This is a genomic window from Streptomyces abikoensis, assembly GCF_014648775.1.
In the GTDB taxonomy this organism is placed as follows: domain Bacteria; phylum Actinomycetota; class Actinomycetes; order Streptomycetales; family Streptomycetaceae; genus Streptomyces; species Streptomyces abikoensis.
Genome location: NZ_BMRT01000010.1, coordinates 1 through 57,671 on the forward strand (window position 1 = coordinate 1; position 57,671 = coordinate 57,671).

At 73.9% G+C, this 57,671-nt stretch carries 27 protein-coding genes, 1 tRNA gene and 1 pseudogene (1 of these 29 running past the window's edge); 12 read left to right on the forward strand and 17 right to left on the reverse strand.

Features of this window, described 5'->3' with window-relative positions:
• The 3 genes from IE096_RS32185 to IE096_RS26355 all read right to left on the reverse strand — a co-directional run.
• Positions 1–62: biotin carboxylase N-terminal domain-containing protein (locus IE096_RS32185; protein ID WP_344069737.1), on the reverse strand; the 62-nt coding region annotated here is incomplete at its 3' end.
• Positions 63–176: 114 nt separating this feature from the next.
• Positions 177–1,124: a sensor histidine kinase gene (locus IE096_RS26350; protein WP_189455859.1), complete on the reverse strand. Its 948-nt coding sequence runs from the start codon at positions 1,122–1,124 to the stop codon at positions 177–179.
• A 151-nt stretch (positions 1,125–1,275) separates the two neighbouring features.
• A complete protein-coding gene (locus IE096_RS26355) occupies positions 1,276–1,935 on the reverse strand; it encodes a ScbR family autoregulator-binding transcription factor (RefSeq protein ID WP_189455860.1) in 660 nt (219 codons plus the stop codon).
• 206 nt (positions 1,936–2,141) lie between these two features.
• Between IE096_RS26355 and IE096_RS26360 the strand changes: the two genes are divergently transcribed.
• Positions 2,142–2,894, forward strand: coding sequence for a thioesterase II family protein (locus IE096_RS26360; protein WP_189455861.1), 753 nt, complete (start codon positions 2,142–2,144; stop codon positions 2,892–2,894).
• Positions 2,895–2,991: 97 nt separating this feature from the next.
• Positions 2,992–4,599, forward strand: coding sequence for an aspartate aminotransferase family protein (locus tag IE096_RS26365; protein ID WP_189455862.1), 1,608 nt, complete (start codon positions 2,992–2,994; stop codon positions 4,597–4,599).
• 84 nt (positions 4,600–4,683) lie between these two features.
• On the opposite strand, the gene IE096_RS26370 is transcribed toward IE096_RS26365, so the two are convergent.
• From IE096_RS26370 to IE096_RS26390, 5 genes are all read right to left on the reverse strand, one after another.
• Positions 4,684–7,053 (reverse strand): ATP-binding protein, encoded by a 2,370-nt coding sequence (locus tag IE096_RS26370; protein WP_189455863.1) that lies wholly within the window; start codon positions 7,051–7,053, stop codon positions 4,684–4,686.
• Between the two features lie 239 nt (positions 7,054–7,292).
• A complete protein-coding gene (locus tag IE096_RS26375) occupies positions 7,293–7,628 on the reverse strand; it encodes a winged helix-turn-helix transcriptional regulator (RefSeq protein ID WP_126915304.1) in 336 nt (111 codons plus the stop codon).
• Between the two features lie 123 nt (positions 7,629–7,751).
• Entirely contained in the window at positions 7,752–8,171 is a 420-nt protein-coding gene (locus IE096_RS26380; RefSeq protein WP_189455864.1) for a YybH family protein, read from the reverse strand.
• A 95-nt stretch (positions 8,172–8,266) separates the two neighbouring features.
• A complete protein-coding gene (locus IE096_RS26385; RefSeq protein WP_189455865.1) occupies positions 8,267–9,736 on the reverse strand; it encodes a flavin monoamine oxidase family protein in 1,470 nt (489 codons plus the stop codon).
• 149 nt (positions 9,737–9,885) lie between these two features.
• The gene (locus IE096_RS26390; RefSeq protein WP_189455866.1) at positions 9,886–10,266 is read right to left on the reverse strand and encodes a YybH family protein; all 381 of its coding nucleotides are present in this window, start codon (positions 10,264–10,266) and stop codon (positions 9,886–9,888) included.
• 345 nt (positions 10,267–10,611) lie between these two features.
• On the opposite strand from IE096_RS26390, the gene IE096_RS26395 reads away from it, so the two are divergent.
• The 4 genes and pseudogenes from IE096_RS26395 to IE096_RS26410 all read left to right on the forward strand — a co-directional run bounded on the left by IE096_RS26395 (position 10,612) and on the right by IE096_RS26410 (position 37,389).
• Positions 10,612–24,378, forward strand: a complete 13,767-nt coding sequence (locus IE096_RS26395; protein ID WP_189455867.1) for a type I polyketide synthase — start codon at positions 10,612–10,614, stop codon at positions 24,376–24,378.
• 147 nt (positions 24,379–24,525) lie between these two features.
• Positions 24,526–30,030: pseudogene (locus IE096_RS26400) on the forward strand (SDR family NAD(P)-dependent oxidoreductase); the annotation flags it as partial.
• A 69-nt stretch (positions 30,031–30,099) separates the two neighbouring features.
• Positions 30,100–36,537 (forward strand): type I polyketide synthase, encoded by a 6,438-nt coding sequence (locus IE096_RS26405; protein WP_373298210.1) that lies wholly within the window; start codon positions 30,100–30,102, stop codon positions 36,535–36,537.
• A gap of 84 nt (positions 36,538–36,621) precedes the next feature.
• The gene (locus IE096_RS26410) at positions 36,622–37,389 is read left to right on the forward strand and encodes a glucose 1-dehydrogenase (protein ID WP_189455870.1); all 768 of its coding nucleotides are present in this window, start codon (positions 36,622–36,624) and stop codon (positions 37,387–37,389) included.
• Here IE096_RS26410 and IE096_RS31900 read toward each other — a convergent pair.
• Positions 37,379–38,398, reverse strand: a complete 1,020-nt coding sequence (locus IE096_RS31900) for a ScbA/BarX family gamma-butyrolactone biosynthesis protein (protein ID WP_268248353.1) — start codon at positions 38,396–38,398, stop codon at positions 37,379–37,381. The genes IE096_RS26410 and IE096_RS31900 overlap by 11 nt on opposite strands.
• A gap of 118 nt (positions 38,399–38,516) precedes the next feature.
• Here IE096_RS31900 and IE096_RS26420 point away from each other — a divergent pair, with 118 nt between their 5' ends.
• The gene (locus IE096_RS26420; protein ID WP_189455872.1) at positions 38,517–39,191 is read left to right on the forward strand and encodes a ScbR family autoregulator-binding transcription factor; all 675 of its coding nucleotides are present in this window, start codon (positions 38,517–38,519) and stop codon (positions 39,189–39,191) included.
• A 253-nt stretch (positions 39,192–39,444) separates the two neighbouring features.
• The gene (locus IE096_RS26425; protein ID WP_189455874.1) at positions 39,445–40,692 is read left to right on the forward strand and encodes an IS701 family transposase; all 1,248 of its coding nucleotides are present in this window, start codon (positions 39,445–39,447) and stop codon (positions 40,690–40,692) included.
• 36 nt (positions 40,693–40,728) lie between these two features.
• Here the strand turns inward: IE096_RS26425 and IE096_RS26430 are convergent, their stop codons facing one another.
• Positions 40,729–41,232 (reverse strand): flavin reductase family protein, encoded by a 504-nt coding sequence (locus IE096_RS26430; RefSeq protein ID WP_189455876.1) that lies wholly within the window; start codon positions 41,230–41,232, stop codon positions 40,729–40,731.
• A 365-nt stretch (positions 41,233–41,597) separates the two neighbouring features.
• Between IE096_RS26430 and IE096_RS26435 the strand changes: the two genes are divergently transcribed.
• Positions 41,598–43,142: an acyl-CoA carboxylase subunit beta gene (locus IE096_RS26435; RefSeq protein WP_189456159.1), complete on the forward strand. Its 1,545-nt coding sequence runs from the start codon at positions 41,598–41,600 to the stop codon at positions 43,140–43,142.
• Positions 43,143–43,413: 271 nt separating this feature from the next.
• Positions 43,414–44,256, forward strand: a complete 843-nt coding sequence (locus IE096_RS26440) for an AfsR/SARP family transcriptional regulator (protein WP_189455879.1) — start codon at positions 43,414–43,416, stop codon at positions 44,254–44,256.
• A gap of 58 nt (positions 44,257–44,314) precedes the next feature.
• On the opposite strand, the gene IE096_RS26445 is transcribed toward IE096_RS26440, so the two are convergent.
• Positions 44,315–44,893, reverse strand: coding sequence for a maleylpyruvate isomerase N-terminal domain-containing protein (locus IE096_RS26445; protein ID WP_189455880.1), 579 nt, complete (start codon positions 44,891–44,893; stop codon positions 44,315–44,317).
• 197 nt (positions 44,894–45,090) lie between these two features.
• Positions 45,091–45,981, reverse strand: coding sequence for an NAD(P)-dependent oxidoreductase (locus tag IE096_RS26450; protein ID WP_189455882.1), 891 nt, complete (start codon positions 45,979–45,981; stop codon positions 45,091–45,093).
• A gap of 254 nt (positions 45,982–46,235) precedes the next feature.
• Between IE096_RS26450 and IE096_RS26455 the strand changes: the two genes are divergently transcribed.
• Positions 46,236–47,411, forward strand: a complete 1,176-nt coding sequence (locus IE096_RS26455; RefSeq protein ID WP_189455884.1) for an acyl-CoA dehydrogenase family protein — start codon at positions 46,236–46,238, stop codon at positions 47,409–47,411.
• Between the two features lie 181 nt (positions 47,412–47,592).
• Complete coding sequence (locus IE096_RS26460; RefSeq protein WP_189455886.1) at positions 47,593–47,814, forward strand: hypothetical protein; 222 nt, start codon at positions 47,593–47,595, stop codon at positions 47,812–47,814.
• A 59-nt stretch (positions 47,815–47,873) separates the two neighbouring features.
• Here IE096_RS26460 and IE096_RS26465 read toward each other — a convergent pair.
• From IE096_RS26465 to topA, 5 genes are all read right to left on the reverse strand, one after another.
• Positions 47,874–47,947, reverse strand: a tRNA-Thr gene (locus IE096_RS26465).
• A 97-nt stretch (positions 47,948–48,044) separates the two neighbouring features.
• Positions 48,045–49,694, reverse strand: a complete 1,650-nt coding sequence (locus IE096_RS26470) for an alpha/beta hydrolase (RefSeq protein WP_189455887.1) — start codon at positions 49,692–49,694, stop codon at positions 48,045–48,047.
• 359 nt (positions 49,695–50,053) lie between these two features.
• Positions 50,054–51,274, reverse strand: a complete 1,221-nt coding sequence (locus IE096_RS26475; protein ID WP_189455888.1) for a DNA polymerase III subunit delta' — start codon at positions 51,272–51,274, stop codon at positions 50,054–50,056.
• A 169-nt stretch (positions 51,275–51,443) separates the two neighbouring features.
• Positions 51,444–54,920 (reverse strand): dTMP kinase, encoded by a 3,477-nt coding sequence (gene tmk / locus IE096_RS26480; protein WP_189455889.1) that lies wholly within the window; start codon positions 54,918–54,920, stop codon positions 51,444–51,446.
• A 194-nt stretch (positions 54,921–55,114) separates the two neighbouring features.
• Positions 55,115–57,671, reverse strand: the 3' portion of a protein-coding gene (gene topA / locus IE096_RS26485) for a type I DNA topoisomerase (protein WP_189455890.1). It continues 305 nt past the right edge of the window; the window shows 2,557 of its 2,862 coding nt (coding positions 306–2,862); its start codon lies beyond the right edge, outside the window — the gene reads right to left on this strand; it ends in the stop codon at positions 55,115–55,117.

Here is a 57,671-nt window from a genome sequence, read left to right on the forward strand (position 1 = left end):
CGGCACGCACGAGCGACACGGACAGCGATTTCGCCACGATTGGCGATAAGCACCTTGCGCACAACAACTCCTCGGCGCGGGCGGATCGGCCGGCCCGCTGGCAGCACTGGATTCGGAGGGGATCAGAGGGGATCAGGGAAGTCAGGGGAGCAGGGGGAACGTTTCGGGGCCACCCGCTACGTGCGCGGGCGCAGCGGCAGGTGCATGTCGACCCTGGTGCCGTCGACGGGCGAGCTCTCGATCGTCAGCTTTCCGCCGATGTCCTCGACCCGCTGCGTCATCGACGCGATCCCCCGGGCCGGGCGGCCCTCGTCGTCGGTCGCGCGCTCCGGGTCGAAGCCGCGGCCGTCGTCCTCGACGGCGGCGTGGACCCACCAGCGGGTGGTGCGCACGGACACCGCGACGCGGCTCGCGCCGGCGTGCTCGAACGTATTGCGCAGGGCCTCGCGGACGGCCAGGAACAGGGCCCGGCGGTGGGCGGTGGCGACGAGGTTCTCGTTGCCGGTGATCTTCACGGTGACGTCGAGGCCGGGCGGGGCGGCCTCCGTCGCGAAGCCCTCGATGGCCTCGCCCAGCGGCGGCAGCTCCGTCGCCGTGACCAACTCGCCCAGCAGACCGCGCAGATGGTCCTCCGCCTCGTGGAGGAAGACCTGGGCGGCGGCGAGCCGGCCGGGGTCGTCCACGCCCGGGCCGCACTCGACGAGGAGGCGGCGGGCGGTGGCGAGGGCGCCGCCGATGTGGTCGTGGAGGTCACGGGCCACCCGGCGGCGCTCCTGCCAGCGGCAATCCGTGTGCTCGTCGGGTGTGGACATGGGATCGGCGCTGGTCGAGTCCACAGCGTGGGGGTCCACGCCGGCGGAGTCGTCCATTCCGGAGGGCCCGGAGGGCGTCGGCCGGGGCAGGCGGGTGCGTGGGGTGGACGAGGGGCGCCGGTTCCTCGGCGGGGCGGTCGCGCGGGCCCGGGCCAGGCCCTCGTTGAGCGCCCGGGCGAAGTCCCGTCCGATGACCGATTCCCAGGCCTCGGGTTCCGTACCCGTTCCCGGGCCCGTCCCCGTTCCCGGCCCCGCTCCGGTCCCCGTCGTCGCGCCGGCCTCCGCTCCCCCTGTGATGACAGAGGTATCCATCACAACTCCTCGTACCTCGCGGGACGTCCGAGCCCCTCGGGGAACTCCCCCCTCGGGACTCCTCCCAGGCCGAGAAGCTAACCGGAGGGGTCCTACTGTGTGTTCACCGACGGGTAATCACGCGGGTAATCACCAGAGTCGTGGCACGGAGTCAGGCGGTGACCGCCTCGTGGGCGCGGCCGTGCGGCAGCGCCGCGTGGGGCGGTCCCGTGCGGAGCCCGGCGCGGAGGTCGCGTACGACGAGGGCGTCGACGAGGAGGTCCCACATCCCCGTCAGCCGGGTGGCGAGGCGGTCGGGGCCCATCCCCCGGCAGGCGTCCGCCTCGGCGCCCGAGAGCACGGCGGTGACCAGCCCCTCCACGGAGTCGGCGGAGACGTCGGCGCGGATCACCCCCTGCGTGGCGCGGGCGTCGCGCAGCAGCCGCAGCCCGGTGCGGACGCACACCGCGTGGAAGTCGACGATCGCGGAACCGTCGCGTCCGCGCTCCCGGCCGATCCGCAGGCTGGCCCGGACGATGGGCTCCTCGCAGACCCAGCGGGCCAGGACGTGGGTGACGTCGATCAGGGCCTGCATCGGTGAACAACGGGCCAGCAGATCGTCGACCGTCTCGTCCAGCATCGCGCAGCCGGCCCGCTGGACCGCTTCCGCCAGGTCGGTCTTGGAGGAGAAGTGGAAATACAGCGCGCCCGTCGTCACTTCGGCGCACCGGCTGATGTCGCTCAGTTTGGCGTCCGCGTATCCGCATGCGTCGATCTGCGCGGCAGCGGCTTCGAGCAACCTCCTGCGGGTCCGCCCGGATCTCTCCTGCATCGCCGATCAACTCCCCTTCCGGCCGATCCCCGGCTCGGTTGCCTTCCCTACGCTCCGTGGATGCTCTGCGGGCCCACAGAATATGCCCTCATGGCCCTTGCGAAGTGTCTCGATCAGGGGTTCTCGTGCGCGTCTCGTGCCAGCCTCGAGCGGCATAACCGAAAATGCCCCGGCACGGTCCGCAACGCACGCGAGGAGAAGACGCAGTGGGCAGTGATTGGTTCCGACGCTACGGCCAGGCTCCGCAGGACGGACCGCGCCTCGTCTGCTTCCCGCACGCCGGAGGAGCGGCCAGCGCCTTCGTGCCGCTGTCGCGCACGCTGGCGCCGGCGGTCGACGTGGTGGCCGTGCAGTACCCGGGGCGGCAGGACCGCCACCAGGAGCCACCGGTGGACGACATCGCCCGGCTCGCCGACCGGCTGGCGGAGGAGATGAGCGCGCTGGACGACGACCGTCCGTTCGCCTTCCTCGGGCACAGCATGGGCGCCGTGCTCGCCTACGAGACCGCCCGCCGCCTGGAGCAGCGCTCGGCCCCCGGGCCGGAGCGGCTGTTCCTCTCCGGGCGCGGGGCGCCGACGGCGGTGCCCAGCCCCCACGACCAGGTGCGCACGGACGCGCACGTCCTCGCCGCCATCCGGCGGCTCGGCGGTACGACGGGCGGGGTCTTCCAGGACCCCGACCTGCTGGCCATGGTGATGCCGGCGCTACGCGCCGACTACCGGGCGATCGGCGCGTACGCGTGGACGCCGGGGGCGCCGCTGAACGTTCCCTTCACCGTGCTGATCGGCGACAACGACCCGGTCGTGACGGTCGAGGAGGCCTCGGACTGGCGGGGCTTCTCGGCGGCGCGGACGGACGTCCATGTGTTCTCCGGCGGCCACTTCTACCTCGACCACCACATCCGTGAGGTGGCCGATCTCGTGGCCGAGGCGCTGGGGGTCGTCACGGTCGCCCGGTAACCGGTCGGCCGGTTCTCGAACTGCCCAGTAATCGGCGGGCAGTTCGAGGACCGGATAAAGAACAAGCGATGACCGCGCCGCCGTATGGTCTGGCGCCATGAACGCTGATACCCCCGGATATCCCGGCTCCCCCGAGCTCGAACTCGCGGAGCCCTTTCTTCTTGAGTGGCTCGCCTCCGTCGGTCTCGACGTCGAGTACGTCCGCGCCGAGGGCAATACCCTCTACTACCGCGACGCGGACGGCGGGGAAGTCCCCGTGGTCGACTACGCGGGCGGTTACGGCTCCCTGATGCTGGGGCACAACAACCCCGAAATCGTCGCCCTCGCCAAATCCCTGCTGGACGGCGGGGTACCGGTGCACGCGCAGTTCTCGCGGCATCCTTACGCCAATCAGGTCGCCGGGGTGCTCAACACCATTCTCCAGCGGGAACTCGGCACCACCGACGTCTATTCGGCCATCTTCGCCAATACGGGCGCCGAGGCCGTCGAGGCCGCCATCAAGCACGCGGAGCTCGACCGCAGGATGCGGATGGACGAGCTGGCCGCCCCCATCGCCGGGCACCTGGAGGCCGCGCGGGCGGCGCTCCTCGGCGGGGAGGCGTCGCTGTCCGGCGAGGCGCTGGGCGCGCTCGGGTTCGGCGCGACCGAGCGCGTGGACCTGGCGGCCTTCGAGGACCTGGTCGCGGAGATCACCCGCCGGAACGACGCGGTCCGGCAGCGGCCGCCCGTCTTCCTGACGCTGGAGGGCTCCTTCCACGGCAAGCTGATGGGCAGCGTCCAGCTGACCCACAACGAGGGCTACCGCGCGCCCTTCTCCGCGCTGGCCGCGCAGGCGCGCTTCATCCCCCGGGACCGGCCGGAGGCGATCAAGGAGGTCGTGGAGGCGGAGCGCGCCGAGCTCTTCGACGTCGTGGTCGAGGGCGGCGCGATCGAGGTCGTGCGGCGCGAGGCCCCGGTGATCTGCGCGTTCGTCCTGGAGCCGATCCAGGGCGAGGGCGGCATCAACGTCATCACGCGGGAGTTCGCGGCCGAGGTCCAGCGGGTCACCGCCGAGATCGACTGCCCGGTCGTCCTCGACGAGGTGCAGAGCGGGATGGGGCGCAGCGGGGCGTTCCTCGCGAGCTCCCTGGTGGGGCTGCGGGGTGACTACTACGCGCTGGCCAAGAGCCTGGGCGGTGGGATCGCCAAGGCGTCGGTGATGCTGGTGCGGCGCGACCGGTACCGCAAGGAGTTCGAGCTGGTGCACAGCTCGACCTTCGCAAAGGACGCGTTCTCCTGCTTCGTGGCGCTGAAGGTGCTGGAGCTGATGGAGGCGGAGGACGGGCGCGTCTACCGGCTCGCCACGGAGCGCGGGGCGGCCCTGCGGACCATGTTCGAGTCGGTGCGGGCGGACTTCCCGGAGGTCGTCGCGGACATCCGCGGTGAGGGGCTCATGCTCGGGTTCGAGTTCAGCGACCAGTCGGAGGCGGCGTCCGCGGCGATCCGCGACAACGCGGGGTTCTTCGGGTACGTGGTGGCCGGGTATCTGCTGCGGGAGCACCGGATTCGGACGTTCCCGACGGCTAGTGCGGTGCATACGTTGCGGTTCGAGCCGTCGGTTTATCTGAGCGATGCGGAGATCGCGCAGCTGGAGGTTGGGCTGCGGGATGTTTGCGGGATTCTGCGGAGCCAGGACGGGGAGCGGTTGGTGGGGGCCGGCGCGTAGCGCTTTCCGGGGGCTCCGCCCCCGGACCCCCGGTCCTCAAACGCCGGACGGGCTGACTTTGTCAGCCCGTCCGGGTTCCGTGTCCTACACCGCCGCCGGCAGTGTCCGCTGGTGGCGGGGGCGGCCGTAGAGGTGGCGGAGGGCGCCCGTGGGGGAGCCCGAGGCCAGGAGTTTGCGCATGTAGCGGCGGCGGTCGTCCGGGGCCTCGCCGACGTGGGAGACCTGTTCCGGCGCGACCATGAACTCCAGGAGGCGGTCGATGGCCGCGTCCGAGAGGGGGTCCAGGCCGAGGGTGCTGGTGTGGCGCTTGCCGGCGCCCCAGTCGGGGCGGCGCTGGAGCAGCTCCGGGCGGGCCGCCGCCACCACGAGGAGCGGTACGGCGTCGGCGGACTCCACCAGGTCCTCGACGCAGTCCAGCAGGGCGTCGTCCGCCCGGTGGAGGTCGTCGATGATCAGGACGAGGGGGCGTTCGGCGGCGAGGGCCACGACGAAGCGCCGCCAGGCGGAGAGGGCCTCGGCCGGGGCGGCGGGTGCGTGGCCCGGGGTGACGAGCTCGGTGAGGGGGCGCAGCAGGCGGTCGGCCTCGCGGGGGTCGGCGACCACGCGGCGGACGGTCGCGGCGAGGTGGGCCCGGGCCTCACCGGGAGCCTGCCCGGGGAGGATGCCGCAGGCGGCGGTGAGGATCTCGGCCTGCACCGCGAGAGTGTCGTCCCCGGGGAAGGAGGGGGCGCGGCCCATCAGGAAGCGGGCGGGTTCGGGCTGGTCGGCGAAGGTGCGGGCGAACTCCGTCACGAAGCGGGTCTTGCCGATGCCGGGGTCGCCCAGGACGGTGACCAGGTGCGGCTGGGCGCGGTGGCGGGTGCGGCTGAGGAGGCCGCGCAGCAGGTCCAGTTCGCAGTCGCGATCGACGATGGGGACGGTGTGGTCGCCGGGGTATTCGCGGCGGATGCCGCGTACCTCCCAGCCGGTGGCCGGGTCGCCGGTCGGGGAGACGGTGATCGCCGCCTCGGCGGCCTCCAGAGTGGTGGCGCAGACCCGGACCTCGCCGGCGGGCACCCGGTCCAGCAGCGACTGGCCGGTGTGGAGGAGGGTGCCGATGAGGGTGGGCGGGGTGCCGGGGTCGTCGGGTCGGTAGCGGACGATCGCCTCGCCGGTGACGACGGCGGCGCGGACGGCCGGGCGACGGCCGTGCCGGCCGGTGGCGTACGCGGCCGAGCCGAGGGCGTCGCGGACGGCGAGGCTCGCGTGGACCGCGCGTTCGGCGGCGTCCTTGCGGTCGCCGTCGCCGGAGCAGGCCCCGAACAGGGCGAGGGTGACGGGGCCGATGCTGGCCACAACGGTCCCGCCGAAGTGCTCGGCCTTCTCCTGGACGGCGCCGGCCACGGCCTCCAGGGCGGTGTCGGCGCTCTCGCTCCAGGCGCCGCCCGGGGTCTCCTCGGCGAGCTCGGTGGCGATCAGCGCGACGCTGACCTGGGTGCGCTCGGTGACGGTCGCCCCGGTCCGGCGCTCGGCGGGCGCCGCGCCGGGCGGACGGCCCTGGGGGCCCGCGGCGGCGGGGGCCGGGTCGGGCACGGAGGCCAGGGGCACCCCGGCGGGGGCCGGGCGGCGCTGGGCCGGGATCTCGGCGGTCTGCTCGCGGGCGGCGCGGCGGCCCGCCTGGTAGGGGGCGGCGCCCAGGAGCCGGGCCGGGGGCAGGGAGAGCGCGGGGTCGTGGGTGAGGATGGCGTGCTGGAGGTCGCGCAGCGAGCGGCCGGGCTCCAGGCCGAGGTCCTCGACGAGGGTGGTGCGCACCTTGTCGTAGACGGCGAGGGCGTCGGCCTGCCGGCCGCAGCGGTAGAGGGCGAGCATCAGCTGCCCGCAGGAACGTTCCCGCAGGGACTCGGTGGCGACCATGGTCTCGAGCTCGCCGAGGACGGCCTGGTGGCGGCCGCAGGCGAGCTCGGCCTCGAAGTAGTCCTCCATGGCGTCGAGCCGGGCCTTCTCCACGGCGGCCAGCTCGGGCCAGGCGATACCGGTCTCCACCAGGTCGGCCAGGACGGGGCCCTGCCAGAGGGTGAGGGCTTCGCGCAGCAGTGTCGCGGCTTCCTCGGGGGAGCCCGCGGAGAACTTCGCGCGGCCCGCCTCGACCTGGCGCTGGAAGCGGTAGAGGTCGACGTCGTCGGGGTCGACGCGCAGCACATAGCCGGGCGCCTGGGTCAGCAGGGCCGGGGCGCTCGTACCGCCGGTCCCGTCCGCGCCGGCCGAGAGCACACCGCGCAGCCCCCAGACGGCGTTCTGGAGGATCTTCCGGGCCGAGGTGGGCGCCTCGTCCACGGGCCACAGGGCCCGCAGCAACTGGCTGGTGGCCACCACTCTGTTGGCCTGCAACAGCAGGAAGCCGAGCGTGGCGCGCTGTTTGATGCCGCCCAGTGCCACGGGGCGGTCGGCGTCAATGACTTCCAGAGGACCTAGCATTCGAAACCGCATCGCTCACCCAAGATCTTTTTGCATCGTTTTGCAAAGGTTGTCGCCGGTTGATTCAGAAGGCGGCTTGCCGTGGGCCATGCGGCGCGACGTTACGTCACGGAGAGTCAAACTCGGTTCTGTGCGCAGCTTTCTGTTCCCGCACTCGTTCACCCACTGAAGTCGACGGGAAGGCTAGTGGCGGCCTCTAGAGGTTCTCTCGAGGTCCGTTCGAAGGCGTTGTGCCAGCTTCACCCGGAGGGTGCCAGCATGCGCAGTTCGTGCAGCTCACCCCAGGCGGCGAGGGGCAGCAGGCTCTCGTGGAGGGTCAGGCCGAGCTCGGTGAGCGAGTACTGCACGGCCCGGGGCGGGATGGACAGACAGACCTCGCGGTCGACGACGCCGTCCAGCTCCATCTCGCGCAGCTGCTGGCTGAGCACCTTCTCGCTGACGCCGGGCAGGGCACGTCTGAGCTCGCCGAAGCGGCGCGGCCGCCGGTGGAGTTCGGCGATGATCAGGGGCTTCCACTTGCCGCCGATGACCCCGAGGGCGGTCACCAGACCGTCGGTGAACGACTGACCGGACATACGTCCGACCATACCGCATAATCGGTATGTTTTACGCGACGGCGGCCCCTGCCCTCGGCGGGGACCGGAGGCAGGGGCTCGCACTTTTCAGGAGCGCCGGTTCCAGGGTGTCGGTGCGGGCGCTTAGGCGACCAGGCCGCCCCGGGCCACGGGGCGGTCGATGGCCATCAGCCAGCGGCCGTCCTCGACCTTGACCAGGACGTCGGTGCAGACGCCCTCCAGGTGGAAGGGCTCGCCCGCGGCGTTGACGCCGTCGATGGCGTAGTCGACACCGATCAGGGCCACATCGCCGGCCGTGTAGGCGAAGGTCACCTTGGCCTCCAGCTTGGGCTTGGTGGCCAGGAACTCCTTGAAGAACTTCAGGCGGGCCTCGCCCGTGAGGGGCTCGCCGGAGAAGTTGGAGATGGAGTCCTCGCGGTAGAGGCTGTCGAAGAACTCGCCGTTACCGGAGTTGAAGACCTGGAGGAAGATCTCGTTCTGCGTCCAGGTGTCGTCGGTGAGGTCGGGCTTCTCGGGGTCGAAGGGCACGGTGAACGTGGTCATGGCGGGTTACGTCCTTCTCTCTTCTGTTCCGGGCACCCTTCGCGCGGGTGCCCCCGGGGGAGGGATCCGGCGGGGGAGCCGCCGGACGAGGGGTGTCACATCTCGCCGTTGGCCAGCTGGGCGGCGCGCAGACCCGACTCGATCGCGCCGTCGATGAAGCCGGTCCAGCCCTCCGCGATGTCGCCGCTGGCGAAGGTGATCCGGTTCGTGGCCTGGTTCAGGACGTCGGGGTAGAGCGAGGTCAGCTGGCCGGGCTTGCGGAAGGCCCAGCCGCCGCGGGAGAACTCGTCGGCGCCCCAGTTCTGCGCCCGCAGACCGATGATGTCCAGGTCCGCGCCGAGCTTCTTCACGGCGTCCTTGACCTGGGCGGTATTCGTCGGGTCGAGCTTGGGGTCGACGCTGAAGCCGACGTACAGCCGGCCCTCGGACGTCTTCTTGTAGGGGATGAACATCGGGATCGGCGAGCCGCCCTCGGCCGACTGGCCGTAGAACCGGCCCTGGCCCTCGCGGGCGTGGATCCAGATCTTCAGGGCGTGCTTCACCCCGATGCCCTGGGAGGCGGCGGCCGTGTGGGCGGCGGGCAGCCCCGGGGTGAACTTGATGGTGTGCCAGACGTTGACCGGCACGGCCACCACGACGCCCTTGGCGGAGTACGTCTTCCCGGCGCGGGTGGTGACGTGGACGCGATTGCCCGACTCGGCGACGGAGGCCACCGGCGCGTTGAACACGATCGTCGGCTTGGCCTCCTCGATCATCGCGCTGAGCATCCCGACGGTGCCGGGCTTCATCCGGTACCGCTGGGTGTCGCTCCAGCCCTCGTTGTTCCAGCCGGCCATGGCCCACCACTGGGCCAGCATCGTCAGGGCGCCCTCGCTGCTGGCACCGCCCGAGTAGATCGCGGTCTGGCCGTTGATCAGCATCTCGTCGGCGGGCGAGAGCTTCAGCTCGTTCAGCCGGTCGCGCAGCGACAGCTTGTCGATCTTCTGGAGCAGGTCCGCGCGGTACAGCGGCTGGAAGGGACGCTCGAAGTACTGCTTGGAACCCGCGAAGAGCTTCTCGAACAGGGGGCCCATCGCCGCGTTGCCCTCGGCGGGGGTGAACGCCTTGGGGCCGTTCGGGGTCGGCAGGAGCATGCGGTCCAGCGGGTCCTCCTCCTCCAGACCGATGCCGTAGCGCTTGAGCTCCTTGGCGATGTGCGGCTGCGTCGGCTCCACCCAGGTGCCGCCCATCTCCACCTGCTGGCCCGCGAAGGTGTCGGTCCAGGTCCGGCCGCCTATCCGGCTCCGGGCCTCCAGGATCGTCACCCGCTTGCCCCTGGCGCGCAGTTCGCGCGCCGCCGTGACACCGGCGAAGCCCGCACCGATGACGATGAAGTCCCGCGTGGCCGACTCGGAGTCCTCGGAGTCCTCCCCGGCGTACGCGGGTCCGGCCAGAGCGCTCGCGGCCGAGACGGCCAGGGCGGTCGCGCCCGCCGCCTTGAGGACCGTACGCCGCGAGGGGCGCCGGCCGGTGCGGTGGGCGGCGGCGTCGTCGGCCGCGGTGGTGGCGAAGCTGTCGGTGTGCACGGAAATCGTTCTCCCCCTGTGGCGCCGGAGCGCCGGTGACGCTGATACGAGCTGATGCGAGCTGATGCGAGCTGGTACGACAGATGCCCTGCCGCCGGAGCGACGGGCGGGCTCACGGCCGGGACGGCCGCGAGCCGCCGACGCCGGCCTTACTCGGCCTGGCCGTACGGGTCGTCGATGGCGTAGCGCCAGTTGCCGTCCTCGCCCAGGCGCAGCACGTCGACGCCGACGCCCTTGAGCTGCTCGGGCTCGCCGTCCGCGTCGACCGTGTCGATGACCCAGTCGACGATCAGCAGGGCGGTGTCGCCGGTGACGAAGGACTGGCGGACCTTGGCCGTCATCTTCGGGCCGAAGGCCAGGAACTCCTTGACGCTGTCCTTGCGGGCCTGGCCGGTCAGCGGCTTGCCCGGCTCCCAGACGGCGACGGCCTCGTCCGTGTAGAAGGCGTTGACCGCGTCGGCGTCGCCCCGGTTGAAGGCCTCGACATAGAGGTCGGTGTGCTTTTCGACTTCGTTGGTGAGCTGGCTCATGGCGTGGCTGCTCCCACTTTCTGTGAGGGACGGGGGCTTTGGGATAGCGGGGCCTTATGGGTATGGGCCGGAAATCCAAGCGGACCCTAGCCCGGCGTTCGCAACCCCCCGCTCACCGAGGGGTAATGCGTCGCTCACCCCTTTCGGCGGCGCGTCGATTACCGCGCCGTGACCGGTCGCTGAAGTACCGCAGGACGTCAACTGCCTAGGATCTGTGCAGGATTCATGTGTTGTAGCACGGGACCGCCGGGCGGAATTCGAGCAGGTGGCAGGGCCGGGTCGCGGCGTTCTCGAAATGTTTATGGGCCGTTGAGGAATTCAGCGAGGAAAGGGCTGCTGGGCGCGATGACGAAGAAGCACACCCCCGATGGGGTCACGGCGCTCCGGGACGGATCCGAGGCCATCGCGGTCGTCGGTCTGTCCTGCCGGCTCCCGATGGCGGCGGGCCCGGCGGAGTTCTGGGAACTGCTGAGCACCGGTACGAGCGCCATCACCGAGGTCCCCGAGGGGCGTTGGGAGTCGGCGCTGGCGGGTGGGGGCGACGGGACCACCCTGGGCGTCCGCCGGGCCGGGTTCCTGGACCGCGTCGACACCTTCGACGCCGCCTTCTTCGGGATCTCGCCCCGCGAGGCCGCCACCATGGACCCGCAGCAGCGCCTGGTCCTGGAGCTGGCCTGGGAGGCCCTGGAGGACGCCGGGATCGTCCCCGCCGAGCTGGAGGGCAGCCGCACGGCCGTCTTCGTCGGCACGCTGCGCGACGACTACTCGGCCCTCCTCTACCAGCACGGCGAGCAGGCCGTCACCCAGCACACCATGACGGGCGTCAACCGCGGTGTGATCGCCAACCGCGTCTCGTACTACCTGGGCCTGCGCGGCCCCAGCCTGACCGTCGACGCCGCGCAGTCCTCCTCGCTCGTGGCCGTCCACCTGGCCTGCGAGTCGCTGCGCTCCGGCGAGTCCGCCATGGCCATCGCCGCCGGTGTGAACCTCAACGTGCTCGCCGAGAACGCCGTCACCGAGGAGCGCTTCGGCGGCCTCTCCCCCGACGGCGTCACCTACACCTTCGACGCCCGCGCCAACGGGTTCGTGCGCGGCGAGGGCGGCGGCGTCGTCGTCCTCAAGCCGCTGTCCCGGGCGGTCGCGGACGGCGACCACATCTACGGTGTGATCCGCGGTAGCGCGGTCAACAACGACGGCACCACGCCGGGCCTGACCGTCCCCAGCCAGACCGCGCAGGAGCAGGTGCTGCGCGAGGCCTACCAGAAGGCGGGCGTCGACCCGCGCGCCGTGCAGTACGTCGAGCTCCACGGCACCGGCACGCCCGTCGGCGACCCCATCGAGGCGGCCGCCCTGGGCGCCGTCCTCGGCGCCGCCCGCCAGGGCAAGCCGCTGCTGGTCGGCTCGGCCAAGACCAACGTGGGCCACCTGGAGGGCGCCGCCGGCATCGTCGGCCTGCTCAAGGCCCTGCTGGCGCTCGACCACCAGCGGCTGCCCGCGAGCCTCAACTTCGAGACGCCCAACCCCCGCATCCCGCTCGCCGAGCTGGGCCTGGCCGTCCAGCGCGAGCTGACCGCCTGGCCGCAGCCGGACGGCGAACTCGTCGCTGGCGTCTCCTCGTTCGGCATGGGCGGCACCAACGCCCACGTCGTCCTCACCTCCGGCCCCGCCCCCGCCGCCCGCCCCGAGCCGGGCGACGCCCCGGTCGTCACCCCCTGGACGATCTCCGCGCGCGGCCCCGAGGCGCTCTCCGCGCAGGCCGCGCGACTGGCCGCCGCCGTGCGCGGCGACGAGTCCCTCTCCCCCGCCGACATCGGCTGGTCGCTGATCTCCTCCCGCACCGTCTTCGACCACCGCGCCGTCGTCCTCGGCGAGGACCGGGACGCGCTGCTCGCCGGCCTGGACGCGCTCGCCTCGGGCACCCCCGCCCAGGGGCTCGTCTCCGGCACCGTCCAGCCCGGCCTGCTGGGCGTGGTCTTCACCGGCCAGGGCGCCCAGCGCGCGGGCATGGGCGAGGAACTGGCCCGGGTCTTCCCGGTCTTCGCCGCCGCCTACGCCGAGGTGTGCGCCGCCCTCGACGCCCACCTGCCGCGCCCGCTGCGCGAGGTGATCGCGAGCGGCGAGGGCCTGGACGAGACCCGCTGGACGCAGCCCGCGCTGTTCGCCGTCGAGGTCGCCCTCTTCCGGCTCGTGGAGTCCTGGGGTGTGCGCCCCGACTATCTGGCGGGCCACTCCATCGGCGAGGTCGCCGCCGCGCACGTCGCGGGCGTCCTCTCGCTGACCGACGCCGCCGCGCTGATCGCCGCGCGCGGCCGGCTGATGCAGGAACTGCCCGCCGGCGGCGCGATGATCGCCGTCCAGGCCACCGAGGACGAGGTCCTGCCGCTGCTGGCCGGCCGCGAGGACGCGGTGGCCGTCGCGGCCGTCAACGGCCCGCGCTCGGTGGTGATCGCCGGTGCCGAGGACGTGGCCGAGGAGATCGCCGCGACCCTGCGCGAGCAGGGCCGCAAGACCAAGCGGCTCACCGTCAGCCACGCCTTCCACTCGCCGCTGATGGCCCCGATGCTCGCGGAGTTCCGCACGGTCGTCGAGGGGCTGACCTTCCACGAGCCGCGCATCGCGGCCGTCTCCACCGTCACCGGCGAGGTCATCGCCGACGGCCTGTGGACGTCCCCGGACTACTGGGTGGAGCACGTCTCCCGCCCGGTGCGCTTCGCCGACGCCACCCGCGCCCTGGAGGACGCGGGCGTCACCACCTTCCTGGAGCTGGGCCCCGACGGCGTCTGCTCCGCGATGGTCGCCGAATCCCTGCGGGACGCCTCCGTGGCCGCCTCCGTGCCCGCGCTCCGCAAGGGCCGCAGCGAGCCGCAGACGCTGCTGGCCGCGCTCGCCACGCTCTCCGTGCGCGGCTCCTCCGTCGACTGGGCCACCGCCTTCGAGGGCTCCGGCGCCGTGCGGGTGCCCCTGCCCACGTACGCGTTCCAGCGCGAGCGGTACTGGCTCGACGGCGTCGGCCGGTCCGTCGCCGCCCTCGCCACCACCACCGCGGAACCGGCGTCGCGCGCTCCCCGGGGCGAGCTCGGGGCCCGGCTCGCCGGGCTGTCCGAGGCCGAGCGCCGCCGCGCCGTCGCCGAGCTGGTCGGGGCGCACGTCGCCGCCGTCCTGGAGTACGGGCCGGGCCGCCGCGTCGAGTTCCGCTCGCCGTTCAAGGACCTGGGCCTCGACTCCCTGATGTCCGTGGAGCTGCGCACCGCCCTGGCCGAGGCCACCGGACTGCGGCTGCCCAGCGGCCTGCTCTTCGACCACCCCACCCCCGAGGCCCTCGCCGCCCACCTGGAGGCCGAGCTCACCGGCGCCGCCGAAGGCGAGGACGACCTGGCCGTGGCGGGCGCGGAGGGCGAGCCCATCGCCATCATCGGCATGGCCTGCCGCTACCCCGGTGGCGTCACCTCCCCCGAGGACCTGTGGAAGCTCGTCGAGGGCGGCGTGGACGCCGTCTCCGGCTTCCCCACCGACCGCGGCTGGGACGAGGACCTCCACGACCTCGACCCGGGCGCCAACGGCAAGAGCTCCGTCCGCGAGGGCGGCTTCCTCCACGACGCCGCGCTCTTCGACGCCGGCTTCTTCGGCATCTCCCCCCGCGAGGCCCTCGCCATGGACCCCCAGCAGCGGCTGCTGCTGGAGACCGCCTGGGAGGCCGTCGAGCGGGCCGGCCTGGACGCCGAGCGCCTCAAGGGCAGCCGCACCGGCGTGTTCGTCGGCGCCACCGCCCTCGACTACGGCCCGCGCATGCACGAGGCGCCCGAGAGCGTCGAGGGCCACCTGCTCACCGGCACCACCTCCAGCGTGATGTCCGGCCGCATCGCCTACCAGCTGGGCCTCGTCGGCCCCGCCGTCACCGTCGACACCGCCTGCTCCTCCTCGCTGGTGGCCCTCCACATGGCCGTGCGCTCGCTGCGCTCGGGCGAGTCGACGCTGGCCATCGCCGGTGGCGCGACCGTGATGTCCTCGCCGGGCATGTTCGTGGAGTTCTCCCGCCAGCGCGGCCTCGCCGCCAACGGCCGCTCCAAGTCCTTCGCCGAGGGCGCCGACGGCACCTCCTGGGCCGAGGGCGTGGGCCTCCTCCTCGTCGAGCGGCTCTCCGACGCCCGGAAGAACGGCCACAAGGTCCTCGCCGTCATCCGGGGCACCGCCATCAACCAGGACGGCGCCTCCAACGGCCTGACCGCCCCCAACGGGCCCTCGCAGCAGCGCGTCATCCGCCAGGCCCTGGCCGACGCCCGGCTCACCCCCGCCGACGTCGACGCCGTCGAGGCGCACGGCACCGGCACCAAGCTCGGCGACCCCATCGAGGCCGAGGCGCTGCTCGCCACCTACGGCCGCGCGGCCGACCGCGAGGCACCGCTCTACCTGGGCTCGCTGAAGTCCAACATCGGCCACGCCCAGGCGGCGGCCGGCGTCGGCGGCCTCATCAAGATGGTGGAGGCCATCCGGCACGGGCTCCTTCCGCGGACCCTCCACGTGGACGAGCCCACCAGCCACGTCGACTGGACCTCCGGCGCCGTCGAGCTGCTGACCGAGGAGCGCGCCTGGCCCGACGCGGGCCGCCCGCGCCGCGCCGCGATCTCCTCCTTCGGCATCAGCGGCACCAACGCCCACGTCGTCATCGAGCAGGCCGACGAGGCGCCCCGCGCCCTCGGCGCCGGCGATCTCGCCGTGCGCGCCCCCTGGGTGCTCACCGCCCGCGACGAGGCCGCCCTGCGCGAGCAGGCGGGACGGCTGCGCGAGCTGGTCGACGGCACCGGCGCCCACCCCGCCGACGTCGGCTTCTCGCTGGCCACCGCCCGGACCGCCTTCGAGCGGCGCGCCGTGGTGACCGGCCGGACGAGCGAGGAGTTCCTCGCCGGGCTCGGCGCGCTCGCCCAGGGCGTGGACGCCGGGAACGTGGTGACCGGCAGCGCCGCCCGCGCGGGCCGCACCGCGTTCCTCTTCACCGGGCAGGGCGCCCAGCGGGTCGGCATGGGACGTGAACTCCATGCCGAGCAGCCGGTGTTCGCGGCCGCCTTCGATGCGGTCGTCGCCGAACTGGACAAGCACCTGGAGCGGCCGTTGGCCGGGCTGGTCTTCGCCGAGGAGGGCAGTGAGGACGCCGCCCTGCTGCACGAGACCCGCTACACCCAGCCCGCGCTGTTCGCGATCGAGGTCGCGCTGTTCCGGCTGCTGGAGCACCACGGGCTCACCCCCGACCTGCTCGCCGGCCACTCCATCGGCGAGCTCGCGGCCGCCCATGTGGCCGGGGTGCTCTCGCTGGAGGACGCCGCCGCGCTCGTCGCCGCCCGGGGACGGCTGATGCAGTCCGCCCGCTCCGGCGGCGCGATGATCGCGGTCCAGGCCACCGAGGACGAGGTGCTGCCGCTGCTGGCGGGCCACGAGGACGCCGTGTCCGTCGCCGCCGTCAACGGCCCCGACGCCGTGGTGATCTCCGGTGACGAGACCGTCGCCGAGGCCGTCGCCGCGCGGCTGCGCGAGCAGGGCCGCAAGACCCACCGGCTCACCGTCAGCCACGCCTTCCACTCGCCGCACATGGACGACGTGCTGGAGGAGTTCCGGGCCGTGGCGGCCGGGCTCACCTTCCACGAGCCCGCCCTGCCGATCGTCTCCACCGTCACCGGCCGCCCGGCCGAGCCGGGCGAGCTCGCCACGCCCGACTACTGGGTGAACCAGATCCGGCGGGCCGTGCGCTTCGCCGACGCCGTCCGGGCCCTGGAGGAGCAGGGCGCCACCGTGTTCGTCGAGCTCGGCCCCGACGCCGTGCTCACGGCGCTGGCGCGCAACTCCCTGTCCGGGGACGGCGCCACGGCCGTCGCGCTGCTGCGCAAGGGCCGCCCCGAGGCGGAGACCCTCATCGCCGGGCTCGCCCAGGCGCACGCGGTCGGGGCGCCGCTCGACGCCGCGTCGTTCTTCCCCGGCGGCTCGGCCACCGACCTGCCCACGTACGCCTTCCAGCGGGCCCACTACTGGCTCGCGGCCCGGCCCGCCGCCGACGCGCGCGGCCTCGGCCTGGACATGGCCGGGCACCCGCTGCTGGCCACCGCCGTCGAACTCGCCGACCGCGAGGACCTGCTGCTCGCCGGCCGCCTCTCCCTGGCCACCCACCCGTGGCTGGCCGACCACGCCATCGACGGCACCGTGCTCGTCCCCGCCACGGCCTTCATCGAGCTGGCCGTCGCCGCGGGCGACCGGGCCGGCACGGGCCAGGTGGAGGAGCTCACCCTGCGGGCGCCGCTCGTCCTGCCCGAGCGCGGCGCGGTCCGCGTCCAGGTCGCCGTCGCGGCGGCCGAGGCGTCCGGCAGCCGGCCGTTCACCATCCACGCCCGCGCGGAGACGTCCGAGGTCTCCGGGGGCGACGAGCCGCGGCCGTGGACCCTCCACGCCGCCGGCACCCTCGCCCCGGCCCCGCTGCCGGCCGCGCCCGCCGCGTCCCCGCTCGCCGCGTGGCCGCCGGCCGGTGCGGTCGCCGAGCCGCTGACCGACGTCTACGAGCGGCTGGCCGCCCTCGGCTACGGCTACGGGCCCGTCTTCCAGGGCCTGACGGCCGTCTGGCGCGCGGGTGACGACGTCTACGCGGAGGTCCGGCTGCCCGAGGGCACCGACCTCGACGGCTTCGCCCTCCACCCGGCGCTGTTCGACGCGGTCCTCCACCCGCTGGTGCTGGACGCCGCCGACCCGTCGGCGCCGGAGCAGATCCGGCTGCCCTTCGCGTGGAACGACATCGCGCTGTACGCGGCCGGGGCGACGGCCCTGCGGGTGCGGATCTCGCCGGTGGGGACGGACACCGTCTCCATCGACCTGGCCGACGCGGCGGGCGGCGCGGTCGCCTCCGTGGGCGCGCTGACGCTGCGGCCGGTCGAGAAGGCGAAGCTCGCGCCGAAGGCTTCGGGGCCGGACGCGCTGTTCGTGGTGGAGTGGCCGAGCGTCGCCGCGGCCGACGGTTCCGCCGTCACGTGGGCCGAGACGGACGGGGAATCGCTGCCGGCGGCCGAGGTCGTCGTCGCCCGCCCGGCGGACGCTCGGGGCGCGCTGCGCCTCGTGCGGGCGTTCCTGGCGGACGAGCGGCTGGAGGAATCGCGGCTGGTGTTCGTCACGCGGGGCGCGATAGCCGTCGGCGAGGAGGACGTGACCGGTCTGGCCTCGGCCCCGGTGTGGGGTCTGGTGCGGGCGGCGCAGTCGGAGCAGCCGGGGCGGTTCGTCCTGGTGGACGCGGACGACGACGGGCTGCTCGCGTCGGCGATCGCGACGGGTGAGCCTCAGCTGGCGATTCGGGGCGGCGAACTGCGCGTGCCGCGCCTGGCACGAGCGGAGGCTGCCCCGGTCCCGCCCCTTCCCGTTTCCCGGGCCTCCGCCCCGGACCCCGCTCCTCAAACGCCGGAGGGGCTGAATTCAGGCACCGTCCTGATCACCGGCGGCACCGGTGGCCTCGGCGCCCTCTTCGCCAGACACCTGATCGAGACCCACGGCGTCCGCCACCTCCTCCTGAGCAGCCGCCGCGGAGCGGCGACCCCCGGTGCCAAGGAGCTGATCGCCGAGCTCAACTCCCTCGGCGCGGAAGTGACCGTCGCCGCCGCCGACGCCGCCGACCGCGACGCGGTCGCGAGGCTCCTCGCGCAGGTCGACGACGCGCACCCGCTGACCGCCGTCGTCCACACCGCCGGTGTCCTCGACGACGCGACCGTCGCCGCCCTCACCGAGGAGCAGCTCGAGACCGTCATGCGTCCCAAGGTGGACGCCGCCTGGCACCTCCACGAGCTGACGCGCGAAGCGCCACTGGCCGCCTTCGTCCTCTTCTCCTCCGTCTCCGGCATCACCGGCACCGCCGGCCAGGCCAACTACGCCGCCGCCAACACCTATCTGGACGCCCTCGCCGCGCACCGCAAGGCCAACGGCCTGCCCGCGACCTCCCTCGCGTGGGGGCTGTGGGACGCCACCCACGGCATGGGCGGCACGCTCGGCGAGGCCGACCTGGCGCGCTGGACGCGGGCCGGCGTCTCGCCGCTCACCCCGGAGCTCGGGCTCGCCCTGTTCGACGCGGCCCTCGCCGGCGGCGAGCCCCTGTACGTGCCCGCCGCGCTGAACCTCGCGACGTTCGCGGCGGCGGACCAGCCCCCCGCCCTGCTGCGCGGCCTGGTCCGTACCCGGGCCCCGCGCCGGACCGCCCGCGCGGCGGCAGCCGGCGCCGGGCAGAACCAGGGGGACTGGGCGCAGTCGATCAACGCGCTGCCCGAGGGCGAGCGCGCGGGCGCGGTGACCGAGCTCGTCCGGGGCGTCGTCGCGGCCGTGCTCGGCCACGCGAACGCCACCACCGTCGACCCCGAACGGGCCTTCAAGGAGCTCGGTTTCGACTCCCTCTCCGGTGTGGAGCTGCGCAACCGGCTCAACAGCATCACCGCTCTGCGGCTGCCGACCACCGCCGTCTTCGACCACCCCTCGCCGGCCGCGCTCGCCGCGTTCCTGCTCTCCAAGGTGGGCGACAGCGGTACGAAGGCCGTGACGAAGGCCGTCCGTTCCGCCGCCTCCGCCGACGAGCCGATCGCCATCGTCGGCATGGCCTGCCGCTACCCCGGTGGCGTCACCTCCCCCGAGGGCCTGTGGCGGCTGGTGGCCGACGGCGTGGACGCCGTCAGCGAGTTCCCCGTCAACCGCGGCTGGGACCTCGACACGCTCTACGACCCCGACCCGGAGAAGACCGGCAGCTCCTACGTCCGGCACGGCGGCTTCCTCCACGACGCCGACCTGTTCGACCGGGAGTTCTTCGGCATCTCGCCGCGCGAGGCCACCGCGACCGACCCGCAGCACCGGCTGCTGCTGGAGACCGCGTGGGAGACCTTCGAGAGCGCCGGCATCGACCCGGCCGCCGTGCGCGGCACCAACACCGGTGTGTTCACCGGCGCCATGTACGACGACTACGCGTCGCGCCTGGCCGGCACGCCCGAGGAGTTCGAGGGCTTCCTGCTCGCGGGCAACCTCTCCAGCGTCGTCTCGGGCCGGCTGTCCTACACGTACGGGCTGGAGGGCCCGGCCGTGACCGTGGACACCGCCTGCTCGTCCTCGCTGGTCGCCCTGCACCTGGCGGCGAACGCGCTGCGCTCGGGCGAGTGCGACATGGCGCTCGCGGGCGGTGTGACCGTGATGGCCGGACCGCACGTCTTCATCGAGTTCTCCCGGCAGCGCGGGCTCTCGCCCGACGGCCGCTGCAAGTCCTTCTCCGCCGACGCGGACGGCACCGGCTGGGCCGAGGGCGTGGGCCTCCTCCTCGTCGAGCGGCTCTCGGACGCCGAGCGCAACGGGCACCAGGTGCTCGCGGTGCTGCGCGGCTCCGCCGTCAACCAGGACGGCGCCTCCAACGGCCTGACCGCCCCCAACGGCCCCGCCCAGGAGCGCGTCATCCGCCAGGCCCTGGCCAACGCCGGGCTCCAGCCGTCCGACGTGGACGCGGTGGAGGCCCACGGCACCGGTACGACCCTGGGCGACCCCATCGAGGCCCAGGCGCTGCTCGCCACCTACGGCCAGGACCGGCCCGAGGACCGCCCGCTGTACCTGGGCTCCCTGAAGTCCAACATCGGCCACTCGCAGGCAGCGGCGGGCGTCGGCGGCATCATCAAGATGATCCAGGCGATGGAGCACGGCACGCTGCCGCGCACCCTCCACGCCGACGAGCGCTCCCCGCACGTCGACTGGGAGGCCGGTGCCATCGAGCTCCTCACCGAGGAGCGCGAGTGGCCCGAGACCGACCGGCCGCGCCGCGCCGCCGTCTCGTCCTTCGGCATCAGCGGCACCAACGCCCACGTCATCATCGAGCGGCCCGTCACCCCGGCCGAGGAGAGGACGGCGGAGGGTCCGGCCGACGGCGGCGTCCTGCCGTGGCTGGTCTCCGGCCGCAGCGAGGAGGCCGTACGGGCCCAGGCCGAGCGGCTGCGCGCCCACCTCGGCGCCCACCCCGAGCTGGAGCCGGCCGACGTCGGCTTCTCGCTGGCCACCACCCGTGCCCTCCACGAGCACCGGGCGGCCGTCGTCGGCGCCGACCGCGACGAACTCCTCGCCGGGCTGGAGGCGCTGGCCAACGGCGAGTCCTCCCCCGCCGTCGTCCGGGCCACCGGCGGCCGGCGCGGGAAGACCGCGTTCCTCTTCACCGGGCAGGGCTCCCAGCGCCTGGGCATGGGCCGTGAGCTGTACGCGTCCTCGCCGGTCTTCGCGGCCGCCCTGGACGAGGTCTGCGCCCACCTCGACACCGAGCTGCCGCGTCCGCTGAAGGACGTGCTGTTCGCCGCCGAGGGCTCCCCGGACGCGGCTCTGCTGGACATGACCGTCTTCACGCAGGCGGCGCTGTTCGCCGTGGAGACCGCCCTGTTCCGCCTCGCCGCCCACCACGGGCTGACCCCCGACTACCTCCTCGGCCACTCGATCGGCGAGGTCACCGCGGCCCACCTGGCCGGGGTCCTCGACCTCGCGGACGCCTGCCACCTCGTCGCCGAGCGCGGCCGGCTGATGCAGGCCGCCCGCGACGGCGGCGCGATGGCCGCGATCCAGGCCACCGAGGAGGACATCCTCGCGACCCTCGACGCCTACGGCGACGGGGAGCGCGTGGCGGTCGCCGGCGTCAACGGCCCCCGCTCCACGGTGATCTCCGGGGACGAGGACGCCGTCGAGGAGCTGGTGGCCCTCTGGCGCGAGCGCGGCGCCAAGACCAAGCGGCTGTCCGTCAGCCACGCCTTCCACTCCCCGCACATGGCGGACGTGCTGGACGAGTTCCGGGCCGTCGCGGCCGGGCTCACCTTCCACGCGCCGCGCATCCCGGTCGTCTCCAACGTCACCGGCACCCTCGCCACCGCCGAGGAGCTGACCTCGCCCGACTACTGGGCCCGGCACATCCGCCAGGCCGTCCGCTTCCTGGACGGCGTGCGGTACCTGGAGGAGCAGGGCGTCACCGACTGGCTGGAGCTCGGCCCGGACGGAGTGCTCACCGCCCTCGTCCAGGAGGGCCTGACCGGCGAGGCCGCCTCGCTCACCCCGGCGCTGCGCCGGGGCCGCCCCGAGGACCGTACGGCCGCGGCCGCGTTCGCCCAGCTCATCGCGCGGGGTGTGCGCACCGACTGGCCGGCCGTCTTCCCCGACGCCCGCCGGGTCGCGCTGCCCACCTACGCCTTCCGCCACCAGCGGTACTGGCTCAACGCCCCGGCCTCGGCCGGCGGCGGCGCGGCCGGGCTGGGCCTGGGCGCGGCGGACCACCCGCTGCTGGGCGCCGCCGTCCAGCTCGCCGAGCGCGACGAGTACGTCTTCACCGGCCGGGTCTCCCGCACCACCCACCCCTGGCTGGCCGACCACGCCGTCCTCGGCTCGGTGCTGCTGCCCGGCACGGGGCTGCTGGAGCTGGCGCTGCGCGCCGGCGAGCACGCGGGCTGCGACTCGCTGGAGGAGCTGACCCTGGCCGCGCCGCTGGTGCTGCCCGAGCGCGGCGCCGTCCAGCTCCAGCTGGCCGTCGGCGCGGACGGCGGGCAGGGCGTCCGGACCGTCGAGATCCACTCGCGGCCCGACGACGGCGACGCCGACCGGGCGTGGACCCTCCACGCCTCCGGCACCCTCACCACCGGCCGGGCCGCCCCGGCCGACCTGGTGGTCTGGCCGCCGGCCGATGCCACCGAGGTGCCGCTGGACGGCGTCTACGACCGGCTCGCCGACCAGGGCTACGGCTACGGCCCGGCCTTCCAGGGCCTGCGCCGGGTCTGGCGGGGCGAGAACGAGCTGTACGCCGAGGTGGCCCTGGCGGAGGAACTGCGCGCCGACGCCGCCGCGTTCGCCCTCCACCCGGCGCTCCTGGACGCCGCGCTCCACCCGCTGCTGCCGGGCGTGGCCTCGGCGGACGGCCCCTCGTGGCTGCCGTTCTCGTGGTCCGGCGCGACCGTCCACGCCACGGGCGCCACGGTCCTGCGGGTGCGCCTCTCGCTGGAGTCCCCGGAGCCCACCACGCTCCTGGCCTCCCTGACCGTCGCCGACGGCGCGGGCCAGCCGGTGGCGACGGTCGACTCCCTGACCCTCCGCCCCCTGTCGAAGGAAGCCCTCCTCGCGGCGGGCAACGCGGCCCAGGACGGCCTCCTCAAGGTGACGTGGACGCCCGCGCCCGTCGCAGGCACGCCGGACACGGCGAACTGGGCCACGGTTGTGGGCAACGCAGCCGCACAGGGCGCGGCAGGCGGTGACGCGGTTGTGGGCAATCGTCCCGCTGGGCGGGACGGGTGGGCACAACCCGACAACGGCGCCGCACCGCTCCCGACCGGCACCACGACGTACCCCGACCTCGCCGCTCTCCAGGCCGCGCTGGACGAAGGCGCGACCGCCCCGGCGGTCGTCCTCGTGCCGACCGCGCCGGCAACCGGCGCGGACACCGCCGCGCAGGCCCACGCGGCCCTCCAGGCCGCCCTGGAGCTGACCCGCGCGTGGCTGGCGGACGAGCGCCTCGTCGACTCCCGGCTCGTCGTCGTCACCCGCAACGCCGTAGCCGTCGGCGAGGAGGACGTCACCGACCTGCCCCACGCGGGCGTCTGGGGCCTCCTCCGCTCCGCGCAGACGGAGAACCCGGGCCGCATCGGCATCGTCGACGTCGACGGCACCGCGACCGAGGACCAGGTGGCCGCCGCCGTCGCCACCGGCGAGCCCCAGCTCGCCGTCCGGGGCGAGGCCCTCCTCGTCCCGCGCCTGGCCCGCGCCGAGCGGACGACGGAGACCGCACCCGCCCGGTACCGCGGCACCACGCTCGTCACCGGCGCCACCGGCGCCCTCGGCGGCATCCTCGCCCGGCACCTGGTCACCCAGCACGGCGCACGCCACCTGCTGCTGCTCAGCCGGCGCGGCGCCGACGCCCCCGGGGCGGCGGAGCTGCGCGACGAGCTGACCGAGCTGGGCGCCACCGTGACGCTCGCCGCCGTCGACGTCGTCGACCGCGCCGCGCTCGCGGACGTGATCGCGGGCATCCCGGCCGAGCACCCGCTCACGGCCGTCGTCCACACGGCGGGCGTGCTGGAGGACGGCGTCATCGCCCAGATGACGCCCGAGCAGCTCACCACGGTCCTGCGCCCCAAGATCGACGCGGCGTGGCACCTCCACGAGCTCACCAAGGACCTGCCGGACCTGTCCGCGTTCGTCCTCTACTCCTCCGTCGCCGGTCTCCTCGGCACGGCCGGTCAGTCCAACTACGCGGCGGGCAACACCTTCCTGGACGCCCTCGCCGAGCACCGCAGGGCGAACGGCCTGCCCGCCACGTCCCTGGCCTGGGGCCTGTGGGCGGACACCGGTTCCATCGCCGGGCACCTCGCGGAGGCGGACCTGCGCCGCCTGGCCCGCTCCGGGCTGCTGCCGCTGAACTCCAAGGAGGCCATGGAGCTGTTCGACGCGGCTCCGGCCACCGGCGAGGCCGTCCTGGCCGTCACCCGGCTGGACACGGCCGCGCTGCGGCGCGGCGAGCCGCCGGTCCTGCTGCGCGGCATGGTGCGGACGCCCGCCAAGCGCGCGGCGGCCGCCGCGGGCGGCGGCGCGGACGCCGGGCCGTCGCTCACCGAGCGGCTGGCGGCCCTGTCGCCGCTGGAGCGCGGCCGGGTCCTGACCGACCTGGTCCGGGCGCAGGTGGCGCAGGTGCTGGGCCACTCCGACGCGAACGGCGTGACCGCCGACCGGGCCTTCTCGGACCTGGGCTTCGACTCGCTGACCGCCGTGGAGCTGCGCAACCTCCTCAACAAGGCCACGGGGCTGCGGCTGCCGACGACGCTCGTCTTCGACCACCCGAGCCCGGCCGCGCTCGCCGCCCACCTCCAGGACCAGCTGGTCATCGAGGAGGTCTCGCCGGCCGAGCCCGTGCTGGCGGGCCTGGACGGGCTGCGGGCGGCCATCGAGTCGGCGGCGGCCACGGGCGAGGACGACCGCGCCCGGATCGCCGCCCGGCTGCGGGAGCTGCTGGAGGCCGCCGAGGCGGCCGGCGGCGCGGCCGCGGAGCCGGAGGCCGACGAGAACGCCGACCTCGACGCGGCCAGCGACGAGGAGCTCTTCGCCCTCTTCGACGGACTCGAATGACCGGCACCGTACGGCCGGCTCCCCCCGGGGAGCCGGCCGGCCCGCACCCCACCCGGCCATCACCAGTAGTCGCCGCACCAGTAGTTGCCGCACCAGTAGTTGACGAACGCACTCACCAGGAGCTGAACAGACGTGGCTGACGAGGTAAAACTCCGCGAATACCTCAAGCGGGCCATCGCCGACGCCCGGGACGCCCGCAAGCGCCTGCGCGAAGTGGAGAGCAAGGACCAGGAGCCCATCGCCATCGTGGGCATGGCCTGCCGCTACCCGGGCGGGGTCACCTCGCCCGAGGACCTGTGGAAGCTGGTCGAGGACGGCGTGGACGCCGTCTCCGAGTTCCCCGGCAACCGCGGCTGGGACGTGGACGCCCTCTACGACCCGGACCCCGAGCAGGTCGGCAAGTCCTACTCCCGCGAAGGCGGCTTCCTCCACGACGCCGACCTCTTCGACCCGGCGTTCTTCGGGATGTCGCCGCGCGAGGCCCTCGCCGCCGACCCCCAGCAGCGGCTGCTGCTGGAGACCGCGTGGGAGACCTTCGAGCGGGCCGGCATCGACCCGGCCACCCTCAAGGGCAGCCGCACCGGCGTGTTCACCGGCGTGATGTACAACGACTACGGCTCCCGGCCGAACCTGCCCCCGGAGGGCTTCGAGGGCTACCTGTTCAGCGGCAGCGCGGGCTCCATCGCCTCCGGGCGGCTCGCCTACAGCTACGGGCTGGAAGGCCCGGCCGTGACCGTGGACACCGCCTGCTCGTCCTCCCTGGTGACCCTCCACCTGGCGGCGGGCGCGCTGCGGCGCGGCGAGTGCGACCTGGCGCTCGCCGGCGGCGCGACCGTGATGTCCACGCCGGTGGCGTTCATCGAGTTCTCCCGGCTGCGCGGCCTGGCCGCCGACGGCCGCTGCAAGTCCTTCGCGGCGTCCGCCGACGGCACCGGCTGGGCCGAGGGCGTGGGCCTGCTGCTCGTCGAGCGGCTCTCCGACGCCCGGAAGAACGGCCACCACGTGCTGGCCGTGCTGCGCGGCTCGGCCGTCAACCAGGACGGCGCCTCCAACGGCCTGACCGCCCCCAACGGCCCCGCCCAGGAGCGTGTCATCCGCCAGGCCCTGGCCAGCGCGGGCCTGAAGCCGTCGGACATCGACGTCGTCGAGGCGCACGGCACCGGCACAACGCTGGGCGACCCCATCGAGGCGCAGGCGCTGCTGGCCACCTACGGCCAGGACCGGCCCGAGGACCGGCCGCTGTACCTCGGTTCGCTGAAGTCCAACATCGGCCACGCGCAGGCGGCGGCCGGTGTCGGCGGTGTCATCAAGATGGTGCAGGCCATCGGGCACGGGATGATCCCCCGCACCCTCCACCTCGGCGAGCGGTCCCCGCACGTCGACTGGGAGGCGGGCGCGATCGAGCTCCTCACCGAGGAGCGCGAGTGGCCCGAGACGGACCGGCCGCGCCGCGCCGCCGTCTCCTCGTTCGGCTTCGGCGGCACCAACGCGCACGTCATCATCGAGCAGGCGACGGCCGGGCAGGCCGCCGAGGACGGCGAGCAGGACGAGGGCGCGGCCCCGGCCGCCGCCGCTCCCGAGGCGCCCGTCGTGACGACCGAACTGCCCGCCGTGCCCTGGCCGGTGTCCGGTCACACGCCCGACGCGCTGCGCGCGCAGGCCCGCCGCCTCCTGGACCGCGTCGAGGCCAACCCCGACGCGTCGCCCACGGACATCGGCTTCTCGCTGGCCACGGGCCGCTCCGCGCTGGAGCACCGCGCGGTGGTCACCGGCACCGGCCGCGCCGAGCTCCTCGCGGGCCTGCGCTCGCTGGCCGAGGGCGAGCCCGGCGCGGGCGTCGTCTCCGGTGTGCGCGGCGGCGGCCGGACGGGCTTCCTCTTCACCGGCCAGGGCGCCCAGCGCGCCGGCATGGGCCAGGAGCTGTACGCGGCGTACCCGGTCTTCGCCGCGGCCTTCGACGCGGTGGCCGCCGAACTGGACCCGCTGCTGGGCAGGTCCGTCCGTGAGGTGATCGCCTCCGGCGCCGCCCTGGACGACACCGGCTGGACCCAGCCCGCCCTGTTCGCCGTCGAGGTCGCCCTCCACCGGCTCGTCGAGTCCTGGGGCGTACGGCCCGACTTCCTCGCGGGCCACTCCATCGGCGAGCTCACGGCCGCCCATGTGGCCGGGGTGCTGTCGCTGGCGGACGCGGCGAAGCTCGTCGCGGCACGGGCGAAGCTGATGCAGGCGCTGCCCGGCGGCGGCGCGATGATCGCCGTGCAGGCCGCCGAGGAGGAGGTGCTGCCGCTGCTCGCGGGCCACGAGGACCGGCTCGCGATCGCGGCCGTCAACGGCCCGGACGCCGTGGTGGTCTCCGGCGACGCGGACGCGGCCGAGGAGGTCGCGGCCCGGCTGAAGGAGCGGGGCCGCAAGACCAAGCGGCTCACCGTCAGCCACGCCTTCCACTCCCCCCACATGGACGGGATGCTGGAGGAGTTCCGGGCGGTCGCGGCGGGCCTGACCTACCGCGCGCCGGAGATCCTCGTCGTCTCCACCCTCACCGGCCGGGTCGCCACCGGCGACGACCTGCGCACCCCGGACTACTGGGTGCGGCAGGTGCGCGGCGCCGTCCGCTTCGTGGACGCCGTGCGCACCCTGGAGGCCGAGGGCGTCACCACGCTGCTGGAGCTGGGCCCCGACCCGGTGCTGACGGCCATGGCCGCCACCGCCGTCACCGAGGCCGTCGCCGCCGTGCCCGCGCTGCGCGCGGGCCGCCCGGAGGCGCTCACCGCCGTGGCCGCGCTCGGTCAGCTCCACGCGCGGGGCGCGGCCGTGGAGTGGGCCGCCGTGTTCGCCGGCACCGGCGCGCGCCGGGTGGACCTGCCCACGTACGCCTTCCAGCACCAGCGGTTCTGGCTGGAGCAGCTGCCCACCGCCACCGACCCGTTCGGCGTGGCCGCGGGCACCGACGGCAAGCAGCACCCGGTGCTCGGCTCGCCGATCACCGTGGCCGGCGCCAACCAGCTGCTGTTCGCCAGCCGGCTGTCGCTGAAGACCCACCCCTGGCTCGCCGACCACGTGGTGCTCGGCTCGCCGGTGCTGCCGGCCTCCGCGCTCGTCGAACTGGCCATCCACGCCGGTGACATGATCGGCTACCCGGTCATCGACGAGCTCAACCTGATGGTGCCGCTGGTGCTGCCCGAGGACGGCACCCTCCAGCTCCAGGTGCGCGCGGGCACCCACGACGACTCCGAGCGCCGCTGCCTGTGCCTGTACTCGCGGCCGGACTCCTCCGACGGGCCCTGGACCATGCACGTCGAGGGCTACTACCTGCCCGAGACCGCCGAGCCCGCCGCGCGGCCGGAGGGCGAGGGCAGGACCATCGAGTTCCAGCTCCCGGAGGAGCTCCACGAGGAGGCGGGCCGCTACGGCCTCCACCCCGTGCTGCTGAACGCGGCCGTCCCGGTCCGCGCCGCCGACCCGGTGGGCGGCACCATCCCGGTGCCCGCCGACTGGTACGGCGTCCGGCTGCACGCCACGGGCGCCACGGCCGTCAAGGCGACGGTGACCGAGCTCGACGCGAACAGCGTCGCCATGGAGCTGACCGACATGGCGGGCGAGCTCGTCGCCTCCGTCGAGTCGATCGTCTTCCGCGACGTGCCCAACGGCCAGTTCACCCCGCACGTCGACAGCACCGGCCGCGACTCCCTGCTGCGCGTCGACTGGGTCCCGGCCCAGCTCGCCCCGGCGGAGGAGGCCCCCCTGTGGGGCGCCCTCGGCGACACGTCCGAGGACCTGGACGCCCAGCGCTTCCTGGACCCGTCCCAGGTGGCCACGGCGATCACCTCCGGCACCCCGGTGGACGCGGTCCTGGCACCCGCCGCCTCCCTCTCGGCGCCCGGGGGGCGCAACGGAGCGGGTTCGGGGAATTCCCTCCCGCCGCAGCCGGCCTCGGCCGAGACGGCGCGGCCCGGCGGTGCCGAACTGCCCGCAGCGGTCCACACCGAGACGGCCCGCACCCTCGAACTCCTCCAGCGCTGGCTGGCCGACGACCGCCTGACGGCCACCCCCCTGGTCGTCCTGACCCAGGGCGGCGTCGCCGTCGCCAACGGCGACGACGTCACCGACCTCACCGCGGCCGCCCTGTGGGGCCTCGTCCGCACCGCCCAGTCCGAGGCCCCCGACCGCGTCGCGGTCGTCGACACCGACGGCAGCCACACCCCCGAGCTGCTGGCCGCGCTCGTCGCCTCCGGCGAGCCGCAGGCCGCCGTGCGCGGCGGCAAGGTGCTCCTGCCGAGGCTGCAGCGCCTCCTCGCGCCGGAGTACAAGCCGAAGCGCCCGGAGTGGAAGCCCGACGGCACCGTGCTGATCACCGGCACCGGCGCCCTGGGCGCGGTGTTCGCCCGCCACCTGGTGGCCGAGCACGGCATCTCGCGGGTGCTGCTCGCCAGCCGCGGCGGGGCGGCGACCGAGGGGCTGACCGAGGTCGTCACCGACCTCCAGTCGCTGGGCGCCGAGGTCACCGTCGCCGCCTGCGACGTCGCCGACCGCGAGGCCCTCGCGAAGCTCCTCGCGGCCATCCCGGCCGAGCACCCGCTGACCGGCGTCGTCCACACCGCGGGCGTCCTCGACAACGGTCTGCTGCCCACCCTCACCCCCGAGCGGCTCTCGGCCGTCCTCCGCCCCAAGGTGGACGCGGCCTGGCACCTCCACGAGCTCACCAAGGAGCTGGACCTGGCGGCGTTCGTGCTGTTCTCCTCGGCCGTCGGCGTCCTCGGCGGCCCGGGCCAGGCCAACTACGCGGCCGCCAACACCTTCCTCGACGCCCTCGCCGAGCACCGCCGGGCCAACGGGCTGCCCGGCACGTCGCTGGCCTGGGGCCTGTGGTCGGTGCCCGGCGGCATCAACAAGGACCTGGACGAGGCCGACCTCAACCGGTTCGCCCGCGACGGCTTCCGGCCCATCGCCCGCCCCGAGGGCCACTCGCTGTTCGACCGGGCGCTCGCCCACGACAGCGCGGCCCTCGTCGGCACCCCCGTCGGCGCCACGGCCGTACGCGCCCAGGAGCGCATCCCCGCGCTGCTGCGCGCCCTGGTGAGCCCCGCCGCGCCCCGGCGCACCGCCCAGTCGCAGAGCGAGCGGACCGAGTCGCTGGCCGAGCGGCTGGCGGAGCTCACCGCGCCGGAGCGGGAGGCGACCGTGCTGGACCTGGTGCGCACCGCCGTCGCGGCCGTGCTGGGCCACGCGGACGCCGACGGCATCGAACCCGAACGGGCCTTCTCGGACCTGGGCTTCGACTCGCTGACGGCCGTGGAGCTGCGCAACCGGCTCACCGTGGCCGCCGGCACCCGGCTGCCCGCCACGCTCGTCTTCGACCACCCCACCTCCGCCGCGCTCACCGCGTTCCTGCTCCGCCAGCTCGTGCCGGACGGCGCCGAGGCGCCCCACCCGGTGCTGGCGGGCCTGGACAAGCTGGAGGCGCTGCTGCCCGGTCTGGGCGCCGACGACCCGGCCCGCGCCTCCGTCTCCGTACGCCTCCAGACGCTGCTCGCCAAGCTCAACGAGTCCACGGCGGCGGTCGCGGAGGAGGACGTCACCGACCAGTTGGAGTCGGCCTCGGCCGAGGACATCTTCAGCTTCATCGACAACGAGCTCGGCCGCTCCTCCGGCTGAGGTGCTCACCGACTTCCGTATCTCCAGGAGAGATCCAGCATGACCAATCAACCCTCCAACGAAGAGAAGCTGGTCGAGTACCTCAAATGGGTGACGGCCGACCTGAAGAAGGCGCGGGCGCGCCTGGCCGAGCTGGAGGCGGGCACCCAGGAGCCCGTCGCCATCGTCGGCATGGCCTGCCGGTTCCCCGGCGGGGTGCGCTCGCCCGAGGACCTGTGGCGGATGGTCGAGGGCGGCGTGGACGGCATCTCGCCGTTCCCCGCCGACCGCGGCTGGGACCTGGAGCGGCTCTACGACCCGGACCCGGCCACCCCCGGCACCTCCTACACCCGTGAGGGCGGCTTCCTCGACGGCGCCGCCGAGTTCGACGCGGGCTTCTTCGGGATCTCCCCGCGCGAGGCGCAGGCGATGGACCCCCAGCAGCGGGTGCTGCTGGAGACCGCGTGGGAGACCTTCGAGCAGGCCGGCATCGACCCGGCCGGGCTGCGCGGCAGCCAGGTCGGCGTCTTCGCGGGCGTCATCGAGCAGAGCTACCTCGGGCTCGACGGGCCCGAGGAGTTCGAGGGCTACCTGCTGACCAGCAAGCTCAACTCCGTGGCCTCCGGCCGGATCGCCTACACCTTCGGCTTCGAGGGCCCGGCGCTGTCCGTGGACACGGCCTGCTCGTCCTCGCTGGTCGCCCTGCACCTGGCCGTCCAGTCGGTGCGGCAGGGCGAGTCGACGCTGGCGCTGGCCGGCGGCTCGACGATCACGGCGACCCCGGGCGGCTTCGTCGACTTCTCCCGGCAGAGCGGCCTCGCCCCCGACGGCCGCATCAAGTCCTTCTCGGCGTCCGCCGACGGCACCTCCTGGTCGGAGGGCGTGGGCCTGGTGCTGGTCGAGAAGCTGTCGGACGCGCGGAAGAACGGGCACAAGGTCCTCGCGGTGATCCGCGGTTCCGCCGTCAACCAGGACGGCGCGTCCAACGGCCTGACCGCGCCCAACGGCCCCTCCCAGGAGCGGGTGATCCGCCAGGCGCTCGCCAACGCCCGGCTGACCACGGCCGACGTCGACGTGGTCGAGGCGCACGGCACCGGCACCCGGCTCGGCGACCCCATCGAGGCACAGGCGCTGCTGGCCACCTACGGCCAGGACCGCCCCGAGGGTCGCCCGCTCTACCTGGGTTCGCTGAAGTCCAACATCGGCCACACCGTGGCCGCGGCGGGCGTCGGCGGCGTCATCAAGATGATCCAGGCGATGGAGCACGGGACGCTGCCCCGGACCCTCCACGTCGACGCTCCCACGCCCATGGTCGACTGGGAGTCCGGCGCCGTCGAGCTGCTCACCGAGGCGCGGCCGTGGCCGGAGGCCGACCGGCCGCGCCGGGCCGCCGTCTCCGCCTTCGGCGTCAGCGGCACCAACGCCCACCTGATCCTGGAGCAGGCCCCCGTCGAGGAGCCCGTCGCGCCGCCCGCCGAGCCGGTCGTCCCGCCCGTCCTGCCGTGGCTGCTGTCCGCGAAGAGCGCCGAGGCGCTGCGCGAGCAGGCCCGCCGGCTGCTGGCCGCCTCGTCCTCGAAGTCGCCGCTCGACGTGGCGTACTCGCTGGCCACCACGCGCTCCGCGCTGGAGCAGCGGGCCGTCGTCACCGGCGCCGACGCGGACGAACTGCGGGCGGGCCTCGCCGCCCTGGCGGAGGGCGAGCAGAGCCCGAACGTCGTGCTGGGCGCGCGCGGCAAGGGCAAGACCGGTGTGCTCTTCACCGGCCAGGGCGCCCAGCACCCCGGCATGGGCCAGGAGCTGTACGCGGCGTACCCGGTCTTCGCGGCGGCCTTCGACGCGGTGGCCGCCGTCCTCGACCCGCTGCTGGAGCGGCCGGTCCGCGAGGTGATCGCGAGCGGCGAGGGCCTGGACGACACCGGGTACACCCAGCCCGCCCTGTTCGCCGTCGAGGTCGCCCTCTACCGGCTCGCCGAGTCCTGGGGCCTGCGGCCCGACTACCTCGCCGGGCACTCCATCGGCGAGATCGCCGCCGCGCACGTCGCGGGCGTGCTGTCGCTGGAGGACGCCGCGAAGCTGGTCGCCGCGCGCGGCCGGCTGATGCAGGAACTGCCCGCCGGCGGCGCGATGATCGCCGTCCAGGCGACGGAGGAGGAGGTGCTGCCGCTCCTCGCGGGCCGCGAGGACGAGGTGAGCGTCGCCGCCGTCAACGGGCCCGCCGCCGTCGTCATCGCCGGTGACGCGGACGCGGCCGAGGAGATCGCGGCCCGGCTGAAGGAGCAGGGCCGCAAGACCAAGCGGCTCACCGTCAGCCACGCCTTCCACTCCCCGCACATGCAGCCCATGCTGCCGCTGTTCCGCAAGGTCGCCGAGGGCCTCACCTACCACCCGCCCACGATCCCGGTCGTCTCCGGCCTCACGGGCACCCTCGCCACCGCCGAGGAACTGACCTCGCCCGACTACTGGGTGCGCCACGTCCGCGAGGCCGTGCGGTTCGCCGACGCCGTTCGCGCCCTCGCCGCCCACGGCGTGACCACGTTCGTGGAGGCCGGTCCCGGCGGCGTGCTCACCGCGCTCGTCCAGGACACGGTCGAGCCCGGCGCGGCGGTGGCGCTGCTGCGCCGCGGCCGCCCCGAGCCCGCCGCCCTCGTCGAGGGCCTCGGCCGGCTCCACAACCACGGGGTGGCCGTGGACTGGCGGGCGTTCTTCGAGGGCACCGGCGCGCGCCGGGTGGACCTGCCCACGTACGCCTTCCAGCACCAGCGCTTCTGGGTGGAGTCGGCGGCCCGTGCCGCCGACGCCGCCGGGCTCGGCCTGTCCGTCGCCGGGCACCCGCTGCTGGGCGCGGCACTGCCCGTCGCGGGCGCCGACGAGGCCCTGTTCGCCGGCCGGATCTCGCTGCGCACCCACTGCTGGCTCGGCGAGCACCGCGTGCTGGGCACGGCCGTCGTGCCGCCGGCCGCCCTGGCCGAACTGGCGATCCGCGCCGGCGACGAGCTGGGCGCGAGCGTCCTCGCGGACCTCACGCTGGACGCCCCGCTGGCCGTGCCGGACAAGGGCGAGGTCCAGCTCCAGGCCCACGTCGGCCCCGCCGACGCGGAGGGCCGCCGGACGGTCACCGTCCACGCCCGCCCCGACGGCCTGGACGTGCCGTGGACCCGCCACGCCCACGGCACGCTGAGCGCCGCCGGATCCGTTGCCGAGCCCTTCGAGCTCACCTCCTGGCCGCCCCAGGGCGCGGAGGAGCTCGCGCCCGAGGCGGCGTACGAGCGGCTGGCCGCCGCCGGGCTGACGTACGGCCCGGCGTTCCGGGGCCTCGTCGCCGCCTGGCGCGCGGGTGACGACGTCTACGCGGAGGTCCGGCTGCCCGAGGGCACCGACCTCGACGGCTTCGCCCTCCACCCGGCGCTCCTGGACGCGGCCCTCCACGCGGCCGCCCCCGCCGGCACCCTCGCCGACCGCTGGCAGGGCGTCCGGCTTTACGCCACGGGCGCCACCGCCGTGCGCGTCCGCGTCTCCCCCGCCGCCGACGGCGCCCTGTCGCTCCGGCTCGCGGACCTGTCCGGCCGGCCCGTCGCCTCCGTCGAGGCGCTGCGCACCGGCCCGGTCACGGCCGCCGCCGTCACCGGCGCCCTGGCCCGCCCGCACGACGCGCTGTTCCGCATGGACTGGACGCCGGTCGCCCTCCCCGCGCGGGACGCCGCCCCGGCGTACGCGGTCCTGGACCCCGACGGGTTCGCCGACGTGGCAGCCGTCGCGGCGGCGGTCGCGGCCGGTACGCGCTACGACACCGTGCTGCTGCCCCTGACCGCCGAGCCCACGGACGACCTCCCGGCGAGCGTCCACGCCACGGCGCTGCGCGTGCTGGGCCTGGTCCAGGAGTGGCTGGCCGAGGAGCGGCTGGCGGAGACGCCGCTGACGGTCGTCACGTCGGGCGCGATGGCGACGACGCAGGGCGAGGACGTCACCGACCTGGCAGCCGCCACGGTCTGGGGCCTCCTCCGCTCGGCCCAGTCCGAACACGCAGGCCGCTTCGTCCTGCTGGACGCGGACGCGGTGGACACGGACCACGCGCTCCTGGCCTCCGCCGCCACGACGGGCGAGCCCCAACTGGCCCTGCGGGCCGGCGAACTGCGGGTGCCGCGCCTGGCAAGAACGCCGGTTGTGGGCAATCGTCCCGCTGGGCGGGACGGGTGGGCACAACCCGACCACCGGGCCGCAGGCGCACTCGACTCCGACGGCACCGTCCTGATCACCGGCGGTACGGGCAGCCTCGGCGCCCTGTTCGCCAAGCACCTCGTGGCGACTCACGGCGTACGCCACCTGCTGCTGAGCAGCCGCCGAGGAGCGGCGAGCCCCGGCGTCGAGGAACTCACCGCCGAACTGAAGGCACTCGGCGCCGAAGCCGTGACCGTCGCCGCCTGCGACGTCACCGACCGCGACGCGGTCGCGTCGCTCCTGGCCGGCATCCCGGCCGAACACCCGCTGACCGCCGTCATCCACACCGCCGGCGTCCTCGACGACGGCCTGATCACCTCCCTCACCCCCGAACGCCTCGCCGCCGTCCTCCGCCCCAAGGTCGACGCGGCCTGGCACCTCCACGAGCTGACGAAGGAGAAGAACCTGGCCGCCTTCGTCCTCTTCTCCTCCATCGCCGGCATCGTCGGCGGCCCCGGCCAGTCCAACTACGCGGCCGCGAACGTCTTCCTGGACGCCCTCGCCGAGCACCGCAGGGCGAACGGCCTGCCCGCCACGTCCCTGGCCTGGGGTCTGTGGGAGCAGGAGGCCGGCATGAGCGGCCACCTGGACGACACCGACCTCAAGCGGATCGCCCGCAGCGGCTTCCGTCCGGTCACCGCCGTCCAGGGCACCGCGCTGCTGGACGTGGCCCTGGAGCTCGGGGACGCGGCCCTGGTCGCCACCCCGCTCGACCTCACCCCGCTGCGCGCCCAGCCGGCCCAGGCGCCCACGGTGCTCAGCGCCCTGGTGCGCACCCCGGCGCGGCGCGTCGCCCGCAACTCCGACGCGGTGGACGGCTCGCTGGCCGAGCGGCTGGCCGGGCTGGACGCGGACGGGCGGCGGCAGGCCGTGCTGGAGCTGGTCGTCGCCGAGATCGCCGGGGTGCTCGGGCACTCCGGGGGCACCGGCATCGACACCGCGCAGCCCTTCCCCTCCCTCGGCTTCGACTCGCTGACCTCGGTCGAGCTGCGCAACCGGCTGGGCGCCGCCACCGGCGTCAAGCTGCCGGCGACGGTGGTCTTCGACCACCCCACGCCGGAGGGCCTGGCAGCCTTCCTACTGACCGAGGCACTGGCCGCGGGCGCGGACGGCGAAGGCGACACCGCGGCCGCCGGGACCGTGGACTTCGCCGCGGAGATCGTCCTCGCCGAGGACGTCCGCCCGGCGGACGAGGTCGTGCGCGTCGTGGCCGACCCGAAGGAGATCCTGCTCACCGGCGCCACCGGCTTCCTCGGGGCGTTCCTGCTGCGCGACCTGATGCGGACCACCACGGGCCGGATCCACTGCCTGGTGCGCGGCACGGACGAGGCCACCGCCCTGGCGCGGCTGCGCGCCAACATGGAGTACTACCGGGTCTGGGACGAGGTCGACCCCGCGCGGCTGGCGATCGTCCTCGGCGACCTCGCCGAGCCGGGCCTGGGCCTCGCGCCGGAGACCTTCGACGCCCTCGCCCGCGAGGTCGACGTGGTCTACCACAACGGCGCCCGCGTCCACTGGCTCCACCCGTACACCTCGCTCAAGGCGTCGAACGTCCTGGGCACGGAGGAGGTCCTGCGGCTGGCCGCGCGGCACCGCACGGTGCCCGTCCACTACGTGTCGACCGTCGGCGTCTTCGACGGCGTGCGCGAGGAGGGCGTCCCGCTGAAGGTCACCGACCCGACCGGCCCCGCCGAGGCGCTGCCGAGCGGCTACCTCCAGAGCAAGTGGGTGGCGGAGCAGCTCATCGGCGTGGCGCGCGAGCGCGGTCTGCCGGTGTCGGTCTACCGCGTCGACGTGATCTCCGGCGACCAGGAGAACGGGGCCTGCCAGACGGCGGACTTCGTCTGGCTCAGCCTCAAGGGCCTGCTCCAGGCCGGTTCGGTGCCCACGACCAGCGGCGGCCGCTTCCACCTGCTGCCGGTGGACTACGTGAGCGCCGCGATCCTGGGCATCTCCCGGCAGGAGAAGAGCGCGGGCGGCACGTTCCACCTGTTCAACCAGAGCTCGCTCTCCCTGGGCACCTGCGTCGCCTACCTGCGCGACCTGGGCTACCCGCTGGGCGAGCGCGGCTGGGACGAGTGGAGCGAGTCCGTCCGTACGGACCGGGACAACGCGCTGTACCCGCTGCTCCACGCCTTCGAGATGATGACGTCGGACACCGACGCCTTCTACCCGCCGATCGGCACGGAGGAGACGGAGGCCGCGCTGGAGGGCAGCGGCATCGTCTGCCCCGAGCTGACGCGGGAGCTCTTCGAGAAGTACGTCGGTTTCTTCGTCGAGGAGGGCCACTTCCCGCCGGTGCCGGTGGGCTGACCGGGCCCGGGCGCCGGACGGGCCGAGAGCCCGTCCGGCGCCCGGGGGCCGGGAGAAATCCCATGGGCTGGCAAACTCGCCCCTATGACCAGCCAGTCTCTCCTTCCCCACAAGGTGACCCTCGTCACCGGCGCCAGCAGTGGCATAGGCGCCGCCGCCGCCCGCGTCTTCGCCCGTGAGGGCGCCCGCGTCGTCCTCGCGGCCCGCCGCGAGGACCGTCTCGCCGCCCTCGCCGCGGAGCTCACGGCGCTGGGCGCCGAGGCCTCCTACGTCGTCACGGACGTCACCCGCCCCGACGACGCCCGCCGCGCGGTCGAGTTCGCCGTCGAGCGGTACGGCCGGCTGGACGCCGCCTTCAACAACGCCGGCATCGGCGGGGACCGCACCCCCATGCACCTGATGGGCGACGACGTCTACGACACGATCATGGACATCAACGTCCGCGGCGTCTGGAACTGCCTGCGCCACGAGATCTCCGCCATGCTGGAGACCGGCGGCGGCACGATCGTCAACAACAGCAGCGTCGCCGGGCTCGTCGCCATCCCGGCCGCCGCTCCCTACGTCGCCGCCAAGCACGCGGTGATCGGGCTCACCCGGGCCGCCGCCGACGAGTACGCCAAGCAGGGCATCCGGGTCAACGCCGTGGCCCCGGGCACCACGCGCAGCGAGATCACGGCCGACTGGTTCGACCGCAACCCGGGCCTGGAGCAGATGGTGAACGGCATGACCCCGCAGGGCCGCACCGCGGCCCCGGAGGAGATCGCCGAGGCGGCCGCCTGGCTGCTCAGCGACCGCTCGCCGTTCCTGACCGGCGTGGTGATGCCGGTGGACGGCGGCTTCGTCAATCAGTGACGGCGCCGGCCCCCGCCCCGTACCGCAGCCCTATGCGGAAGGCGGCCTCGCCCTCCTGCGCCCCGGTGACCTCGTAGGCCTCCGCCGCCACCCGCTCCGTCTCCAGGAAGCAGGGCGCGTCGAACTCGACGTACCGGCTGTAGGCCATCGTCACCTCGACCGTTCCCGTCGGGAGGTCACCGGCCGAGGCGGCCGTCCGGGCGGCGCGGGCCGCCTGGCACGCGGCGGTGAAGAGGGCCAGCCCGGGCACGTGGTCGACGGGGTGGTCGAACATCTCCTTGTTGGCGGGGTCGTTGCGCAGCCGCCAGCGGTCCGGGCCGTCGCCGGCGGCCAGGACGACCTCGCCGGGCCGGGCGCGCCCGACGGACGAGGGTGCCAGCGGCGGGGGTATCTCCCACTCGCCCCAGCGCGGCGAGAGGTGGGCGCCGCGCAGCCGGCGGTAGACGCCGGGGGAAATCCAGGTGGCGAGCGACCGGGCGCGGATGATCGTCCGGGTACCCGCGCGGACCGTGAAATCCATGGCCTCGCAACCATGGCCCCGGCCGTCGCGGCCATTCTCGGGCGAACACCGGAGATCGACGCTGAGAAGCAGCGGAGCATTTCCTTCCGCCGTTGCCACGGGGGCAATGCTGAAGTCAAGCTTCCGCAAGAGCGACTGATGGTCGAGCGGAACACCGAACTCGGCGTGCGAAATAGCCAGTCCGCACTGCCGGAGGGTATGCGCGGCCAGTTCCGGATCGGGCCTCTCACCGGTCGCCGACGCGGGCCACTCCACCGTGAGCGTGAATTCGGTGGCGCTGCGGCGCACCCAGTCCACCACGAGGACGGCCGCCGCGTCGTGGAGGTGCACCAGTTCCTTGGCGATTCTCTTGCCCGGCGGCCCGGCGGCACGTCCGGGCGCCGGTCCGCCGGGAGACCGGGGGGACGGTACGGTTGCCGCCTCCGAAGCCCCGGCCGATTTCGGAATTCCGGGCTCCAGCGTGCAGGATTGCTGCACCGTTGCGGACATGATCCCCCCTGGGTCGCCGATGCGTGGGATTGAGCCTGGGCGGGCACTCGCCGCTGAGGATACCTACCCATTGGTACAAATCAACCCTGGGGTAGCCGAACAGAAGGAGGGGGTTTCCGTGGCACAGCAGGAGCGCGCGAAGCGGACCCGTCAAGTGATTCTGGAAGCCGCCGGAATCGTCTTCGACGAGTGCGGCTATGAAGCGGCCACCATTTCCCAGATCCTGGCCCGGGCCGATGTGACCCGGGGCGCCCTCTACTTCCATTTCAGCTCCAAGGAAGACCTGGCGCGCGGTGTCCTGGACATGGCGGTCACCACGGAAGGCGTTCTTCCGCAGCAGTTCAAACTCCAGGAGCTCGCCGACACCTCGCTGCTGCTCGCCCACCGCATGCCGCGCGAGCCGCTGCTGCGGGCCGCCCTGCGGCTGTCGGTGGACCAGCGGGCGCGCCGGATGTTCGGCACCAAGTGGCCGGAGTGGATCACGGTCGGCGCCGGGCTGCTGGCCGAGGCCAAGGCCCGGGGCGAGCTGCTCGCGCACGTCGACCCGTACGAGACCTCCCGCTTCCTCGTCGGCGCCTGGACCGGCGTCCAGCTGGTGGCCGAGGCCGTGCCGCAGGACGACAGCCTCGTCCACGAGGTCTCGCTGATGTACCAGATGCTGCTGCCGAACATCGCCGTTCCGGCCGTCCTGGCACGCCTGGACGTCGCGCCGGACCGCCCGCTGCGGCTGTCCGAGGCGGCAGCGGCGACCCGTCCCGGAACGGGTGGCGACGCCGGCACCACCGGGAACTGAGCGGCGCGGCCAAGGACGGGGACCGGACCGGCTCGCCAGGGGGGCGGCCGAACGGACCCCGACCATTGGCCAAACCTTCACCCGGCGAAACCGTTCGTATGGTTTATTTACAGTAGTCAGCCCGAGGAGTGACAGGTCCCGGTCTGGGGGGATATCTGCCTGCTCGTACCAGGCCCGTTACGCATAACCAACACGCACAGCGGATCAACATGCTTCGGAGGTCGGCCGTCCGGCCATCGCAGTGGGGGGAATGATGGGTACGGACTCGAGCCGTCCAGGCAGCCTGGGTGACCGGGCACCGGAACAGGTGCTGGCGGAGCTGCGCACCACGCTCTTCGCGTCGCTGCAGCGCAGCGACCAGCGCCTCCGGGCCGAACAGTACGTCCGCGGCCTGCTGGCCGCCGAGGGGCGCAAGACGCTGCGGAACATCGCGGCGCAGATCGGCGGGGCCACCGCCCGGCAGAGCGTCCACCACTTCATCAGCGACTCGTCCTGGGAGTGGCGGCCGGTGCGCCAGGCGCTCGCGCGTCACACCGAGCGGCTCCTGAAGCCGCAGGCATGGGTCGTCCGCCCCACGGTGATCCCCAAGGCGGGGGTCCACTCGGTGGGGGTCGAGCCGCGCTTCCTGCCCGACCTGGGCCAGACGGTCAACAGCCAGCAGGCGTACGGGGCCTGGATGGTCTCCGGCACCCACGCCGTGCCCGTCGACTGGCGGCTGCTGCTGACCGAGAGCTGGCTCGCCGACGCCGAGCGGCGCCGGGGCGCGGGCATCCCCGCCACCGTGCGCACCGCCACCCCCGAGGACTGCGTCAGCCAGCTGGCGCCCCGGGCCGGCGGGGAGTCGCCGGGGCGGGTGCCCGTCGTGGTGAACGTCGACGGGCTGGACGCCGCCGAGTGCGCCCGCCGGCTGGAGTCGCTGGGCGCCCCGCTGCTGATGCGTGTCGACCCGGGCACCCGGCTGCGGGCCGACGGCTCCGCCCTCCAGGGCTACAGCGAGCGGACGACGACCGCGGGGCAGCTGCTGGAGGCCGTGAAACGGCTGCGCCGACCGACCGAGTGGACGCTCACCCGCGACGACCGTCGCGACACCGTGGCCACCACCGTCCCCGTGCTGCTCCCCCGTCCCCCGCGCGACCGCGCGGGGCGCCCGGACGGCAACCCCTGGCGGCCCATGCGCCTGATCGGCGAATGGGCGGGGGGCGAGCGCAGACAGGCCCGCTTATGGCTGACGGACGCGACCGACCTGCCCATCGGGGCGCTGCTGCGGCTGACCCGGCTGACCGCCGTCGCCGACCGCGACGCCCGGCGCGTCGCCGACCAGGTGGGCATGCGGGATTTCGTGGGCCGCTCGTTCCAGGGCTGGCACCGGCACGTGACGCTCGCGTCGGCCGCCCATCTCGCCGTGGTCATGGCGGGCACCGAGGCGTTCCCGGCCACGCGCGCGACGGCGGCCGCGCCCGAGGTCGCGGAGGGCCCGGCGGACACGGCCGGCGCCGCCTGAGCGGGGCCGGTCACGGGCCCCGGCCCGGTTCGGGGGTCAGCCGAGCGTCGCCCCGGCGGGGATCAGCTCGTGGAACCCGCGCTGGTAGTAGACGAGCGGCTCGCCGTCGCCCGCGTCGGCGTGGTGCACCTCGCCGATGAGGATCAGGTGGTCACCGCCGGGGATCCGGCGCTCGGTGCGGCACTCCAGCCGGGCCAGCGCGCCCGGCAGCAGCGGCAGCCCGCGCTCGGAGAGCCGCACGTCCGTCCCCGCGAACTTGTCGGCGCCCTTGCTGGCGAACTTGCCGGCCAGCCCCTCCTGGCCCTGGGCGAGCAGGTGGATGACGAAGCCCTCGGACTTGTCGAAGGCGTCGAAGCAGTTCGCCCGGTTGTCCAGGCACACCAGGACGAGTGCGGGGTCCAGGGAGACCGAGGAGAACGCACTGGCGGTGAAGCCGTGGTTCCGGCCATCGGCATCGGTGGTGGTCACCACGGTGACGCCGCTGGCCCAGCGGGAGAGCGCGGCGCGGAACAGGTCGGGGGAGATCGTCTCTGTGAGCACGCCCCAAGCCTGTGCGGAACCGCTAGAGCGGGGGTCGAGGGGCGCCCTGTCGCCGGGGCTCGTGGTGCTCGAGACCGGATCGAGGTCCGGTGGAGCCCGGAGGTCACGGCCCTTGAACCCCTTTGTCGCGCTTGCGGGTTCCAGGACCGTTCGAGCTGGCCTCAAGTGCCGGGCGCCACGCTGGGACCGCCGGGCGCCCCGGCCCGAGCCAGGGCGCGGCCGCGCGTTTTCCCGACCGGAGAGAGGCACCCGTGAGCATCGTCGAGGATAAGCCGCTGAACGTCAGCGACCGGCCGTCCCCGGAGGCGGCCGCCGCACCCCCCGCGGCCACCACGGCCCCCGCGTCCCCCGCGTCCCCCGCGGACATGACCGGACGCGTCGCGGAGCTGGCGGACCTCCGGACGCGGATCCTCGAAGGACCGAGCGCCAAGGCCACCGAGGCCCAGAAGGCCAAGGGCAAGCTCACCGCCCGCGAGCGTCTCGAACTCCTCTTCGACAAGGACACCTTCACCGAGACCGAGCCGTTCCGCCGGCACCGCGCCACCGGCTTCGGCCTGGAGGACAAGAAGCCCTACACCGACGGCGTCATCACCGGCTGGGGCAAGGTCGAGGGCCGCACGGTCTTCGCCTACGCCCATGACTTCCGCATCTTCGGCGGCGCCCTCGGCGAGGCCCACGCCCAGAAGATCCACAAGCTGATGGACCTGGCCGAGACGGCGGGCGCGCCCATCGTGGGCCTGTGCGACGGCGCCGGCGCGCGCATCCAGGAGGGCGTCACCGCCCTCGCGGGCTACGGCGGCATCTTCCAGCGCAACGTCCGCAACTCCGGTGTGCTGCCGCAGATCAGCGTCATCATGGGCCCCTGCGCGGGCGGCGCGGCCTACTCCCCCGCGCTCACCGACTTCGTCTTCATGGTGCGCGGCACCTCGCAGATGTTCATCACCGGCCCGGACGTCGTCCAGGCGGTCACCGGCGAGAAGATCACCCAGGACGGGCTGGGCGGCGCGGACGTCCACGCCGAGACCTCCGGCGTGGCGCACAACGCCTACGACGACGAGGAGTCCGCCCTGGAGGACGTGCGCCACCTGCTGTCGCTGCTCCCCTCCAACAACCGCGAACTTCCGCCCGCCGAGCCGGCGTACGACCCGGTGGACCGACGCAACGACGTCCTGCTGGACCTCGTCCCGGCCGACCCCAACCAGGCGTACGACATGCGGGCGGTCATCGAGGAGATCGTCGACGACCGCGACTTCTTCGAGGTGCACGAGCGCTGGGCGCCCAACATCATCTGCGCCCTGGCGCGGATGGGCGGCCAGGTCACCGGCATCGTCGCCAACCAGCCGCAGCGACTGGCGGGCGTGCTGGACATCGAGTCCTCGGAGAAGGCCGCGCGCTTCGTCCAGATGTGCGACGCCTTCAACATCCCACTGGTCTCCCTCGTGGACGTGCCCGGCTTCCTGCCCGGCGTCGACCAGGAGCACGGCGGCGTCATCCGGCACGGCGCCAAGCTGCTCTACGCCTACTGCAACGCGACCGTGCCCCGGATCTCCCTGGTGCTGCGCAAGGCCTACGGCGGCGCGTACATCGTCATGGACTCCCGCTCCATCGGCACCGACCTCGCCCTGGCCTGGCCGGTCAACGAGATCGCCGTCATGGGCGCGGAGGGCGCCGCCAACGTCGTCTTCCGCCGCGAGATCGCCGCCTCCGACGACCCGGAGGCCACCCGGCAGGCCCGGATCGCCGAGTACCGCGACGAACTGATGCACCCTTACTACGCGGCCGAGCGCGGCCTCGTCGACGACGTCATCGACCCCGCGCTCACCCGCGCCACGCTCATCGAGGCGCTCACCATGCTGCGCAACAAGCACGCCGCCCTGCCCGCGCGCAAGCACGGCAACCAGCCGCAGTAGCGGCGGGATTGACAGGTACTCACGGTACGTACCGCCCTTGAGCGGTACGTACCGTGGGTATGCGGAGGTCCGGGCGGTGACTCAGGGGGCGGGCACAACGGACGGAGGCGGCCCAAAGTAGCCCCTTATTAAAATACCTACCGTTAGGTAACATGACACTCTTGGCTCCCTTCGGTAGGAATCCGTACCTGGCATGCCTACTGTCAGAATCACCCTTTCAGGTGATCGGCGCAGGGGTTCATCGGTCGCGCCGGGAACAGGAGTGTGCGCAGTGAGGTTCAACCTCATCGGGCCGTTCGAGATCGTCGCCGACGACGGCCGGACCTACGTACCGAGCACCCCGAAGGTCTGTCAGGCACTGGCACTTCTCCTGACCCGGCCCAACGAGATCGTCACGGCGGACTCGCTGATCCAGGAACTCTGGGGCCAGAAGCCACCACGCAGTGCTCTGACGACGCTTCAGACGTACATCTACCACGCCCGGCGCATGTTCGTCGGCGAGGAACTGGCCGCCGCCGGGCGGACCCTCCTCGCGACGCGCGCGCCGGGATACGTCATCCAGGTCGACGACTCCGAGGTCGACATCAAGGTCTTCGAGCAGCTGATCGCCCGGGGACACTCCGAACTCCAGGACGGCGACCCCGAGTCGGCCGTCCACCACCTCAACCAGGCGCTGGGCCTGTGGCGCGGCCCGGTGCTCTCCAGCATCCCCTCCGGCGACCTGCTCGCGGGCTCGATCGCCCACCTCGACGAGCTGCGCATCCGGGCGCTGGAGCTGCGCATAGAGGGCCAGACCCGGCTCGGCCGGCAGCGGGAGTCGATCCCCGAGCTGCGGCTGCTGGTGCACGCCTACCCCCTCAACGAGTGGTTCCACGGCCAGCTGATCTCGGCCCTCCACGGCTCCGGCCGCCGGGCGGAAGCGCTCCAGGCGTACCAGAACCTCTACCGCATCCTCAACGACGAGCTGGGCCTCGAGCCCTCGCCCGAACTCCAGCGCCTCCAGCGCGAGGTGCTCAACCCTGAGCCCTCCGAGGTGACCTCGCTCAGCCGGGTCGCGGCCCCGCGCGACGCGCGGGCCGTGGCGCCGCTGTGGATGTCCTCCATGACGGGCTGAGGCCCCCCGGGCGGATCCACTCCGCCCGGGCACCGTGGTCGTTCGTCGTGGCCGTTCGTCAGCGGACGTCGCCGTACCAGCGCCACCCCGCCGGGCGCTCCAGGCCGGGCAGGTCGCCGCGGCCGGTGCTCCACAGCAGCGTCTCGGCGGCGCCGTGGCCCGTGGGCGCGCCCGGGAAGATGCGCTCCAGCACGGGGGCGCAGAGCTCGTCCGAGGGCTCCCAGTCCAGCCCGAAGGTGAGGGCGATGTCGCGGCTGTGGAGGAGGAGTTCGGTGACGGCCATGGCGGAGAAGCCCGCCACGTCACTGGTGCCCCACGGGTGCCAGGCGCGGACCTCGGGCGAGGTCTCGCGCACGACACCGGCCAGCATCCGGCCGGCGATGCGGATGCCTTCCGCCTTCGCGTCGGCCGGCGCCCCGGCGTCGATGTGGGTCATCAGCGTGATGTAGCGGTCCTTCGGCTGGGCTATCAGCAGACCCGCGTATCCGGTGACCGCCTGGGAAAGGTGGGAGACCGTCTGCTGACAGCTCCATTCCAGCGTTCCCGCGGGGCGGGACCAGTCGCCCTCGGCCTTCTCGAGAAGGGCGGTGGCGGAGTCGGTGGCGGCGGTGACGAGTTCGTGCCAGGAAAGAGTCATGGCAGTGATCATTACATACAGGCCGGTCGGTTTGATGTTTCCTTGACGGGCCGACTTCACGCCGCTTCGACGCCCGGGAATTCACCGCCGTCGTGGCCCTGTGAAGAGAACATGCCCGAAGGGGCCCGGACCGCGCACGCGGTTCCGGGCCCTTCACCGGGGGGACGGGGGCGGCACCCCCGGCGGCTGGGCGGGGCTTACGCCTTGGGCTGCTGGAAGACCTTGACCATGCTGGCGTAGCTGTTCTTGCCGTGACCGGCGGCGATCGTACGTGCCATCAGGCCCTGCACGAAGAGGGGCAGTTCGGGGTTGATGCCCTGCGCCTCGCTCTCGTGCACCAGGTGCTCGAGGGCGCCGGCGTGGACCTCCATGGTGGCGTCGTTGGCGGGGAACTTGCCGTCGGCCGCGTCGATCTGGCCCGCGTAGTCCGTGGCGAAGCCCTTCACCGCGTCGACCCAGGCGGTCGCCCACGGCAGGAACTCGCTCGCCTTCACACCGACGGTGTCCAGCAGCGCGACACCGTGGAGGAAGCTGTTGAGGGTGCCCCACATGACGCCGAGCAGCGACACGTCGTAGAGCGCGGCCAGCGCGTGGTCCGCGCCCAGGTGGGTGGTGTTGCCGCCGAGGACCTTGAGGGTGGCCTCGTGGGCGGCGAAGACGTCCGCCGGGCCGCTGTAGAAGAGCACGGTCTCGGCGCCGCCGATGAGGGCCGGGACGGTCATGATGGCGCCGTCCAGGTAGCTCGCGCCGTGGCCGGCCGCCCAGCCGGCCTTCTCCCGGGCCTGCTCCGAGGAGCCGGAGGTCAGGTTGACCAGGGCCTTCCCGGAGAGCGCGGAGCCCAGCGGGTCGAGGACCGAGTGCATCGCGTCGTAGTCCGAGACGCACACGACGACCAGCTCGGAGGCGGCCACGGCCTCGGCCGGGGAGGCCGCGAGCACGGCGCCCTGGCCCACGAGCTCCTGCGCCTTGTCCGCGGAGCGGTTCCACACGGTCGTCGGGTGCCCGGCCTTCAGGAAGGCCCCGGCCAGCGCCTGCCCCATCAGCCCCAGACCGATGACCGTCACCGGTGCGTGGTCGTTGCCCGCCATCACAGCTCCTATCCAAGGACGAAATGTATTGCCCACTCAGATTCACTCACCGCTCGCGACCAGGGAAGTACCTACTTGAAAGTGGGTACTTACCAGCAGGTAAGCGGCGCTCCTCACGCTACTCCGATCAACGACCGTTCATCACCGTGCAATTACCGGCGAATGGTCTTCCACTTGCCCCGGTGGACGGCAAATGCCCGGACTCCTGCAAACCTCATGAGGAGGAAACAGGATTAATTGCCGGAGGTACGTTGATGGCCACGAATTCGGAATTCACCGCCCTGCTCGCCGCGGTGGAGAAGGCACACCCCGTGATCCGGGCGAACGGCCTGGAGGCCGAGGAGAAGAGCCGGGTACCCGAGCAGAACCTCCGGCTCCTGGAAGAGGCCGGCGTATTCCGTATGGCCGTACCGGCCCGCTTCGGCGGCCTCGACCTCGGCATCGCCGACCAGGGCGCGGTCATCTCCGAGATCGCCCGGGCCTGTCCGTCCACCGGCTGGGCCATGACCGTCTGGCTCACCGGTGCCCGGATGGCCGCCTTCTACCCTGACAAGGCGCAGGAGGAGGTCTTCGCGGGAGGCTCGGTCCGCGTCTCCATCGGCTTCGCCCCCACGGGCACCCTCGTCCCCACCGAGGGCGGCTACCTCCTCAACGGACGCTGGAACTACAACACCGGCTGCCACGGCGCCGACTGGGACGGCCTCGCCGCCATGCTGGAGCACCCCGACGGCACCACCGAGGAGTTCCTCGCCCTCGTGCCGATGTCGGAGCTGTCCATCACCGACGACTGGGACGTCACCTCGGGCAGCGGCACCGGCAGCGCCACGACCACGGCCCAGGATGTCTTCATCCCCGCGCACCGCGTGGCCTCCTACGGCGAGATCATGAGCACCGGCGTCCCCGGCCGCTGGAACAGCACCGCGAAGGGCCGCGAGTACGGCGTCGTCCCGTTCATCATGTCCGCCTACGCCCTGATGGCGGTCGGCGTGGCCCGCGGCGCCTACGGTCTCTTCCTCGACCGCCTCCCGGGCCGCGGCATCACCTACACCTCCTGGACCGACCAGAAGCAGCACCCGCTCACCCAGATCCAGGTGGCCACCGCCGCCAACAAGATCGACGCGGCGGAGGCCCTCTCCTCGAAGTGGCTGGACCTCCTCCAGCGCCGCGCCGACGCGGGAGAGGACCCCACCCTGGAGGAGCGCGCCATCGTCCGCGGCCGCACCGCCTTCGCGGGCCAGCTCGCCAAGGAGGCCGTCGAACTCCTCCACTCCGCGAGCGGCGCCTCGGTCATCAAGCGCGACGTCCCCTTCCAGCGCTTCCACCGCGACATCCTGGGCTTCACGCTCCACGCCCTGGCCCAGGTCAACGTGAACATGGAAGTCCAGGGCCGAGTCCTCCTGGGCCTCGACCCGGGCACGGACATCCTCTGACGCCACCCGCGCCGAAAGAGAAAGCCCGGGCCGGGCAGACCCCCCGGCCGGGGCTTCGGCCGTGAAGCGTTCGCGTGCCAGGATGAGGCGATCATGACCACCGGCCAGAGGAGAGCCAGGTGAGACGCACCGCCATCGCCTTAACCAGCCTCGCGATCGCCGCCACCGCCACACTCACCGCGTGCGGAGGCGACAAGGGCGGCACCGACTCGAAGACGAGCGCGCCGTCGGCCGGGGCCGCAACGAGTGCCGGAGCATCCACGATTCCCCGAAGGACCGGGCGAAACAGGTCGAGCTCGCGAACCTGCGGTTCACCTCGCCGACTCACCCGCAGGGCTTCGGCCCCGCCAAGGCGGCGAAGATCCGCGACGTCGTGCACGAACACCTCTGCCCCACGTTCTGAGCCTGCGAGGCGCACGAAAAAGCCCGGCTCAGACAAGGTCCGAGCCGGGCTTTCGGCGGAGCCGCCTTCGGGATTCGAACCCGAGACCTACGCATTACGAGTGCGTTGCTCTGGCCAACTGAGCTAAGGCGGCAAGCTGCGTAACCAAGGTTGGCGTGTGCAGCGCGCCTAAGTCTACACAGTTTCCAGGGGTGCTCCGTACACAGCCGTCCGCGAGGGGATACCGCAGGTCAGGAGCAGTGGCGGGAGGCCGGTGGCGGGGTGCCCGTGAGGAGGTAGTCGTTGATCGCGCCGTCCACGCAGCGGCTGCCCCGGGTGTAGGCGGTGTGGCCGTCGCCGTCGTAGGTGAGCAAACGGCCGGAGGAGAGCTGGGAGGCGAGGGCGCGGGCCCAGGGGTAGGGCGTCGCCGGGTCTCGGGTGGTGCCGACGACGAGGATGGGGGCGGCGCCCCGGGCCGGGATGCGGTGGGGGCCGCCGGTGGCCCGCACGGGCCAGTACGCGCAGCTCAGGGCGGACCAGGCGAAGCTCGCGCCGAGGGCCGGGGAGGCCTTCTCGAAGTCGGGGACGGCGCGGCGGACGGCCGCCGGGCCGCGGAAGGCGGGCGGGAGGTCGAGGCAGTTCACCGCCGAGTTGGCGGGCATCAGATTGGTGTAGTGACCGCGCTGGTCGCGCTCGTAGTAGAGGTCCGAGAGGCGCAGCAGCAGCGCGCCGTCGCCGGTCTGGGCGTTGTGCAGGGCCTTGCGGAGGATCGGCCAGGTGGTCTCGTCGTACATGGCGGAGATCACACCCGTGGTGGCCAGGCTCTCGGTGAGCCGGCGGGGGGTGCCGGTGTCGAGCGGGTGCTGGTCGAGGCGCTGGAAGAACTGCTGGAGGCGGACGCCCGCGACGTCCGTGCGGCCGCCCTCCAGCGGGCAGTCCTCGTGCTGGGCGCAGTCCGCCGCGAAGGAGGCCAGGGCCGTCTGGAAGCCCGCCGTCTGGTCGCGGTTGATCCGCCGGGCGTCGAGGGCGGGGTCCATGGCGCCGTCGAGGACGAGCCGGCCGACGCGGGAGGGGAAGAGCCCCGCGTAGGTGGCGCCGAGGAAGGTGCCGTACGAGGCGCCGACGTAGTGGAGCTTGTCGTCGCCGAGGACCGCGCGGAGGACGTCCATGTCGCGGGCCGCCTCGACGGTCGAGACGTGGCCGAGCAGCTTGCCCGAGCGGGCGGCACAGCCCTGGGCGAACTTCTTGAACGACGCCACCAGTTCGCGGACCTCGGCGGCGTCGTCCGGGGTCGTGTCGACCTGGGCGTAGGCGTCCATCTCCTTGTCGGAGAGGCAGGTGACGGGCTGGCTCGCGGCGACGCCGCGCGGGTCCATCGCGACCATGTCGTACTGGGCGCGGACGGCGCCGGGGTAGCTGGAGGCCGCGTACTCCTGGAGGAAGCCGATCGCCGAGCCGCCCGGCCCTCCGGGGTTGACCATCAGGGCGCCGAGGCGCTTGCCGGGGCCCGTGGCCTTCTTGCGGGAGACGGCGAGTTTCACGTCGTCGTGGGACCGGGGGGCCTCGTAGTCGAGCGGGGCGCGCAGCGTGGCGCACTCGAAGTCCGCGCGCTTGCCGCCGCAGGAGTGCCAGGCGAGCCTCTGGTCGTAGTAGGGCCGGAGCGCGCGCGGCAGGGCGGCGGGCAGCGGGGCCAGCTCCGGTAGCGGCCCCTGTTCGTCGGCCGCCTCGGGTGGGAGGAGGGAGGCGAAGGAGCCGGGTTCGCCCACGCCGCGCGGTCTGGCCGCCGCCGCGCCCGGCGCCGCGGCCGCCGAGGCCGCGGCCCCCGAGACGGCGGCGGAGATCAGCAGGGCCGCGGTCGCGGCGAGCGTGCCGGAGGTGCGGAACAGGCGACTGGTGTCCATCGGCTGGCCCCTCGGGGTGGGCGACAGGTGGGCGTACGGCATCCGGCCGTCCGGACAGTCGGACATCCGCAGGGCATACAGATATGCGATATGCGGACATGCGACATGCACAGGACCACGCGGGCATACGGAGCGTATCCGGACGGATACCCGACTTGGCCAGCCTTACGGCCCACTAGTCCTCATACGAGTGAGGAATCACCCAACCTGCGGTGTGCCCGCCGTTCCTCGTACTACTCACCCTCCCCCGGTCAGCTCACCCGTTCCCCCCGTCCCCCGGACGGGACCCCGCCACCCGGACGGACGTCACCCGGACGACCACCCCGGGTGGCACCCGCGCCGTCAGCCCGCCCGCGCCGTCAGCCCGCGCGCAGCGCGACCGCCATGGCCTCGACGGCGAGCAGCGGCGCCACATTGCGGTCGAGCGCCTGCCGGCAGGCCGTGATCGCCTCGATGCGGCGCAGCGTCGCCTCCGGCCCGGAGCCGCGCGCGACGCGCTCCAGGGCGTCCCGCGCGTCGTCGTTGGCGAGCTCGACGCGCGAGCCGAGCTGTATCGCGAGCACGTCGCGGTAGAAGCCGGTCAGGTCGGTGAGGGCCAGGTCGAGGCTGTCGCGCTGGGTGCGGGTCGCGCGGCGCTTCTGGCGGTCCTGGAGCTCCTTCATGGCGCCGGCGGTGCCGCGCGGCAGCCGGCCGCCGGTGCCCGCCGCCGCGCCGAGCGCCGCCCGCAGCTCCTCGGTCTCCTTGGTGTCGACCTCCTCGGCGACCTGCTTGGCGTCCTCGGCGGCCGCGTCGATCAGCTCCTGGGCCGCCTTGAGGCAGCCGCCCATGTCGGCCACGCGCAGCGGCATCTTGAGCACGGCCGCGCGGCGGGCCCGGGCGCGCTCGTCCGTGGCCAGGCGGCGGGCCCGGCCGATGTGCCCCTGGGTGGCGCGGGCCGACCGGACCGCGAGCTCCGGCTCGATCCCGTCCCGGCGGACGAGGATGTCGGCCACCGCCGCCGTGGGAGGCGTGCGCAGCGTCAGGGAGCGGCAGCGGGAGCGGATCGTCGGCAGCACGTCCTCCAGGGAGGGCGCGCACAGCAGCCACACCGTGCGGGGGGCGGGCTCCTCCACGGCCTTGAGCAGCACATTGCCCGCGCCTTCGGTGAGCCGGTCCGCGTCCTCCAGGACGATCACCTGCCAGCGGCCGCCGGCGGGCGACAGCTGGGCCCGGCGGACCAGGTCACGGGTCTCCTTGACGCCGATGGACAGCAGGTCCGTACGGACGATCTCCACGTCCGCGTGCGTCCCGACGAGGGAGGTGTGGCAGCCGTCGCAGAAGCCGCAGCCGGGGCCGCCCGTCGCGCGGTCGGGGCTGACGCACTGGAGGGCGGCGGCGAAGGCGCGGGCGGCGGTGGCCCGCCCGGAGCCGGGCGGGCCCGTGAACAGCCACGCGTGCGTCATCCGGGAGGCGCCCGCCGCCTCCGGCGCCGCCGAGGCGTCCGGCCCGGCGGCCGTGACCAGCGCGTCCGCGTCCCGCGCGGCAGCGGCGAGCTGCTCGATCACCCGGTCCTGGCCGACCAGGTCGTCCCACACCGCCATGGCTGTTCCTCCGCGCTGTCCGTCCTGCGGCTACCCATTGTGGGCCACACCACTGACACCGGGCCCCGAAGGGGCGCGGGACAGTGCCGATGTGCGGCTGCCGCCGCGTGGGCGCGACCAGCCACGACGGCGCCGCAGCCGACCGGACCGCGCTCCTGGCCGAGAGCGGCTACCGCCGCTCGCCCTCACCGCCGCCGTCGGCATCCCGCTTGCCGAGCAGATCGTCCGCCAGCGTCGGGGCGTCGTCCGCCCACTCCGGCCGGTGGCGCCGCGCCTTCCGCAGGGGACGGCGCGGCGCGTCGCCGCCCTCGCCCTCCGCGTCGACCTGCGGCAGCTCGCGCGTGCGATCGGCTTCCGGAGCGGCGGCGTCGTCGTCCTTGCGGAAGAGCCAGTCGGGCACCCGGTCCACGGGGTTCTCGGACCGCGCCTCCGGCCGCGTCGGCGGCTTCGGCAGCACGGCCGTCTCCTCCGACTCGGAGCCCTGGCCACGGGGGGCGTCCTTCGGCTCGACGCCCCAGGTGACGCGCTGCGTCGGCGGCGTCGGCGCGACGACGGGCGGCAGCACGGCCGTCCGGTCCTCGGAGCCGGCCGGGGGCCGGGGCGTCTCGACGGTCGGCGCGTCGCCGGAGTCACGGGCGTCCCGGGGGTCCCGGGAGTCCCGGGGGTCCCGGGGGTCCTTGCGGAAGGCAGCGGTCCCCACGACGGGCGGCAGCGCGGAACCGCGATCGCCGCTGCCGGAAGGGGCGCCCGCCTCCGGCTCGCGCAGCGCGGGCTGCGGCACGGTGGGCGCCTCGTCCTCGCCGGCGCCGCCCGAGCCCCCGACCCCGCCGGAGGCCCCGGCACCCCCCGGGGCACCGGCCGCCGCACCCGACGGGAAGCCGCGGACCGCCGGGGAACCCGCCCCGGAACCGGCCTCCGAACCGGCCTCCGCACCCGCCAGGGAACCCGCCGCCGCGGCCTCCGCCGCCACGCGGGCCTGCTCGGCCCTGAGCAGGGCCTCTTCCGCCTTGCGCTGCTTCTCCAGGCGCCGTTCCTCGGCCTCGGCGCGCAGCCGGGCCTCCTCGGCGGCCTGCTCGCGCAGTCGTTCCTGTTCGGCGGCGCGGGCGCGCTCCTCCGCCTCGCGGCGCGCGCGCTCCTCCTCCGCGCGCTGACGCGCCTCCTCGGCCTCCCGGGCGCGGCGCTCCTCCTCGCGGCGCGCGGCCTCTTCGGCCTCACGCCGGGCGCGCTCCTCCTCGGCGCGCAACCGCTCCTGGCGTTCGCGCTCCAGCCGCGCCTCCTCCGCCCGGCGGCGCTCTTCCTCGGCCTTCTCCGCCTTCCGGCGCTCCTCCTCGGCGCGGCGCGCGGCTTCCTCCGCCTCACGCGCGGCGGCCTCCGCGGCGGCGCGCTCCGCCGCGAGCTCCGCCTCCCGCTCCGCCTTGCGACGGGCCTCCTCCTCGGCGGCCCGGCGCGCCGCCTCCAGGGCGGCCGCGCGCGCGGCCTCGCGGGCCTCGAGCTCGGCGGCGGACAGCGGCAGCATCTGGTCGAGCCGGTGGCGGACGACAGCGGTGATGGCGTCGGGCTCCTGCCCGGCGTCCACCACGAGGTAGCGCGCCGGGTCGGCGGCGGCCAGGGTCAGGAACCCGGTCCGGACCCGCTGGTGGAACTCCGCCGGCTCGGACTCCAGCCGGTCCGGCGCCTCCGTGAAGCGCTCGCGCGCGGTCTCGGGCGAGACGTCGAGCAGCACGGTCATGTTCGGGACGAGCCCGTCCGTGGCCCAGCGCGAGATCCGGGCGATCTCGGTCGGCGAGAGGTCGCGCCCGGCGCCCTGGTAGGCGACGGACGAGTCGATGTAGCGGTCGCTGATGACGACCGCGCCGCGCTCCAGGGCGGGCCGTACGACGGAGGCGACGTGCTCGGCGCGGTCGGCCGCGTAGAGCAGCGCCTCGGCGCGGTCGGAGAGCCCGGCCGACGCGACGTCCAGCAGGATCGCGCGCAGCCGCTTACCGATGGGCGTGGCGCCCGGCTCGCGGGTGACGACGACCTCGTGGCCCTTGGCGCGGATCCACTCGGCGATCGCCCGCACCTGGGTGGACTTCCCGGCGCCGTCGCCGCCCTCGAAGGCGATGAAGAAGCCGGCGGGTGCCGTGCCCTCGGCGGGGTCGCCGCCGCGCACCACGTCGAGCAGGTCGCGGTGGAAGGGCACCCCGTGCCGGTCGTCGGTGCGGCCCAGCACGAGCGCGCCGACGGGCAGCAGCAGCGCGCCGACGAGCATCAGCGTGAACGCCGCCCCGCCGTGCGCGAAGACGAAGGAACCGGACACGAGCCGGTGCGGCCCGATGACCGCGGCGAGGACGGGCGCCACGACCGCGCCCAGCGCGACGGTGAGGCGGACGACCCCGTGGAGGTGCTCGGTGGTGCGGGCCTGGCGGGACTCCTCCGTCTCCTGGTCGAGGAGGGCGTGCCCGGTGTTGGCGACGACACCGGCGGAGCAGCCCGCCAGCAGGACGAGCAGCAGGACGGTCGTCGCGTCGGGCACCAGCCCGGCGGCGAGCAGCGCGGCGCCCGTCAGGGCGAGCGCCAGCGCGAGCAGCCGGCGGCGGGAGAAGCCGGGCAGCACCTTCCGGGCGCCGCGGATGCCCAGGGCCGGGCCGCCGGTGAGCGCGAGGGCCAGCAGGGCGAAGCCGACGGGCCCGCCGCCGAGGTCGGCCGCCTGGAGCGCGGCGACGCCGACGGCCGCGGCGACCGCGCCCGCGATGGCCGCGCAGGACAGGACGAGCACCGGGATCGCGCCCGTGCGCCCCTTGTCGGCGGCGCCGTGGACGGTCTTGGGGCGGCGCAGGCCCTCCAGCGGGGAGCGCGCGCGGGGCGCCTTCACGCCGTCGGGCAGTGAGGGCAGCTTCATCCGGTGGAGCACCACGCCGGACGTCGCGAAGAGCCCGGCCGCGAGGTACGAGCCGAGGGCCGTCTGGTGGAGGTGGAACCAGTCGATGCCCGAGCCGAGCAGATTACCGATCAGGGTGACGGCGAGGAGCGCGGCCGCCGCGACGGGCAGGGCGAGGTAGGTCGTGCGCAGCGAGAGCCGCCGCAGCGCCTCCTGGTGGTCCGGCAGCGGGCGCACCGCGTCGCCCTCGGGCGGCGGGGCGGGCAGCAGCGCGGGCACGGCGCCGTCCTTGGCGACCGTCCAGACGCGTTCGGCGCCGCCGACGACGAAGGCCGTGACCAGCAGCCAGACGACGGCCTGGTGGCCGGTCCAGTCGGCCCACAGGGGCGCGACGGCGAGGAGCGCGAGCCGCAGCCCGTCCGCGCCGATCATCGTCCAGCGGCGGTCGAGCCGGCCGGCCGGGGCGAAGAGCGAGGACAGCGGCTCCAGCAGGACCGCGCCGAGGAGCACGGTGCCCAGCAGCCGCGCGCCGATCACGGCGGCGACGGCGAACGCGGCGCCCCGGTAGCCGCCGCCGAGGGCACCCGTCTCGACCGCGGCCTGGAGGGCCAGCAGCATGAGGACGAAAACGGCGAGGCCGTCGCCGACGGCCCCGGCGGACTGGGCGCTCCACAGCCGCCGCAGCGGACGGAAGCGCAGCAGGGCCCGGAGGGCACGCTCGCGGGAGTCCGCGGCCAGTGCTCCGGATACGGGGCTCTCCAAAGGTGGCTGCTCGGCTCGCGTCATCCTGCCAGCCTATCCGGAGTTGTCCGGATGCCGACTGTCAATACGAACGTATATACGAACTTACGTCCGGGTCCCTATACGGGGCGATACCGGACGGGGTGATACCGGATAGCGCGACAGCCGGGGGGTGGACGCGGAACGGGCCGCCCCCGAGGGGGCGGCCCGTCCGGCGTGCTCGGCGTGAGCCGTCCCGCCTACTCCGCGTCGGCCGCCGAGGCCGAGGTCGAGGCCGAGGCCGCGGTCTTCTTGGCGGCGGCCGTCGTCTTCTTCGCCGCGGCGGTCTTCTTCGTCGCCGTGGTCTTCTTCGCGGCCGTCGTCTTCTTGGCCGCGGTCTTCTTCGCCGGGGCCTTCTTGGCGGCGGCCTTCTTCGCGGGCGCCTTCTTCGCCGTCTTCTTGGCCGGGCCCTTGGCGCGCTTCTCCGCCAGCAGCTCGTAGCCGCGCTCCGGCGTGATCGTCTCGACGTCGTCGTCACGGCGCAGCGTCGCGTTCGTCTCGCCGTCGGTGACGTACGGGCCGAAGCGGCCGTCCTTGACCACGACCGGGCGCTCGCTGACCGGGTCGGTGCCCAGCTCCTTCAGCGGCGGCTTGGCCGCGGCGCGGCCGCGCTGCTTGGGCTGCGCGTAGATCGCCAGGGCCTCGTCCAGCGTGATGGTGAAGAGCTGGTCCTCGGTCTCCAGGGAGCGCGAGTCCGTGCCCTTCTTCAGGTACGGGCCGTAGCGGCCGTTCTGCGCGGTGATCTCCACGCCCTCGGCGTCCTTGCCCACGACGCGCGGGAGCGACATCAGCTTCAGCGCGTCGTCCAGCGTCACCGTGTCGAGGGACATCGACTTGAAGAGCGACGCGGTACGCGGCTTGACGGCGTTCTTCCCGGTCTTCGGGGTGCCCTCGGGGAGCACCTCGGTGACGTACGGGCCGTAGCGGCCGTCGCGGGCGACGATCTGGTGGCCGGTGCCCGGGTCGGTGCCCAGCTCGAAGTCGCCGCTCGGCTTGGCGAGCAGCTCCTCCGCGTACTCGACGGTCAGCTCGTCGGGGGCGAGGTCGGTCGGGACGTCGGCGCGCTGGTGGCCCTCGGCGTCCTTCTCGCCGCGCTCCACGTACGGGCCGTAGCGGCCCACGCGCAGCACGATGCCCTCGCCGACGGGGAAGGAGGACACCTCGCGGGCGTCGATCGCGCCCAGGTCGGTGACGAGCTCCTTCAGACCGCCGAGGTGGTCGCCGTCGCCGTTGCCCGCGTCGGCGGCGCCGCCCTCCGGGCCCTCGCCGAAGTAGAACCGGCGCAGCCACGGCACGGCCTGGGCCTCGCCGCGGGCGATGCGGTCGAGGTCCTCCTCCATGGAGGCGGTGAAGTCGTAGTCGACGAGCCGGCCGAAGTGCTTCTCCAGCAGGTTGACGACGGCGAAGCTCAGGAAGGACGGCACGAGCGCCGTGCCCTTCTTGAAGACGTAGCCGCGGTCGAGGATCGTGCCGATGATCGACGCGTACGTCGAAGGGCGGCCGATCTCCCGCTCCTCCAGCTCCTTGACCAGCGAGGCCTCGGTGTAGCGGGCCGGGGGCTTGGTGGCGTGGCCGTCGGCGGTGATCTCCTCGGCCGTCAGCGCGTCGCCCTCGCCGACCTGCGGCAGCCGGCGCTCGCGGTCGTCGAGCTCGGCGTTCGGGTCGTCGGCGCCCTCGACGTAGGCCTTCATGAAGCCGTGGAAGGTGATCGTCTTGCCGGACGCGCTGAACTCGGCGTCCCGGCCGTCGCTCGCCCGGCCGCCGATCTTCACCGTGACGGAGTTGCCGGTCGCGTCCTTCATCTGGGAGGCGACGGTCCGCTTCCAGATCAGCTCGTAGAGCCGGAACTGGTCGCCGGTCAGACCGGTCTCGGCGGGGGTGCGGAAACGATCACCCGAAGGACGGATGGCCTCGTGCGCCTCCTGGGCGTTCTTGACCTTCCCGGCGTACGTGCGCGGCTTCTCCGGCAGGTAGTCGGCGCCGTAGAGCTGGGTGACCTGCGCCCGGGCGGCGGTGATCGCCGTCTCCGAGAGCGTGGTGGAGTCCGTACGCATATAGGTGATGAAGCCGTTCTCGTACAGCTTCTGGGCCACCTGCATGGTCGCCTTGGCGCCGAAGCCCAGCTTGCGCGAGGCCTCCTGCTGGAGCGTGGTGGTGCGGAACGGCGCGTACGGGGAGCGGCGGTACGGCTTGGACTCGACCGAGCGCACCGCGAAGGCGGCGTCGGCGAGGGCGGCGGCCAGCCCGCGGGCGGTCGCCTCGTCCAGGTGGAGGACCTGCGCGGAGTCCTTGAGCCGCCCGTTCGCCCCGAAGTCACGGCCCTGGGCGACGCGGCGGCCGTCGACCGTCGCCAGCCGGGCGACCAGGGTCGAGGGGTCGCTGTTGTCACCGGCACGGCCGGTGCCGAAGGTGCCCGTGAGGTCCCAGTACTCGGCGGACCGGAAGGCGATGCGCTCCCGCTCCCGCTCGACGACCAGGCGGGTGGCCACGGACTGCACCCGGCCGGCGGACAGCCGCGGCATGACCTTCTTCCAGAGGACCGGCGAGACCTCGTAGCCGTAGAGGCGGTCGAGGATGCGGCGGGTCTCCTGGGCGTCGACGAGCTTCTTGTTCAGCTCGCGCGGGTTGGCGACGGCAGCCTGGATCGCGTCCTTGGTGATCTCGTGGAAGACCATCCGGCGGACCGGGACCTTGGGCTTGAGGACTTCCTGGAGGTGCCAGGCGATGGCCTCGCCCTCGCGGTCCTCATCGGTGGCG

Coding starts and splice junctions, on each gene's coding strand:
- IE096_RS26350 (WP_189455859.1), bottom strand. CDS start 1,124: ATGGATACCTCTGTCATCACAGGGGGAGCGGAGGCCGGCGCGACGACG.
- IE096_RS26355 (WP_189455860.1), bottom strand. CDS start 1,935: ATGCAGGAGAGATCCGGGCGGACCCGCAGGAGGTTGCTCGAAGCCGCT.
- IE096_RS26365 (WP_189455862.1), top strand. CDS start 2,992: ATGAACGCTGATACCCCCGGATATCCCGGCTCCCCCGAGCTCGAACTC.
- IE096_RS26370 (WP_189455863.1), bottom strand. CDS start 7,053: ATGCTAGGTCCTCTGGAAGTCATTGACGCCGACCGCCCCGTGGCACTG.
- IE096_RS26375 (WP_126915304.1), bottom strand. CDS start 7,628: ATGTCCGGTCAGTCGTTCACCGACGGTCTGGTGACCGCCCTCGGGGTC.
- IE096_RS26380 (WP_189455864.1), bottom strand. CDS start 8,171: ATGACCACGTTCACCGTGCCCTTCGACCCCGAGAAGCCCGACCTCACC.
- IE096_RS26390 (WP_189455866.1), bottom strand. CDS start 10,266: ATGAGCCAGCTCACCAACGAAGTCGAAAAGCACACCGACCTCTATGTC.
- IE096_RS26395 (WP_189455867.1), top strand. CDS start 10,612: ATGACGAAGAAGCACACCCCCGATGGGGTCACGGCGCTCCGGGACGGA.
- IE096_RS26410 (WP_189455870.1), top strand. CDS start 36,622: ATGACCAGCCAGTCTCTCCTTCCCCACAAGGTGACCCTCGTCACCGGC.
- IE096_RS31900 (WP_268248353.1), bottom strand. CDS start 38,398: ATGTCCGCAACGGTGCAGCAATCCTGCACGCTGGAGCCCGGAATTCCG.
- IE096_RS26425 (WP_189455874.1), top strand. CDS start 39,445: ATGGGTACGGACTCGAGCCGTCCAGGCAGCCTGGGTGACCGGGCACCG.
- IE096_RS26435 (WP_189456159.1), top strand. CDS start 41,598: ATGACCGGACGCGTCGCGGAGCTGGCGGACCTCCGGACGCGGATCCTC.
- IE096_RS26445 (WP_189455880.1), bottom strand. CDS start 44,893: ATGACTCTTTCCTGGCACGAACTCGTCACCGCCGCCACCGACTCCGCC.
- IE096_RS26450 (WP_189455882.1), bottom strand. CDS start 45,981: ATGGCGGGCAACGACCACGCACCGGTGACGGTCATCGGTCTGGGGCTG.
- IE096_RS26455 (WP_189455884.1), top strand. CDS start 46,236: ATGGCCACGAATTCGGAATTCACCGCCCTGCTCGCCGCGGTGGAGAAG.
- IE096_RS26470 (WP_189455887.1), bottom strand. CDS start 49,694: ATGGACACCAGTCGCCTGTTCCGCACCTCCGGCACGCTCGCCGCGACC.
- IE096_RS26475 (WP_189455888.1), bottom strand. CDS start 51,274: ATGGCGGTGTGGGACGACCTGGTCGGCCAGGACCGGGTGATCGAGCAG.
- tmk (WP_189455889.1), bottom strand. CDS start 54,920: ATGACGCGAGCCGAGCAGCCACCTTTGGAGAGCCCCGTATCCGGAGCA.